At 63.1% G+C, this 47,130-nt stretch carries 50 protein-coding genes and 1 riboswitch; of the genes, 19 read left to right on the plus strand and 31 right to left on the minus strand.

The features are described from left to right. From SJY20_RS17750 to SJY20_RS17800, 11 genes are all read right to left on the minus strand, one after another. The coding region (locus tag SJY20_RS17750; RefSeq protein WP_380788795.1) for an ArsB/NhaD family transporter at positions 1-607 on the minus strand (607 nt) is incomplete at its 3' end. After that, positions 607-1,035 carry an arsenate reductase (glutaredoxin) gene (arsC, locus tag SJY20_RS17755; RefSeq protein WP_082446616.1) on the minus strand — a complete coding sequence of 143 codons (429 nt, stop codon included), beginning with the start codon at positions 1,033-1,035 and terminating at the stop codon, positions 607-609. The genes arsC and SJY20_RS17750, both read right to left, overlap by 1 nt. Before the next feature lie 11 nt (positions 1,036-1,046). After that, positions 1,047-1,379 carry a helix-turn-helix transcriptional regulator gene (locus tag SJY20_RS17760; protein WP_055763316.1) on the minus strand — a complete coding sequence of 111 codons (333 nt, stop codon included), beginning with the start codon at positions 1,377-1,379 and terminating at the stop codon, positions 1,047-1,049. A 173-nt stretch (positions 1,380-1,552) separates the two neighbouring features. Further along, positions 1,553-1,996, minus strand: coding sequence for a DUF411 domain-containing protein (locus SJY20_RS17765; RefSeq protein ID WP_055763320.1), 444 nt, complete (start codon positions 1,994-1,996; stop codon positions 1,553-1,555). 54 nt (positions 1,997-2,050) lie between these two features. Continuing rightward, a complete protein-coding gene (locus SJY20_RS17770) occupies positions 2,051-2,440 on the minus strand; it encodes a DUF305 domain-containing protein (protein WP_235516307.1) in 390 nt (129 codons plus the stop codon). A gap of 36 nt (positions 2,441-2,476) precedes the next feature. Continuing rightward, on the minus strand, positions 2,477-3,229 hold the full coding sequence (locus SJY20_RS17775; RefSeq protein ID WP_055763323.1) for a PepSY domain-containing protein: 753 nt from the start codon (positions 3,227-3,229) through the stop codon (positions 2,477-2,479). Next, positions 3,220-4,431 (minus strand): copper resistance protein B, encoded by a 1,212-nt coding sequence (locus tag SJY20_RS17780; protein WP_055763326.1) that lies wholly within the window; start codon positions 4,429-4,431, stop codon positions 3,220-3,222. Before SJY20_RS17780 ends, SJY20_RS17775 begins: the two co-directional genes overlap by 10 nt. Then, positions 4,428-6,365 carry a copper resistance system multicopper oxidase gene (locus SJY20_RS17785; protein WP_056405756.1) on the minus strand — a complete coding sequence of 646 codons (1,938 nt, stop codon included), beginning with the start codon at positions 6,363-6,365 and terminating at the stop codon, positions 4,428-4,430. The genes SJY20_RS17780 and SJY20_RS17785 overlap by 4 nt, the downstream gene beginning before the upstream one ends. Before the next feature lie 43 nt (positions 6,366-6,408). After that, the gene (locus SJY20_RS17790) at positions 6,409-7,002 is read right to left on the minus strand and encodes an RNA polymerase sigma factor (protein WP_055763333.1); all 594 of its coding nucleotides are present in this window, start codon (positions 7,000-7,002) and stop codon (positions 6,409-6,411) included. Further along, positions 6,999-7,439: a periplasmic heavy metal sensor gene (locus tag SJY20_RS17795; RefSeq protein WP_055763336.1), complete on the minus strand. Its 441-nt coding sequence runs from the start codon at positions 7,437-7,439 to the stop codon at positions 6,999-7,001. The genes SJY20_RS17790 and SJY20_RS17795 overlap by 4 nt, the downstream gene beginning before the upstream one ends. Then, the gene (locus tag SJY20_RS17800) at positions 7,436-7,708 is read right to left on the minus strand and encodes a hypothetical protein (RefSeq protein ID WP_055763369.1); all 273 of its coding nucleotides are present in this window, start codon (positions 7,706-7,708) and stop codon (positions 7,436-7,438) included. The genes SJY20_RS17795 and SJY20_RS17800 overlap by 4 nt, the downstream gene beginning before the upstream one ends. Before the next feature lie 122 nt (positions 7,709-7,830). Here SJY20_RS17800 and copC point away from each other — a divergent pair, with 122 nt between their 5' ends. The 4 genes from copC (at position 7,831) to SJY20_RS17820 (ending at position 12,114) form a co-directional block, all read left to right on the plus strand. After that, entirely contained in the window at positions 7,831-8,202 is a 372-nt protein-coding gene (gene copC, locus SJY20_RS17805) for a copper homeostasis periplasmic binding protein CopC (RefSeq protein ID WP_055763339.1), read from the plus strand. A gap of 1 nt (position 8,203) precedes the next feature. Beyond that, complete coding sequence (gene copD / locus SJY20_RS17810; protein WP_055763342.1) at positions 8,204-9,133, plus strand: copper homeostasis membrane protein CopD; 930 nt, start codon at positions 8,204-8,206, stop codon at positions 9,131-9,133. A 126-nt stretch (positions 9,134-9,259) separates the two neighbouring features. Next, on the plus strand, positions 9,260-11,734 hold the full coding sequence (locus tag SJY20_RS17815; protein ID WP_082445487.1) for a heavy metal translocating P-type ATPase: 2,475 nt from the start codon (positions 9,260-9,262) through the stop codon (positions 11,732-11,734). Further along, complete coding sequence (locus SJY20_RS17820; protein WP_055763348.1) at positions 11,731-12,114, plus strand: MerR family DNA-binding protein; 384 nt, start codon at positions 11,731-11,733, stop codon at positions 12,112-12,114. Before SJY20_RS17815 ends, SJY20_RS17820 begins: the two co-directional genes overlap by 4 nt. A 221-nt stretch (positions 12,115-12,335) precedes the next feature. On the opposite strand, the gene SJY20_RS17825 is transcribed toward SJY20_RS17820, so the two are convergent. The 4 genes from SJY20_RS17825 to SJY20_RS17840 form a co-directional block, all read right to left on the minus strand. Beyond that, positions 12,336-12,908, minus strand: coding sequence for a putative toxin-antitoxin system toxin component, PIN family (locus SJY20_RS17825; protein ID WP_055763351.1), 573 nt, complete (start codon positions 12,906-12,908; stop codon positions 12,336-12,338). Next, a complete protein-coding gene (locus SJY20_RS17830) occupies positions 12,908-13,390 on the minus strand; it encodes a helix-turn-helix domain-containing protein (protein ID WP_055763354.1) in 483 nt (160 codons plus the stop codon). The genes SJY20_RS17825 and SJY20_RS17830 overlap by 1 nt, the downstream gene beginning before the upstream one ends. A gap of 608 nt (positions 13,391-13,998) precedes the next feature. Continuing rightward, complete coding sequence (locus SJY20_RS17835) at positions 13,999-14,562, minus strand: recombinase family protein (RefSeq protein WP_031392880.1); 564 nt, start codon at positions 14,560-14,562, stop codon at positions 13,999-14,001. Between the two features lie 146 nt (positions 14,563-14,708). Further along, a complete protein-coding gene (locus SJY20_RS17840; protein WP_031392881.1) occupies positions 14,709-15,179 on the minus strand; it encodes a hypothetical protein in 471 nt (156 codons plus the stop codon). A 201-nt stretch (positions 15,180-15,380) separates the two neighbouring features. Here SJY20_RS17840 and parA point away from each other — a divergent pair, with 201 nt between their 5' ends. Together parA and SJY20_RS17850 are read left to right on the plus strand one after the other, a co-directional pair. Next, positions 15,381-16,058, plus strand: coding sequence for a ParA family partition ATPase (gene parA / locus SJY20_RS17845; RefSeq protein ID WP_031392882.1), 678 nt, complete (start codon positions 15,381-15,383; stop codon positions 16,056-16,058). Position 16,059: 1 nt separating this feature from the next. After that, positions 16,060-16,329 (plus strand): ribbon-helix-helix domain-containing protein, encoded by a 270-nt coding sequence (locus SJY20_RS17850; protein WP_031392883.1) that lies wholly within the window; start codon positions 16,060-16,062, stop codon positions 16,327-16,329. Positions 16,330-16,612: 283 nt separating this feature from the next. Here the strand turns inward: SJY20_RS17850 and SJY20_RS17855 are convergent, their stop codons facing one another. Both SJY20_RS17855 and SJY20_RS17860 read right to left on the minus strand, forming a co-directional pair. Continuing rightward, positions 16,613-18,031, minus strand: coding sequence for a YncE family protein (locus SJY20_RS17855; RefSeq protein ID WP_051916163.1), 1,419 nt, complete (start codon positions 18,029-18,031; stop codon positions 16,613-16,615). Next, the gene (locus tag SJY20_RS17860) at positions 18,028-18,510 is read right to left on the minus strand and encodes a DUF305 domain-containing protein (protein ID WP_235525130.1); all 483 of its coding nucleotides are present in this window, start codon (positions 18,508-18,510) and stop codon (positions 18,028-18,030) included. Before SJY20_RS17860 ends, SJY20_RS17855 begins: the two co-directional genes overlap by 4 nt. Before the next feature lie 159 nt (positions 18,511-18,669). On the opposite strand from SJY20_RS17860, the gene SJY20_RS17865 reads away from it, so the two are divergent. From SJY20_RS17865 to SJY20_RS17890, 6 genes are all read left to right on the plus strand, one after another. Beyond that, positions 18,670-19,839, plus strand: a complete 1,170-nt coding sequence (locus tag SJY20_RS17865) for a hypothetical protein (protein ID WP_051916164.1) — start codon at positions 18,670-18,672, stop codon at positions 19,837-19,839. Positions 19,840-19,885: 46 nt separating this feature from the next. Further along, positions 19,886-20,869: a malate dehydrogenase gene (locus SJY20_RS17870; RefSeq protein WP_031392887.1), complete on the plus strand. Its 984-nt coding sequence runs from the start codon at positions 19,886-19,888 to the stop codon at positions 20,867-20,869. An 88-nt stretch (positions 20,870-20,957) separates the two neighbouring features. Further along, the gene (locus SJY20_RS17875; RefSeq protein WP_031392888.1) at positions 20,958-21,830 is read left to right on the plus strand and encodes a LysR family transcriptional regulator; all 873 of its coding nucleotides are present in this window, start codon (positions 20,958-20,960) and stop codon (positions 21,828-21,830) included. Next, positions 21,827-22,978, plus strand: a complete 1,152-nt coding sequence (locus tag SJY20_RS17880) for a TDT family transporter (protein ID WP_031392889.1) — start codon at positions 21,827-21,829, stop codon at positions 22,976-22,978. Before SJY20_RS17875 ends, SJY20_RS17880 begins: the two co-directional genes overlap by 4 nt. A 106-nt stretch (positions 22,979-23,084) precedes the next feature. Then, a complete protein-coding gene (locus SJY20_RS17885; protein WP_197975372.1) occupies positions 23,085-24,329 on the plus strand; it encodes a molybdopterin-dependent oxidoreductase in 1,245 nt (414 codons plus the stop codon). Between the two features lie 13 nt (positions 24,330-24,342). Continuing rightward, entirely contained in the window at positions 24,343-24,819 is a 477-nt protein-coding gene (locus SJY20_RS17890; protein WP_031392891.1) for a hypothetical protein, read from the plus strand. A gap of 9 nt (positions 24,820-24,828) precedes the next feature. Here SJY20_RS17890 and SJY20_RS17895 read toward each other — a convergent pair whose 3' ends face one another. The 9 genes from SJY20_RS17895 to SJY20_RS17935 form a co-directional block, all read right to left on the minus strand. Beyond that, entirely contained in the window at positions 24,829-26,142 is a 1,314-nt protein-coding gene (locus SJY20_RS17895) for a voltage-gated chloride channel family protein (protein WP_197976250.1), read from the minus strand. A gap of 74 nt (positions 26,143-26,216) precedes the next feature. Next, positions 26,217-26,293: riboswitch (Fluoride riboswitch) on the minus strand. Between the two features lie 239 nt (positions 26,294-26,532). Further along, complete coding sequence (locus tag SJY20_RS17900; protein WP_051916165.1) at positions 26,533-26,973, minus strand: YidH family protein; 441 nt, start codon at positions 26,971-26,973, stop codon at positions 26,533-26,535. Further along, the gene (locus tag SJY20_RS17905) at positions 26,973-28,058 is read right to left on the minus strand and encodes a sulfite oxidase (protein ID WP_031392894.1); all 1,086 of its coding nucleotides are present in this window, start codon (positions 28,056-28,058) and stop codon (positions 26,973-26,975) included. The genes SJY20_RS17900 and SJY20_RS17905 overlap by 1 nt, the downstream gene beginning before the upstream one ends. Before the next feature lie 555 nt (positions 28,059-28,613). Then, a complete protein-coding gene (locus SJY20_RS17910; protein WP_031392895.1) occupies positions 28,614-29,489 on the minus strand; it encodes a replication initiation protein in 876 nt (291 codons plus the stop codon). 281 nt (positions 29,490-29,770) lie between these two features. After that, on the minus strand, positions 29,771-30,133 hold the full coding sequence (locus SJY20_RS17915; RefSeq protein ID WP_156349055.1) for a hypothetical protein: 363 nt from the start codon (positions 30,131-30,133) through the stop codon (positions 29,771-29,773). A gap of 58 nt (positions 30,134-30,191) precedes the next feature. After that, on the minus strand, positions 30,192-31,742 hold the full coding sequence (locus tag SJY20_RS17920; RefSeq protein ID WP_082446614.1) for a type IV secretory system conjugative DNA transfer family protein: 1,551 nt from the start codon (positions 31,740-31,742) through the stop codon (positions 30,192-30,194). Beyond that, a complete protein-coding gene (locus tag SJY20_RS17925; protein WP_031393027.1) occupies positions 31,742-32,023 on the minus strand; it encodes a hypothetical protein in 282 nt (93 codons plus the stop codon). Before SJY20_RS17925 ends, SJY20_RS17920 begins: the two co-directional genes overlap by 1 nt. Next, the gene (locus SJY20_RS17930) at positions 32,020-32,244 is read right to left on the minus strand and encodes a conjugal transfer protein TraD (RefSeq protein ID WP_031393026.1); all 225 of its coding nucleotides are present in this window, start codon (positions 32,242-32,244) and stop codon (positions 32,020-32,022) included. The genes SJY20_RS17925 and SJY20_RS17930 overlap by 4 nt, the downstream gene beginning before the upstream one ends. Before the next feature lie 13 nt (positions 32,245-32,257). Next, positions 32,258-32,587: a conjugal transfer protein TraD gene (locus tag SJY20_RS17935; protein ID WP_031393025.1), complete on the minus strand. Its 330-nt coding sequence runs from the start codon at positions 32,585-32,587 to the stop codon at positions 32,258-32,260. Between the two features lie 174 nt (positions 32,588-32,761). Here SJY20_RS17935 and traA point away from each other — a divergent pair, with 174 nt between their 5' ends. Together traA and SJY20_RS17945 are read left to right on the plus strand one after the other, a co-directional pair. Next, positions 32,762-35,734 carry a Ti-type conjugative transfer relaxase TraA gene (gene traA, locus SJY20_RS17940; protein ID WP_031393024.1) on the plus strand — a complete coding sequence of 991 codons (2,973 nt, stop codon included), beginning with the start codon at positions 32,762-32,764 and terminating at the stop codon, positions 35,732-35,734. 61 nt (positions 35,735-35,795) lie between these two features. After that, a complete protein-coding gene (locus SJY20_RS17945) occupies positions 35,796-36,524 on the plus strand; it encodes a DUF6118 family protein (RefSeq protein WP_380788808.1) in 729 nt (242 codons plus the stop codon). 49 nt (positions 36,525-36,573) lie between these two features. Here SJY20_RS17945 and SJY20_RS17950 read toward each other — a convergent pair whose 3' ends face one another. After that, positions 36,574-37,011: a helix-turn-helix domain-containing protein gene (locus SJY20_RS17950; protein WP_056677700.1), complete on the minus strand. Its 438-nt coding sequence runs from the start codon at positions 37,009-37,011 to the stop codon at positions 36,574-36,576. A gap of 36 nt (positions 37,012-37,047) precedes the next feature. Here SJY20_RS17950 and SJY20_RS17955 point away from each other — a divergent pair, with 36 nt between their 5' ends. From SJY20_RS17955 to SJY20_RS17975, 5 genes are all read left to right on the plus strand, one after another. Beyond that, a complete protein-coding gene (locus SJY20_RS17955) occupies positions 37,048-37,710 on the plus strand; it encodes a cation transporter (protein ID WP_055843156.1) in 663 nt (220 codons plus the stop codon). A 420-nt stretch (positions 37,711-38,130) separates the two neighbouring features. Then, positions 38,131-39,396, plus strand: coding sequence for a TolC family protein (locus tag SJY20_RS17960; RefSeq protein ID WP_133032468.1), 1,266 nt, complete (start codon positions 38,131-38,133; stop codon positions 39,394-39,396). Further along, on the plus strand, positions 39,393-40,562 hold the full coding sequence (locus SJY20_RS17965) for an efflux RND transporter periplasmic adaptor subunit (RefSeq protein WP_055763292.1): 1,170 nt from the start codon (positions 39,393-39,395) through the stop codon (positions 40,560-40,562). Before SJY20_RS17960 ends, SJY20_RS17965 begins: the two co-directional genes overlap by 4 nt. A 3-nt stretch (positions 40,563-40,565) precedes the next feature. Continuing rightward, positions 40,566-43,799 (plus strand): efflux RND transporter permease subunit, encoded by a 3,234-nt coding sequence (locus SJY20_RS17970; protein WP_380788811.1) that lies wholly within the window; start codon positions 40,566-40,568, stop codon positions 43,797-43,799. 3 nt (positions 43,800-43,802) lie between these two features. Further along, positions 43,803-44,489: a ZIP family metal transporter gene (locus SJY20_RS17975; protein ID WP_031393017.1), complete on the plus strand. Its 687-nt coding sequence runs from the start codon at positions 43,803-43,805 to the stop codon at positions 44,487-44,489. Positions 44,490-44,732: 243 nt separating this feature from the next. Here the strand turns inward: SJY20_RS17975 and SJY20_RS17980 are convergent, their stop codons facing one another. The 4 genes from SJY20_RS17980 to SJY20_RS17995 all read right to left on the minus strand — a co-directional run. Then, positions 44,733-44,921, minus strand: coding sequence for a hypothetical protein (locus SJY20_RS17980; RefSeq protein ID WP_041394287.1), 189 nt, complete (start codon positions 44,919-44,921; stop codon positions 44,733-44,735). A gap of 451 nt (positions 44,922-45,372) precedes the next feature. Further along, on the minus strand, positions 45,373-46,131 hold the full coding sequence (gene arsH / locus SJY20_RS17985) for an arsenical resistance protein ArsH (protein WP_031393242.1): 759 nt from the start codon (positions 46,129-46,131) through the stop codon (positions 45,373-45,375). After that, positions 46,131-46,454, minus strand: coding sequence for a YnfA family protein (locus SJY20_RS17990; protein ID WP_031393241.1), 324 nt, complete (start codon positions 46,452-46,454; stop codon positions 46,131-46,133). Before SJY20_RS17990 ends, arsH begins: the two co-directional genes overlap by 1 nt. After that, positions 46,451-47,130: ArsB/NhaD family transporter (locus tag SJY20_RS17995; RefSeq protein WP_380788814.1), on the minus strand; the 680-nt coding region annotated here is incomplete at its 5' end. The genes SJY20_RS17990 and SJY20_RS17995, both read right to left, overlap by 4 nt.

Below are 47,130 nucleotides of genomic sequence, written 5' to 3' on the forward strand. Positions count from 1 at the left end.
GTATGTCGCGCCGGAAGAACAGCAGCAGCGCAACCAGTGTCGCGGCGATCGACGCCAGATCGACCGGCACCATCACCGAGGCGTAATCGGCAAAGCCGATCCGGAAGAAGTCGGCCGACACGATGTTGACGAGGTTGGAGACGATCAGCGGCAGACTGGCGGTATCAGCGATGAATCCCGCCGCCATCACGAACGCCAGCGTCGCCTTGTCCTTGTATCCCAGGGCACGCAGCATCGCGATAACGATCGGCGTCAGGATCAGCGCGGCGCCATCATTGGCGAACAGCGCCGACACCGCCGCCCCGAGCAGGACGATCAGCACGAACAGCCGACGACCATGCCCCCCGCCCCAGCGCGCAACGTGGAGCGCCGCCCATTCGAAGAACCCGGCTTCATCGAGCAACAGGCTGACGATGATGATCGCGACGAACGTCGCGGTCGCGTTCCAGACGATGCCCCACACCACCGGCACGTCAGAGAGCGAAACGACCCCGACGAGTAGCGCGACGGCCGCGCCGCCTAGCGCGCTCCAGCCGATGCCCAGGCCCTTGGGCTGCCAGATGACGAGCGCGATCGTGACGACGAAGATAGCGAACGCGAGCAGCATCAGGCGATGCGCTGGCCCGAAGCATCCACAACCTGTTCGCCGTCTTCCTTGGCAAACGCGCCCTGTTGGGCATCAGGCAGCAGATCGAGGACCGCTTCGGACGGTCGGCACAGCTTCACGCCGAGCGGCGAGACGACCAGCGGCCGGTTAATGAGGACCGGATGCGCCATCATCGCGTCCACCAGCGTGTCGTCTGACAGCGCATCGTCACCAAGGCCCAGCTCCGCATAGGGCGTCCCCTTCTCGCGTAGCAGATCGCGGGGCGTGATCCCGGCGCGGTCGATCAGCTCGACCAGCAACGCGCGCGAGGGTGGGGTTTTCAGATATTCGATGACGTGCGGCTCGATGCCAGCATTGCGGATCATCGCCAGCGTGTTGCGCGACGTGCCGCACTCGGGGTTGTGATAGATCACGATATCGACGGCCACGGGGCGTCCTTTCAGCAGCAGGGGGTGAGTTCGGCCAGGAGCGGCGCACACAGTTCAGGCGAGCCGGCACAGCAATCCTTGACGAGGAACAGCGTTAGCGCGCGCAGCCCGTCTAGATCGGCACGGTAAATAATCGACCGGCTATGCCGTTCCGAGCGCACGATGCCGGCGCGCGCGAGAATGCCGAGGTGCGCGGACATGGTGTTCTGCGGCACGTCGAGCTGACGGGCAATTTCACCCGCCGCCATGCCGTCCGGTTCGTGGCGAACCAGCAGGCGAAACACGTCGAGGCGTGTGCCTTGCGCGAGCGCACCAAGCGCAATGATAGCCGAATCGTTATCCATGCATCCGGCATAGCGGATATGTTAAGTTATGAAAGCTCTCACGATCTTCAAACCACTATCGATTCCGACAACGCCCTGCACCGACATGAAAGCGGCAGGCGTAAAGACCATGCCGGCCACGACATGTCGGGCATGAAAAGTAAATGGGAGGGAGGCGTCCGCGCCTCCCTCTTTTAATGGCGGGCGAACACCTTGCGTCCGGTTGGTCCGAACGCGATCACCTCATAGGGCTGTGCGTTCATGCCCGGCATTTCCATGCCAGGTGATCCCACCGGCATACCCGGCACGGCAAGCCCGTTTACGCCTTTGGGATGCTGGGCAAGCACCCGTTTCATGTCGGCAATCGGTACATGGCCCTCAAATGCCATACCGTCGACTACCGCGGTGTGACATGAACTGAGGTCGGCGGGGACACCCATCTTGCGCTGAAGCACATCGCGGTGAGCGTCATCGATGATCTGCACGTTGCGCCCGAACTGCTGACGGACCTGCTTGGCCCACTGCTCGCAACAGCCGCACCCTGGATCGCGGTGCATGGCAATGCTGTTCGCCGCTAAGGCCACAGCCGGGGTCATCATCGCTGCGGCGACGATCGCACTCCGGATCGTAAACTTCATTGCTAAACTCCTTTGGTGAAGCCCCGCCCGGGGGCGGGGTTCCTGCCAGCGGCCTTATTGGGCGCGCTTGCCATGCGACTTGAGCCAGCCCTGAAGCTCGGCGATGTCCTTTTCCTGCTTCGTAATGGTCATCTGCGCCATCCGCTTCGTGTCGGCATCCTTCGCGTCCCGAAGCGCCACGCGCGACATGGTAACGGCTCCACGATGATGTTCGATCATCTTGCGGGTCCACATCTCCGATGCGTCTCCCTGCTTCGCGGCCATCATCTTCTGATGCATGTCCATCTCGGATGCGGCGTAAGGATTGCCCGGATCATTCATCATCTTGGAATGATCCATTCCCTGCATCTGGCTATGATCCATGCCCGCCATGCTGCTCTGTGCGGCAAGCGGACTGGCGGCGAGCGCTGCGGCTAACATGCCGATCGTGGTAATGGTCTTCATAGTCGTTCTCCCGAGGTATCCCCCACCTAGAGAGAGTTACGCGGCAACGTCGTGCACCCCTTGGACTTTTCTTTGCCTGCGGCGCGGCCAGCGCATGTAGAGCAGCACCACGCCTGCCACCGCAAGGGCTAGCCCCCCAGCTGCAAATGCCATCATCCAAGGGGTGTTGAAGTTCTCATGGTTTTTCCAGTCCATGATGTGGAGGCCCCAGAAAAAATCATAGAGCCGCCACGTACCCGTTCGGACACCGACAATCCTACCGTTCTCCGGTGACACGAACACGCGCGTCGTCTCGGCGTCCTCGAACTCCACACGCCAGACCGGCAGTTTGCCACGAAACTCCGTGCTCGCTGTTCGAGCAAACATGACGGACGCAACAGGGACACCGGGGCCGCGATATGCCGCGCGTGCAACTCGTAGCGCAAAGGGCGCATCGATACGCTGCATCGGCAAACCGGTCCGGGCGTCGTGCATCCGGACCGTGCCGTTAGCCATCGTCAACTCGGCGACGGGTTGTCCGAACAAGGTCGTGTAGCGCAGTTCGCGCACCGGGCCGGGGGCAGCGCCCAACACCGATGCCGGGGAAGCAAACTCCTGAGCCGGATCGATCGTCGCCGTGTTCTCGCGTGCAACGAGGTGTTCTCCTCGTACCCGCTCGATCGGCAGGATGCTCATCAACAAGCCGCTGGAGAACCAGAGCAGTAGCTGCACCCCGATAATCAGTGCCAGCCAGCGATGAAGCTTGCTGGCACCGACATGAAGGCGGAGCCTGCCGCTCCTCAGAACCAGGTCCTCACGCCGGCAACGAAGCTGAAGCCGCCCGTGTCATCACCGCGTGCTCTCGTGAAGCGTGCCGTGTCGCCGAATTGCCTTTCCCACGACACGCCGATGTAGGGCGCAAACTCACGCGACTTTTCGTAGCGCAGCCTGAGCCCGAGTTCGAGGTCCGTAAGCCCCGATCCGATGCCGTCCTGGCGCACGTCTTGGGCTGCAAAGTTGGCTTCCACGCGAGGCTGAAGGACGAAGAATTGTGTCACTCGCTCGTCGTACCATGCCTCGGCTCGGCCAAGCACGTCGCCCTTGTCAGAAAGGAACAGTGCCCCCTCGACGTCGAACCAATAGGGCGCAAGCCCCTCGATCCCGACCGTCGCGTAGGTGCGAGAAGGGTTCGGCTTGAAGTCGTAGCGGACGCCCGCCTGAAGGTTCCAATAGGGATCGAGCGCACGGCTGTAGAGCGCCTGCACCTCGGCCGCTTCGAGCGGTTTGCCAAATGTGCCCTCGCCTTCGCTCTTCAGGGTGAGACGGTTGATGTCTCCCCCGATCCAAGCCTCGCCATCCCATCGATAGCCGTCCCCGCCTTTGCGCGCCTGATACTCGGCAAGGTTGAAGAGCACTTGGTAGTAGGTCATTCCGCCATGCTCGCGGCGCAGGTCGCGGTTGGCATCGCTCATGGCTGCCTCGCCGTAATAGCGAGACGCTGCCAGCACCGGAGATGGTGCAGGCGCGGGCGCATTGCCCGGCTTCAGGTCTGTACCGACAGGCACGGTCGCCATTCCCGGCATTGAAGACATGTCATGCTGCGTTGGCTGGCCGGGTGCCATATCCATGCCGGGCATCGCCGACATATCATGGCCGGTGTGCTCGCCTGTTGCGGTAGCCGGAGCAGGGTTCATGCCTGACATTTGGGACATGTCGTGGCCGGCGTGCGGATCGGCCGCGTTCGCACCGCTCATGTCCATGCCGGGCATCGTGTGTTCGGCATGTGGATCGGCTGCAGGCTTGGAGGGACGCTTTGCCGGGACCTTCCTAGTCGCTGCCTTCTTGGCAGGGGCCCGCTTTGTGGCCGGTCTCGATCTAGCGGTCGGTTTTTTCGCCGGCATTTTCATGCCCGGCATGCTCATGCCCGGCATCATTGAATGGTCCATCGTCTGCGCCGTGGCAGGTGCCGTGGCGACCAGCGCGCCGATCCCGGCGAGAAGCAGCGCCTTCATGCCGCCTCTCCCTTCGCCGAACGGACCTGGACGACCTGCATCATGCCCGCGTGCATGTGGTAGAGCATGTGGCAGTGGAATGCCCAATCGCCCTCGTTGGCGGTCACGTCCCAACTGACCTTGCCCCCCGGTTGGACCATGACGGTATGCTTTCTCGGGCTGTACGCGCCGTGCCCCGTCACCAATTCGAAGAAGTGGCCGTGCAAGTGGATCGGGTGGCCCATCATCGTGTCGTTGACCAGCGTGACGCGGACGCGCTCGCCAGCAAGAAATGGGATCGGTGCCTTCACCTCGGACAGCTTTTCACCGTCGAGCGCCCACATGTAGCGTTCCATGTTGCCGGTAAGGTGGATCTGCACCTCGCGCGACGGCGCGCGCAGATCGGGATTGCGATCGACCGCGACCAGATCGCGGTAATTCAGCACACGATGCCCGACATTCTCCAGACCCTGACCGGGGTCGCCGGTACGATCCATCGGCATCGGCGAGATGGTCTGGACACCCGGCCCCTTCTTCACGCCCGGCGCTTTCGAAAAGTCGCGCATGTTCATGTCCATGCCCGCCATGCCGCCCATTGCCATACCACCTGCGGCGTCGGGCGCACCTGCCATGCCTGGCATCGTAGCACCCGACTGCATCGCGCCGTGATCCATCCCGGCCATTCCGCCCGCGCCGGCACCGGCAGCACCGTGGTCCATCTGCGCGTGGTCCATCGCAGCGGCGGGCTTTTCAGCCGTGGCCATTGATCCGTGATCCATTCCAGGCATGCCACTATGGTCCATGCCCTGCATCGAACCGCCGCCCGACATATCCATGTTCATGTCCATCCCCATGTCCTTCATGGTGGCGACAGGGCGCTTGCGAAGTGGAGGGACTTCAGCGGCCATGCCTTCGCGGGGGCTTAGCGTTGCGCGCGCCATGCCGGACCTGTCCACGCTCTCACCGACCAGCGTGTAGGCGCGCTCGTCCGATGGAGTGACGATCACGTCGTAGGTCTCGGCCACGCCGATCTGGAACTCGTCGACCTCAACGGGACGGACGTTGAGGCCGTCCGCCTGGACAACGCTCAGCTTCAACCCCGGAATCCGGACGTTGAAGGTCGTCATCGCGGACGCATTGATGACACGCAGCCGCACCCGCTCGCCCGGCCTGAACAGCCCCGTCCAATTGTCCTGCGGCCCATGCCCGTTGACGAGATAGGTGTAGTTTGAACCCGTCACGTCGGCGACGTCGGTCGGGTCCATCCGCATCTTGCCCCAATCGAGGCGATCCTTGAGCGGCTGGTCCTCGCCCTTGAGCAGGCCGGCGAGCGTCTGCTGCTGCCGGTTGAAATAGCCCGACTGCTTCTTGAGCTTCATGAAGATGCGATGCGGGTGGAGCTGGCTGTGGTCGGACAGCACGATAACGTGCTCGCGATCCGACTGGATCGGGTCAACGCCCTTGGGGTCGATCACGATGGGGCCGTAGAGCCCCATCTGCTCCTGCAACCCGGAATGGCTGTGATACCAATAGGTGCCGGCCTGCACGATCGGGAACTCGTAGGTGAAGGTCGTGCGCTTATCGATGCCGGGGAAGGCAACGCCCGGCACGCCGTCCATCTGGAACGGCACGATCAGGCCGTGCCAGTGCAACGAGGTCTGCTCATCAAGACCGTTCTCGACATGCAGCCGCACGGTCTGACCTTCCCGCAGCCGGATCAGCGGTGCGGGCACAGTGCCGTTAATGCCGATGGCGTGGCTCTGCCGTCCGTCGATCATCATCATCTGGTGCGCGACCCGGAGCCGGATTTCATCACCCGATACAGTAGGCAGCGGCTTCACAATACCAGCGGAAACAGGCTGCGCCCATGCCGGCATATATGCCGACAGCGCAACACCGCCTCCTGCAAGAGTGGCACCGCGCAGCAATTGGCGGCGGTCTAGAACGCGCGACATGGTAGCTCCTTGGGATTGAGCCGCTGCCGGCCCGTCTCACCTCTTACGCGTCCCGTGCGCCTACCCCTTGGTTCTCTTTCAAATTTTCGGCGAGGCGCGCGCGAGCCCGATATAGCCTGGTTTCGACCGCCTTCTGGCTGATCCCCAATACATCGGCCGTTTCCGCCTGGCTCAAACCCTCGATCGTGCGGAGCACCAACGGTTCTTTGAGATTCATCGGCAAGGTCGCGATGGCGCGCGTCACTTTGGCAAGTTCCTGCCGATCGGCTGCTGCGTCATCGATTGCTACCTGATCGTCCGCGATCGTCTCGGCCTGTTCGTCGAGCGGTGCGGCAAAGGAGAAAAACCGACGGACCGCGCGCTTCCTTGCCCAATCCCGGCATTTGTTGACGGCGATCGTAGAAAGCCATGCTTTCATCGCCCGCTGTGTATCGTAGCGCGGCATCGCCTGATGCGCCGCGACAAACGTCTCTTGAACCAAATCGAGCGCTTCGTCGGCCTCGCCGACAAAGGCGCGCGCGAGCCGGAATATAGGCTGACGATAGCGACGCATGATTTCGGAGAATGCCGCTTGTCGGCCAGCGATGCTGAGCGTCGCCAGTTCGCCGTCGGACAGGGTGGTCCAATCGAGGCTCACCCCTGGTCGTCGGTGAGCGCCTTCACCACCGCAGCATCGAATTGGGGGGTCTGATCCGGGCGCAAAAGCTGCCGCATGGCGAAGATATGCGCCAACGTTGCCTTCTGTAACTCGCCCATCGCCGCATGACTCTGATCGACCGCGGCGGTCACCTTGGGGCCGTTGCCATGCTCGGTCTCAATGGCCTCGGCTAGCCGTGCATTGTCCGCGCGCATTTCCAATTCCAGCGCGTGGCGTTGCACCGCGAACCGGTCCTCTAGGCTTTTCAGCCGGGCCTGCTGATTGCCATCAAGCGCCAGCTTATGGTGCAGGACCTCGTGCAAGGCGGTGCCCGGTTGCTTAGGCTGGGGCAGCAACACGCGCGCAAGAAATACGCCTGCGATAGCCGCGAGGAAGGCCAGTACAACGCAGACGATAAGCCGCTTGGTCGATGTCATGGCTCACCAATCAGCAAGACCGATGGCGCCAGTGGTGATGCGCCCCCGAGCGGCGAAAGCGACACCGCAGGGCTGGCGGTCGCCGGAAGTTCCGCGCCAACCATGCCGATCGCGAGCGCTGCGACCATCACGCCCCCGACGCCCAATCCGGTCAACCGTGCGACGGGCTGCGCACCGATGCGTGCGAACACCTGCGCTTCGATCCCGTCCAGCGATGCCGGCACGGGTGCGCCCGCGAGCCTCGCCAATGTTCTGTCTAGATCGTCCATGCTGTCCACTCCGCGCCTCTACCACTTGTTACGCAGCGATGCCCATCACCCCTCGACTTCCGTCATGAGGGGCGAGCGGCCGGGCCGCGTAGAACAGGCACGAACCTGATCGGAGTATTCCCATGCGTCGCGTCTTCCTTCCTACCGCTGTCGTCCTTCTCGGCCTTGCCGGAGCCGCCCAGGCCCATCCCAAACTCGTATCCGCATCCCCGGCACCGAATGCGATGGTCGCGAAGCCCGCCAATGTCACACTGCGCTTCAGCGAGAAGCTGATGCCCAAGTTTTCCGGTGCGGATCTGATGATGACCGGGCATGGCGGCATGACGCACGCACCAATGAAAGTCGTCGGGACCGCAACTGTCGGCTCGGACGGTCGCACCCTCGTCGTCACGCCCAAGTCGCCGCTCGGCGCGGGTAGCTATAAGCTTGCCTGGCATGTGGTCTCGACCGACACACACCGCATCACCGGAAACTACGCCTTCACGGTGAAGTAAGGTGGAAGCCGACTGGCCGCTGATCGCGGTTCGCTTCGCGCTTTACGTGACGCTGAGCGGGCTGTTCGGCCTCTCGGCATTCGGCCTCTACGGGTTGAAGGTCGGTGAGCGCGGCAACGCGCTTGCCTTCCGCCCTTGGCTGTTCGGGACCGGGCTTCTCGCCCTGCTATTCTCCGGCATAGCGGTCGCGCTGCTCGCAGCCGCGATGGCAGGTGCACCTCCGTGGCCGATCGATCGGGAAGCAGTCGGAATGCTGCTCTCTGACTCCGCAACGGGCACGGCATGGAAAGTACGCATGATCGCGCTCTTGGTGGCGTCTATCGCTGCCCTAATAGCGGCGCGGCGCACGATGCCGCTTGGCTTGGTCGCCATCTTTTCCGGCGTCGCTCTCGCAACGCTCGCCTGGACGGGGCACGGGGCGATGGACGAAGGCGCGACCGGGTGGGTGCATCTGGCGGCCGATATCCTCCATCTCCTGAGCGCTGGTGCGTGGGTGGGAGCGCTGCTCGGGCTTGGGCTGCTGGTGACACGACCAGCGCGGCGCACCGATGCCGCCCACCTCGCACTGACCTATCGAGCGCTGCACGGGTTCGGTCTGACCGGCACGATTGTCGTCGGTACGATCGTCATCACCGGCCTCATCAACGCTTGGCTGTTGGTTGGCCTTGGCAATCTCCCGACCCTCGGCACGACGGTCTACGGCAGGCTCTTGATCGCCAAGCTTGTGCTGTTGGGTGGGATGCTCGGACTCGCTTCGCTTAACCGCTTCCGCTTTACACCGGCATTCGAACGATCGGTGTCAGCAGGCGATTATAAAGGCGCGCTGCGAACCTTGCGAACAAGTCTTGCAGTCGAGGCTTCGTGCGTGGTCGCGATCCTCGTGCTGGTAGGTTGGCTCGGCACGCTCGAACCCCCTGCGTCGGCCATGTAGCTATTGGTTTGAGGGCAATCGAGCTTTGCGACGTAATTTAATTAGGTGCCGTGAGTCGTTGGAAGGGGGGCTTGACCCTGACACGGTGTCAGACCCTACATGCTCTCGGGTTGAAGGAGTTTTTCTATGAACGACCCTGATTTCCACGCCCATTTGGCCGGGGGCTGCGGGTGCTCGAACAAGCAAGCTGATAAAGCTGCTGCGATCGAGCGCGAGGCGGGCGCGTCCTGCTGCTCGTCCTCCAAATCTCCGGCTGTTCCACAAGCTGCCAAGGAAGGATGCTGCTCAGGGAAAGCGGGCGGAGAACCTTCTGCCACAGTGACCGACCCGGTATGCGGCATGACCGTTGATCTGGCAAAAACAGCGCACCATGCCGAGCATGCCGGGCACGAGTATCATTTCTGTAGTGCAGGGTGTCGAACCAAGTTCGTCGCTGACCCTGATGCCTACCTTGGGGCCAAGCCAAAGCCCGAGCCGGTGGCAACCCCGGGAGCGATGTGGACGTGCCCCATGCACCCTGAGATTCGTCGGGAAGGGCCGGGAACGTGCCCCATTTGCGGCATGGCCCTCGAACCGGAAGAGCCGTCGCTCGATGACGGTCCCAATCCAGAACTAGTCGATTTCACCCGGCGTTTGTGGGTAGCAGGAGCGCTCACCGTTCCGCTGCTCATTGTTTCGATGTTCGCCGAGATGTTTGGGCTCCATGTTGTTAGCCCTACCGCTTCGCCTTGGGTCCAACTCGCACTCACTGCGCCAATTGTGCTGTGGGCGGGATGGCCGTTTTTCGAGCGGGGGTGGATGTCGCTTCGCACCCGCCATCTGAATATGTTCACGCTGATCGCGATCGGCGTCGGTGCGGCATTCCTCTACAGCCTGGTCGCAACACTCGCGCCCAGCATCTTCCCTGCGACGTTCCGGATGCACGGGGGCATGGTCCCAGTCTATTACGAAGCTGCCGGCGTCGTCGTGACACTGGTGTTGCTCGGACAGGTTCTCGAATTGCGCGCCAGAGCGGCGACTGGCCGCGCGATACGCGCCCTCATGGACCTCGCTCCCAAGACAGCGCGACGGTTGCGGTCTGACGGGTCAGAGGAAGAAGTCAGCCTTGCCGACGTGGCAACCGGAGATCGGTTGCGGGTCCGCCCCGGCGATGCGATCCCGGTCGATGGCGTGGTGGTCGAGGGTCGCTCCTCGGTCGATGAATCCATGCTCACCGGCGAGCCGGCCCCCGTCCTCAAGGAAGTCGATGCCGCAGTCACGGGGGGGACGGTGAACGGCACGGGCAGCCTCGTTATGGAAGCCGGCGCGGTCGGTTCGGACACGATGCTGGCGCGCATCGTCCGCATGGTCGCGGAAGCGCAGCGCAGCCGTGCCCCGATCCAGGCGGTCGCCGACCGGGTATCGGGCTGGTTCGTACCTTTGGTCGTGCTGATCTCGGTCGCGACCTTCGTGGTGTGGTCGCTGGTCGGTCCCGAGCCACGCATGGGTCACGCCCTTCTTAATGCGATCGCCGTGCTGGTGATCGCCTGCCCGTGCGCGCTCGGGCTCGCGACCCCTATGTCGATTATGGTTGGCACCGGCCGCGGCGCGCAGGCCGGCGTGCTCGTCAAGAATGCCGAAAGCCTACAGGCACTCGATAAGGTCGATACGCTGGTCATCGACAAGACGGGCACGCTAACGGAAGGCAAGCCGTCGCTGGTCGCGATCGAGGCAACCGGCACCGTTGGAGAGAACGACATGCTCGCGCTCGCTGCGGCTGTCGAAGGACAGTCCGAACACCCGCTAGCCCACGCGATCGTCGTCGCCGCCAAGGAACGCGGATTGCAACTCGCCACGGTCGCAGACTTCGCTTCGCAGACCGGCATGGGTGTCAGTGCCACGGTTGGCGGCCGATCGGTGGTGATCGGCAATGCCGCACAAATGAGCCGGGTCGGTGCCGATCCCCAGTCACTCGACGCTTCGGCCGATCGCCATCGGAGCGAGGGAGCCGGCGTCATCCTGATCGCGATCGACGGCGCACTCGCGGGCTTGCTCGCGGTTGCTGACCCGGTGCGCCCTTCGGCGCGCGACGCCATCGCGGCTCTTCGCAAGGAAGGTCTGCGCGTTATCATGCTGACGGGCGACAATCGCGGGACGGCCGATGCGGTTGCGCGCGCCGTGGGCGGCCTGGACGATGTACGCGCCGATCTGCGACCGGAAGATAAGGCGCGGATCATCGGCGAATTGAAAGCTGATGGTGCCAAGGTTGCAATGGCCGGCGACGGTATCAACGACGCCCCGGCGCTGGCCGCTGCCGACGTTGGGCTCGCGATGGGGACGGGAACCGACGTAGCGATAGAAAGCGCGGGCATGACGCTCACACGCGGCGATCTTTCGGCGATCGTGCGCGCGCGCAAGCTCGCCCGTGCGACGATGCGGAACATTCGGCAGAACCTGTTCTTCTCATTCCTGTTCAACGGGGTCGGCGTGCCCGTCGCGGCCGGCGTGCTCTACCCCGTTGCCGGCATCCTTCTGTCACCAATGCTGGCTGGCGCTGCGATGGCCCTCTCTTCCTTCACCGTCGTGCTCAACGCGCTGCGTCTGAACACGGTGAAACTATGAACATCGGGGCGGCGTCGGAGGCCAGCGGCGTCTCGCAACGCATGATCCGCCACTACGAGAAGATCGACCTTGTGCCCGCACCGCTCCGGCGCGGGAGCTACCGGGATTATTCGGAAGTGGACATTCATCGGCTGCGGTTCATCGCCAACGCGCGAGACCTTGGGTTTCCAATCGAGGAGATCCGCACGCTACTCGGCTTGTGGTCGGATCGGGATCGGTCGAGCGCCGAAGTTAAGGCGCTGGCGAAAGCGCGCGCTGCCGAGCTGGGCCGCAAGGCGCGCGCGTTGAAAGCTATGCAATTGGCGCTGATCGACTTGGTTGAGCGCTGTCACGGCGATGATCGCCCGGAGTGCCCAATTATCGAAAGCCTCGCTGAATAATCCGATCGAGCGCGGCGCTTAGCGTGCCGCGCTCTACCGCCTGTGGGCGTTCGCAAGCGGTTCTAGTGTTCTCCCTTCTCGTGTGAAAACGGCTTTTGGGAAAGATCTATCGTTCCCAAAAGACCATCGTTTTCGAGGAAGCTTTGTGTCAAAACCGAACGGTTCTGACGCTTGAGATAGGTCGCCGCCTTTCAAGCGCTTACTGGTGTCAGAACCCTCATTCAGAATAGCTCGACAAGGGGTTGCAGTCGGTGGCTTGCTTGGACCAAATCGCTTTTCCGAAAGCGGTCGAGGTAATCTTCGGCGGTGACAGCGGGATTGTGAAACTGACGGCGTTGGTTTCCGATTGCGGTCAGCGCCTTGGCCGTATCGAGGTCGATGACATTAACGATGAAGTCGTCGGGATGCTTCACCTCGATACCGTGGCGGGCGGCTGCTTCGACCGGAAAATCCTTGAGGTTGTACGTGACAATCGCGTCGGCTCTGCCGTGAATCGCTGCGGCAAGAACATGGACGTCCTTGGGATCAGGCAGTGTCAGGGCAGGCATCAGCGGTTCGTAGCCTTCCACCAGCGCCTCTCCGAAGCTGTCCATGTAGGTCCGCTGGCGTTGGAAATGGTCAGCTGCCAGATCGGCAAACCGTCGCCTTAAGCTTTCCTCCCACTCGGCCAGGATGGCCTCGCTCCAGAGCGGCCGGAACAGCCGGCTGGCGGCGAACCACAAAAGCGCACCCCGCACGATGGAGGGGTGCATGACGTTGGCATCGAGCAGGACGGTGTAGCGGCCGACCAGCATCAGGGACGATCGAGAGGCGTGTGATCGTCGAAGAGGCCAGCTTCCTGATCCAGATCCGCCATTTCCTGCAGGGCCTCATGCCGGGCCGCATCCATGCGGCTGCGGTAGGTCAGCACGTCGCGTCCGAGCAGCTTACGATGCGTGCCGACCATCCGGAACGGCAGATCACCGCGTTCTAAGAGCTTAATGAGGTGTGGACGCGACATGTTGAGCAGGTCGGCTGCTTGGCTAGTTGTAAGCTCTGCCTGTACCGGCACGACAGTGACGGCATGACCGTTGCCGATCTCAACTAGCATCTTGACGATGCTGTTGAACACACCAGACGGCAGGCTGATAACGTCCTCACCTGCCCCTTCTACAGTCAGGTGAATAGGGCGGCTGGAATCTACCCTCGACAGTGCACGCGCGGCGTTACCGGCCGCCTCGATCTCGTGTGCAGTAGGCTCGTAGGCCTCGTCGATATTGAAGGCCACGGCGGCCATGTTTCATCTCCCAGGGCGGAAGCCATCTAGTGACTGCGAGTTGTAAACGCAATAAGTGAAACGAGTGTCAACGGGAAGACGTTCCACTGCGGTGATCGTCGAGCATGCTGAGCGGGGTGGGCGTAATCCAGTCGCCTCCCAGCTTGGGGTATGGACCGTAGAACAGATCACCCAGCGCACGCCGATAGTGCGCGTTCATCCAGCGCCGGCGTCGATGCTCCGGGCCATCGTAGAGCATGTGGCAGCGTTGGCAGAGCGCTGCGAGCTGGTGAAGCGCACTGTCGCTCGGATCATGGTTAAGGTGCGCACAGGCCAGGACCACCGGTGTCCACCGGCCTTGTACCAGAATGTTTTCCGTAGGCCGTCGCACGCGCCGGCCCCGGCCATTGCGCCAGCATTGCCGGTTCCGATCCCACCACCGTCCGTCGCCTAGGTGGAAGACCTTCTGCCTGTGGGGACGTCCACAATGCTCGCAGTGTCCCCCCGCCCGCACGAAGCGTACCTGGTGTGATAGCTGCACCCAGTCGATCGGGTACAAGAACACGTGCTCGGGCCGGATAGGCATCAGGCCTTCCCTGCCGAAGTGTCAGGCTGCGCAGTCCACCGCATTATAAAGCCACCGTCGCTGCGGTCAGCGCCCGGTAGAGTGTGGCATGGTGGCATTTGAGCAGCTTGGCGGCTTCGCGCACCGATGTGCCTTCGCTTATCAATCGTTCGCCGAGCGTGATCTGATCGGGGGTGAGCTTTGGCGGACGGCCAAAGCGGACTCCCCTCGCCTTAGCCGCCACTCGTCCGCTGCTGGTGCGCTGGTGGATCAGCTCACGCTCGAACTCAGCGATGCCGGCGAACACGGTCAGCACCATGCGACCAGCTGGCGAGGTCGTGTCGGCCCAGGGCTCGGCCAGCGAGCGCAGGCCGGAACCAGCCTCCTTCAGCTTCTCGGCGATGTCCAGCAGGTCGCGCGTCGAGCGCGCCAGTCGGTCGAGCCGCGTCACTACCACCGTGTCGTCGTCGCGCAGCTGCTCGATCATCTTGGCCAGCTCGGGCCGGTCACGCTTCGCGCCCGAGATCTTCTCCTCGAACGTCCGCTTGCATCCGGCCTCCTTCAACGCGGCGCGTTGCAGCCGGAGATCTTGGTCATCGGTGGACACACGAGCATAGCCAATCAGCATGTTGCAAAATTGTATCGTAATAAAAGTATTTTGCAACCGACTTTTGCGACATCAGCACATGAGAGAACACGAGCTCTAAGGGCTCTGTTGCGAAACTTAGAACATTTGAGACAGTCGACAGTTGCTATCCTGCGGCCCTCACAGCCTCATTCTTCAAGCCTGCCTGTGCGAGCCTCCTTCTTCGACTTGTCCCATTCCTTCTTGATGAGCCGTTGGGCTGCTTTCTCGACCGTATCCGCCTTTTTGAGCCAATCGGGCTTTGGAGTATGCCGCGCACTCACTAGCTCCTCGACTGCGCGGAAGAGCGCGCGATCCAGGGCATGTTTGTCCTCAGTCCCTACGTCGCGGCAGGCCGGGTTTAGGCGGAGTACGATACCAGCGCGCGCGGCATGTACCTTTCGCCAATTCACCGGCTTGGCAGGGCTAACTGCACCACGCCGCACCTCGGCCGTTAACTCTACAACCAGCCCTCGCATTGCTTCTCGCCATACCGCGCGCTCGCTGGTGACGATCTGGACGAAGATGGCCTTGTCTGCGTTCTCCTTCCCGGCCTGCGCGCCAAAACGCGCGCCAAGGTAGGCAAGCACGCCCGCAAAGGCCGTTCCGAAGCCCTGCACCCACGTCCAGCCGCCTGATCCTGACCCCCCTGATATTCCTGTCACGTATGCTCCCTTATGCCGCGAACCTCGGGTGCAGCTTACGACCACCCAACCACGCTGCTACAGGCCACGAAGGCTATCAGTTCACAAGTGAGATTGTTATCTTGCTCACTTGTGTGCTATCCATCATGTTCACACGCGAACACGTGCAGGGGCTACATGAAGACCATATCTATCATCAGCCAGAAGGGCGGAGCGGGTAAGACCACGCTTGCCATCCACCTTGCCGGTGCCGCCACCAGTGCGGGCCTCTCCGCGCTGATCCTCGACGCGGACCCGCAAGCGACCGCTAGCCAATGGAACCACTGGCGAGGCGGCGCGGACCCTGAGGTCGTAGATTGTGCCTCCCCCACCCTCCTTCCGCGCAAGGTGCAGCAAGCAGCCGATCTAGGCGCGGACCTAGTCATTATCGATACGCCCCCACACGCGGACATCATGGCGCGCGAGGCGTGCAAGGCTGCGGACCTGATCCTTATTCCTTGTCGTCCCCAAGCGTTCGACTTGTCAGCCGTTGAAACGACGGCCGAGCTGGTGAAGGCAGCAGGCAAGCCGGCCTTCGTGCTCTTCATGGGCGGTCCTCAGCGCGCGCCAACTACTTACAGAGACGCGCGGGAGCTGATTGAGGGCAGCGAAGGCGTTGAGGGTATGGGTGTGCCGGTCGCGCCCGTCATGCTCACGATGCGCGCGATCTATCACCACAGCACGGCGCAAGGGAAAACCGCGATAGAGGCGGAGCCTGACGGTAAGGCGGCGGAGGAGATCGCCGCGCTATGGACGTGGACAAGCGAACGTGTGAACTTGCCCACAAGTAAGCAGGGCAGAAAGAAGCGAGGCTGACATGAGCAAATTTGGCGCCATGAGGCAGCAGCGTGCAGAACGCGCGAAGGTGGAGCCGAGCGTCTCGACCCCAGCCATTGAGGGCTCGGCGTCGGTGCGATCGGCGGCGCGGCAGGGCAAGAAGGCTGTCAGCGCATACTTTAGTCCGGAAGTTAGCCGAGGCTTAAATGTGCTGGCGGCCGAGAACGGAACTACCCTTCAGGCCTTGATGGGCGAGGCAATCGACCTTCTCATGCGCCAGTACGGCAAGCACCCGTTCGGGGAGCGGTGACGCGCAGCTTTGAAGAGGGGTCTGCACATAGAACGGACCCAGATGTACGCTAACGCGATCGGGTGTCAGCAAACCCCCAGATTCGGGTTTCCGTACAGCTGACCAAAGCGACAGGGTTTGTCGCACACTCTGCCATCCTGTTGGCGCCACGACCCAAGGCCGGAGCGCACCCTGTCCGAAAGCATGTGTTTTCCGACAGTCTCAAAACGCTGCGGCAGCCTATACCAGCGTCATGACCAAGATACCGGATACGGACAAGAGATCGCAGGTTTCACCGGAATCCTCATTTTTGCACCTGAACGACGGCGCCCGGCATCATCGGGTCGCCCGGAGCAATGACGAGGTAACGGCGCATGTCGCCTTTTGCGTCGCTGACGATCTGGCGGAGCGGTCCGAGCGTGTTGACTATCGCGCCGCCCGCCGGATTGGTCATGAACTTCGCCAGAGGCTGGATCACGCCGCTGCCATCAGCGCGGGAGGATAGCCCAAGGACATAGGGCATCTTTGGACTGAGGCCCGCAACCGCCGCCTGCAAAATCTGGACTTGGCCCTGATCGAACAGCGTGACCTGGCTGCGCCCAGTCCCGGAAAGAGTCAGCTGGATCTTCATGCCGGCCTGGGCGAGCGGCATCAGGTTTGCACGGCCATCGCCTACCGGCACCGCGCCGGGAACGTAGGCCACGCCTTGGGGCCCCTGACCGATCGGAATCGTCGCGATAACGGTGTTGCTGGCGGTATCGATCGCCGCGACTGCGTCGGCGTTCTCCAGCCCGACATACATCCGCGTACCGTCGCCCGACGGCCAAAGGCCGTGCGGGAGCGCGCCGACCGGGATGTTCGCGACCTGCGCGAAGTCGGTGGTGCGGAACACCTTGACGACGTTCTCGGTGCCGACCGTCACATAGGCGAACTGGCCAGCCTTGGTGCGGGCGATGTTGACGTGGTTGGTGATCGCGCCTGTGTCGAACGTCTTGAGCACTGCGAAGGGTGGCTTGGCGTCGAACACCATGACTTTGCCGACGTCTTTCAGCGTCAACCAGACCTGCTTGCCGTCGGGCGTCGCGGCGATGTCGGGGCAGAACGGGCTCGCCTGCTTGACGCGACCGACGATCTTCTTCGAGGCGGTGTCGATCACAACGGTCTCGGGAGAAAAGCTCGAACAGACGTAACCGTATTTCCCGTTCGGCGAGAAGATCGTCATGCCGGGGCCATTAGGAACGGGGATGCGCGTAGTCGGCGCGAAGGTCTTGCCGTCGAGCACCTGGATATAATCCTCGCCGCGCACCGCGACCCAGACTTCGCGACCGTCGGGGCGGAAGAACGCTTCGTGCGGCGATCGGCCCACATAGGTCGTATGCTTCACGGCATTGGTCGCAGTGTCGATGAACGTCACCGAGTTCGAGCCGATCGAGATCGCCGCCAGCGTCTTGCGATCAGGCGAGAAGCCCATGCCGTGGACGAGCAGCTGTCCCTTGTAGAGCGGGCTGAGGTTCGCGGGGGTCTGGTCGCCGAGTTTTATCACGCCGAGCAGCGTGTTGGTCGACGGATCGATCACCGACACGGTGTTGGAGAACTGGTCCGAGGTGTAGAACCGGTCCTGCGCGCTGACGGGGACGTCGGGGGTCGCGTTCGGCACTTGCTGGGCAAACGCAGGGCCCGAGAAACACAAGGCGGCGCAGGCGGTTAGGGTGAAACGCTTCATGGACGGTCTCCGTGATGGGGGTGACCGGTCGCGGTCGGTTCGGTGTGAGGCAGCAACGCGCCGCCTTCGGATAGGATGCCCTGCATCACCGCGATTTCCTGACGCTGTTCGACGATGATTCCCTGGGCGAGCCGGCGCAGGCGTTCATCCTTGCCGAACCGCAGTTCGACTTCGGCCATGTCGATCGCACCCTGATGATGCGGGATCATCATTCTTGCGAAGTCGCGATCGGGATCGCTTGAATAACCGGTCATCATCGCGCCGTGCATCCGCGCCATCGCCGCATCCATTGCGGACGCGAAACCGTCCGTTTGCGCTAACGCACCCGTCGATACGGACACGGCTATCGCCGTTAGCAAGGCCGTGCGAGATTTCATCGTCATGCCTTTAGTATTCCCATTTATGACACGCGAGCGATGAATGCCGAGCGTGACAGCGTAAATGATCGCGGCGCAGCCATCGATCCAACGCATAAGCATGGTTGTTCTGATCATCTAAAAAGAACGGTAGACAATCTATGATCGCGTTTTCGTATTGAAACCATCGCTACCATGCGTTGGACGCAGGGGAGATATCGGTCGATCTAGCGGCATCGGACTGGCACGATCACCCGCCGGATCCGCGATAAGGATCAAACGATGAAAGCTGCGATCGTTCTGGTTGCCGCGATGTTGGCCTCCGTAGCCCCAGTCCCGGCGATCGCTCAGGCCTATTGGGCTGCACCTGCGGCGGACGACTTTCCCTGCGATATCAAGGCGGTTCAGGCACCGTGGTCGAAGGCTGATATCGACCTTAGTCATCATGACCGGATCTATGTGTCTGACCCGACATCGACAAAGATCGTTGTCATCGATCCTGCAGCGGGCAACGAACTGGGACGCATCGACCTCACCAAAAGCGCGATAGCTGAGCCCAGCTTTTCCAGCCCCAAAGTCCAGCACCTGGCTGCAACGCGTGACGGGCGGACCCTGGCGGTATCGGCATTAGCGCAGCACAGTGTGACGCTCGTAGATCTGGCCACGAACACGGAACGAGGCCGGACCGTGTTCCAGACGTCGCCTACCGCCGTCGCGTTTACGCCCAATGGGCACGAACTCTGGGTTTCGCTCGGCGATGAACATGCCATCGCAGTCGTGGATCCTAAGACCGCGCGGGAGATCACCCGCGTACCAGCAAGTGGCGGAGCGGGCGCGACCATCCTGTCGCCAAACGGACGCTATGCCTTTGTATCGCTTACTGAAAGGCCGTCCATCCTGGTTGTCGACGTCGAGCATCGGCGCGTCGTCGGACACGTTGCCAGCAACGGTGCAGGTGAGGGAGCAATCGCGGTCTCGCCAGATGGCAAACAGATTTGGGCAACACGCCGCGAGAGCGGCACGACCACGGTTTTTGCTGCCAAACCGCCGTTTGCGGTACGCGAAGTGATAAACACTGGTCCAGCAACGGGCGCGGTCAACTTCGCCCAGCGCGCGGACGATTCCTTTGCCTATGTCAGCATTGGCGGCGATCAACCTGCAATCAAGGTCTATAGAACCGACAGCCTGGAGGCTGTGGCAACCGTCCCGCTACAAGCGGCTCCAAGTGCGGTTTGGCCGTCGGGCGATGGTACGAGAATCTATGCCAGCCTGGCCGGAACCAACAAGGTCGCTGGGATCGACACGCTGACGTACACCACCGTGTCGACAATCCCTATCAGTACGGATGCGCAAAGCCTGATCTACGTTCCTGGTGCCGTGCGATCAGGAAAAGGTCTCGCCAATCTGGTGCCATCCGGGCGCGATGCGGCGCTTGCCGTGGCGGCGCGTTGATCGGTCTTACACCGTCTGTAATTTCCCAAGGAAAGCCCTTTCTAAAATGACCAAGCCCCCCGTCAGGATCGCGATCAGCGGTGCCGCAGGACAAATTTGCTATTCGCTGCTCTTCCGGGTTGCGCAGGGTGACGTGTTCGGACCGGACCAGCCCGTTATCCTTCAACTGCTCGACGTGCCGCAGGCTATGGACGCCGTACGCGGCGTGGTCATGGAACTGGAGGATTGCGCGTTCCCGCTACTGGCAGGTGTGATCATTACTGATGATCCGATGGTGGCTTTCAAGGACATCGATGCGGCCATGCTGGTTGGGTCTCGTCCCCGCTCAAAGGGCATGGAGCGCCGTGATTTGCTCGCTGCCAACGCAGCGATCTTCAAGACGCAGGGCGCAGCATTGGACGCAGTGGCCAAACGTGACGCCAAGATCCTGGTCGTCGGCAATCCCGCCAACACAAATGCCTGGATTCTTGCGCAAAGCGCACCGGGTTTTCCTGCCGAAAACATCACGTCGATGATCCGCCTCGATCACAACCGCGCGCAGGGACAGCTTGCGGCCAAGGCGGGTGTAGGTGTCGATGCGATTACAAAGCTCGTCGTCTGGGGAAACCATTCGCCGACGATGTTTGCCGACTGGGGGAATGCCGAACTCGATGGCCAAAAGCTTGCCGACCGTATCGGAAACGAGGCCTGGTACCGCGAAACCCTGATCCCCACCGTTGCGCAGCGCGGAACCGCGATCATCGAAGCACGGGGTGCGTCCTCGGCCGCGTCGGCCGCAAATGCAGCGATCGACCATCTGCGCGACTGGGTGCACGGCGCAGGCGATAATTGGGTGTCGATGGGCGTGGTGTCAGATGGCTCCTACGGTATCCCGCAAGGACTGGTGTGCGGCGTGCCGGTGCACTGCATGAGCGGTGGGTATGCGCGTATCGAAGGCCTGACCCTCGATCCGTTCCAGCGATCGATGCTCGATCGCACGATTGCCGAACTGGTCGATGAACGTGAGGCGGTTATCGACATTCTGAAATGAACGATCGGTATATCTGATTGGAATGACTGTAATCTTTGGTTGGTGCGATTGATCTCCTTTCCCTATCATTGGGGCAAGGAGATCGGGCATGACCCTCGAACAACTCAGGATTTTCGTCGGTGTCGCAGAGCGCGAGCACATGACGCGCGCTGCCGAAGCGCTCAATGTGACGCAGTCAGCCGCAAGCGCTGCCATCGCCGCGCTAGAAGCTCGGCACGGCGTGCCGCTGTTCCACCGGGTCGGCCGCGGGATCGAACTGTCCGAAGCGGGCCGCATGTTTCTGGTCGACGCGCGCGCAGTGCTTGGCCGTGCCGCCAGCGCGGAACTTGCACTGGCCGAATATGCAGGACTGGAGCGCGGCACACTGCGGCTGGTCGCAAGCCAGACGATCGCAGGCTATTGGCTGCCCCGCCAGCTGGCGGCGTTCCATGCGCGCTACCCCGCGATCTCAATCGAACTGGCGATCGACAACACCGAGGGGGCCGCGGCGCGCGTGCTCGACGGTGCGGTCGAGCTCGGCTTCGTCGAGGGTGTGATCGACGAGCCCGCGCTCGCGCATTGGACGGTCGCGAACGACCGCATGGTGCTGGTAAGCGATCGCGCAGCCGACACGATCGACGAGGACTGGATCCGCGCCGCGCGCTGGATCGTCCGCGAACAGGGATCGGGCACGCGCTCGTCGTTCGAGGAGGTGTTGCGCCAGCGCGGCGTCGATCCGTCGGACCTCACCACCGCGCTGACCCTGCCGTCGAACGAGGCGGTACGTAGCGCGGTCGAGGCTGGCGCAGGCGTCGCGGTCCTGTCGCAGCATGTCGTCGCACCTGCAATCGCGGCCGGAACGTTGCACGATCTGCCGCTCGGTCTGCCGCGGCGTCCGTTCTACGCGCTGCGGCACAAAGAGCGCTATCGTACCCGGGCGGCCGATGCGCTGACCGATCTCATCAAGGAGACTGGCAAGTGACCGCCGATCTGAAACCCGTTCTTGATGGCCTGAAGCCGCTCAGCCGGCTCGACTCACCGCGCGAGATGATCCGGCAGTTCACGCCCAACTGGTTCGCCGCGACCATGGGCACCGGTATCCTGGCGCTGGCCTTACCGCAGGTGCCGGGCGTCGGCACGTCGCTGCACCCGGTCGGCGAGGCATTGTGGTATTTCAACATCGCGCTCTTCACGCTGTTCGCCGGGCTCTACACCGCGCGCTGGACGATGTTCGGGCACGAGGCGCGGCGGATCTTCGGGCACAACACCGTATCGATGTTCATCGGTACGATCCCGATGGGCCTCGCGACGATCATCAACGGGTTCCTGGCGTTCGGCCTGCCGCGGTTCGGCGCCGGCGTGATCCCGATCGCCGAGACATTGTGGTGGATCGACGTCGCGATGTCGCTCGCCTGCGGTGTAGCGATCCCCTACCTCATGTTTACCCGGCACGAACATTCGCTCGACGGCATGACCGCGGTGTGGCTCCTGCCAGTGGTCGCGGCCGAGGTCGCAGGCGCGAGCGGAGGCCTGCTCGCACCGCATCTGGCCGACGCCCATCATCAGTTCGTGGTGCTGGCGACCTCCTATGTCCTGTGGGCCTATTCGGTGCCGGTCGCGTTCGGCATTCTCGCGATCCTGATCCTGCGGATGGCTCTCCACAAGCTGCCGCACGAGAGCATGGCCGCCTCGAGCTGGCTCGCGCTCGGTCCGATCGGCACCGGTGCGCTCGGGATGCTGGTGCTCGGTAGCGACGCGCCCGCGATCCTCGCCGCCAACGGCCTCGGCCAGATCGGCGCGGTAGCGCAGGGGATCGGCACGATCGCCGGGCTGTTGCTCTGGGGCTTCGGCCTGTGGTGGCTGGCGCTCGCGACGCTGATCACGATCCGCTACTGGCGCGCGGGTATCCCGTTCAACCTTGGCTGGTGGGGCTACACCTTCCCGCTCGGCGTCTACACTGTCGCCACCTTCAAGCTCGGCACGACGCTCCAGCTCGGCTTTTTCGGGATCGTCGGCACCATCCTCACCATCGCGCTCGCAGCGATGTGGCTGCTGGTCGGCGCCAAGACGGTCGCAGGCGGCTGGCGCGGAAACCTGTTCGTGTCGCCCTGCATCGCCCAAGCCAATTGATGGGCCGAACTGATCGTCCTGCCGGATCGAACCGGCCCATCCGATCGACCCGTACCGGGCAGACCGTCGGACGGATCGCGCATAAGAGCATGACATCGAAGGGAGAATGCTGGTGGACAGCCTGGATATGAAACTGGCGCAGGCGACGAACCGCCGTCGCTTTCTCGCAGAGGCTGCGATCGGCAGCGGCGCGCTGATCGCCGCACCCGCGCTGGCGCAGAGCATGGTCGACCTGCATCTTCCGGGTGGCCCATCGGAACGGCCGATAACCAGTGCGTTCCCCGGCAAGGGCAGCATGATCCTCCAGCGGATCCACCCGCCGCTGCTGGAAACGCCGATGAGCGTGTTCAATGGCGACGTCTTCACACCGAACGACCAGTTCTTCGTCCGCTGGCACTGGGCCGACATTCCGACCGCGATCGATGTCGAGGCGTTCCGGATCAAGGTGCACGGCGCGGTCACGCGGCCGCTGTCGATCTCGCTCGCGCAACTGCTGAAGTTGCCACGCGTCGAGCTGGCGGCGATCAACCAATGCTCGGGCAATTCGCGTGCGCTGTTCCAGCCCCCTGTTGCCGGTGCGCAGTGGCGTCACGGGGCGATGGGCAACGCCAAATGGCTCGGCGTGCGCCTGCGCGACGTGCTCGATATCGCCGGCGTGAAGCCGGGCGCGGTCGCGGTGCGGTTCGGTGCGCTCGACCAGCCGGTGGTCGCGGGTGGACCGGATTTTGCGAAGTCGCTGTCGATCGACCACGCACGCGACGGCGAAGTGATGCTCGCCTTCGGGATGAACGGTGAACAGATGCCGCTCCTCAACGGCTTCCCGGTCCGGCTGATCGTACCCGGCTGGTATTCGACCTATTGGGTCAAGATGCTGAACGACATCGAGGTGCTTGCCGCGCCCGACGACGGTTACTGGATGGCCAAGGCGTACAAGATCCCTGACACTCCAGGCGCGAACGTGCGGCCTGGCCAGAAGGATTTCCCGGCCGTCCCGATCAACAAGATGATCCCGCGCAGTTGGGTCACGAGCCTCGACGAAGGGCAGGCGATCGCGTTTGACCGGTCAATCCCGCTGGGCGGCATCGCGATGGGCGGCGATTGCGGCGTCGCCAAGGTCGATGTGTCGACCGACAACGGCAAGAGCTGGTACAAGACGACGCTTGGCCCCGATCACGGCAAATACAGTTTCCGCCGCTGGGATGCGCAGGTGCCGCTCAGCCATGCGGGCCCGACCAGACTGATGTCGCGCTGCTGGAACACCGCCGGCATCGCGCAGCCGATGACGCCGATCTGGAACCCGGGCGGGTTCATGCGCGGCAACATCGAAACCACCAACATCGTCGTCGGCTGAGGAGCGCTCCCCCATGAAAACGCCTTCCATCGGCACGCTGTCGTTCGGGTTCGTCGGCGCGACCGTCGTTCTTCTACTCGCGATCGGTGCCCCGAACAGCCGCATCGCCCCGCCGCCTGCCGCCCCGACCGCACCACCGCCGCCAAGCGTTTCGGCGCGCGGCTTCTCGCTGGCGTCCACCTCGGTCGATCTCCCGACCGACGAAGGGCAATATCCCGCCGGCCCGCATGCCGACGTCATCAACGCCAACTGCACCTCGTGTCATTCGGCGAGCATGGCGCTGAACCAGCCGCCACTCTCCTCCGATCAGTGGACCGCGGAGGTCACCAAGATGCGCGAGGTCTACAAGGCTCCTGTTGCACAGGCTGACGTGCCGGCGATCGTCGCTTATCTGACCGCCATGAGCGCAAAGCAGCCGGGCGCCGCGAAGGGCAAGGCGCAAGACCCCGATCCGAAGGCTGCGCCCGACGTATCGGGGGGATCAGGCTAAGCACATCACTCACGACACGCGGTTCTGCGCGCGAAGTGCTGTGCGGCGTGTACGTGTCTCGCGCAGTGTTGCATTGGGCGCGAGGCCGTTCGCGGGCACCTTGGGTATCGCAACGCGCTGCGACAGGTAGATGCCATTGTGGCCCGAGCAGAGATAGGCCACGAAACAGGCGACGGCGATCGGCACCGCATAGCTGGCGCCAAACAGTTCAATCCCCATGAAGGTGCAGGCGAGCGGGGTATTGGCAGCCCCGGCAAAGACCGCAACAAAGCCGATCGCGGCGAACAGGCCCGTCGGTACGTCCAAGAAAGGCGCCAGCGCGTTACCGAGCGCCGCGCCGATGAAGAACAACGGCGTGACTTCACCGCCTTTGAAACCCGCACCGAGCGTGACGACAGTAAACAGCAGCTTGATCGCCCAACTCCACGGATGCGTGTCTGGTCCGAAGAAGCTGGCGATGGTAAGGCTCTCGGGCCTCGCTGCCAGGACACCCAGGCCTAGATAGTCGCGCGTGCCGAACAGGAAGACGAGCGCGATAACGACGACCCCGCCGATCACTGGACGTAGCGGACCATAGGGGACGATCCGCTTCAGACATCCCCCGACCACGTGGTTGGCTTCGGCGAAGGCCAAACCGACCAATCCGAATATGATCCCCGCAATACCCGCCTTCGTCACGAGCAGCGCATCGACCGGTATCAACGCACCGATCGGGTAGACACCGTGATGGATACCCCAGGCGAGGCACGTCCAATCGCCGACTAGCGCTGCAACGAGGCAAGGCACTAGCGCGGAATATTCAACGCGGCCGATCGCCAGCACTTCGAGCGCGAAGACCGCGCCTGCGATCGGCGTGCCGAAGACCGCGCCGAACCCGGCTGCGATACCCGTCATCAACAGGATGCGCGTGCCGCCCGCATCGAGGCGGAGCGCGCGGCCGAAACCGCTGGCAAGGCTTCCACCCAATTGGACGGCGGTGCCCTCACGTCCGGCCGAGCCACCGAAAAGATGCGTCACCACTGTGCCGAAGAAGATGAGCGGCGCCATCCGCAGAGGCACCCCGCCGCCAGGCTCGTGGATCTGCTCGACGATCAGATTGTTGCCGCCTTCCACTGTGCGCCCGGTGACATGGTAGAGGAATCCGACAACGAACCCGCCCACCGGTAGCAGATAGAGCAGCCAAGGCGATGCAAACCGCAGTCGCGTAACGGTATCGAGACTCAGCAGGAACGCCGCACATAGCGTCCCGACGAGTGCCGCCATGGGCAGCAAGATCAGCGCCCAGCGCAGGACAGAGATCGCATGGTCGTGACGATCGCGCATGAATGCCGCGACATTCAGCGTGCCGACGAGATTGCGAAAGGTAGCGCGCACAATTCCTCCTTGCTGCCTGAAGGCGCCAAGTAGGAATCATCAGCTCTTATCAGAGCGGTTCGGCCAAATTGCCCGGCAGAAATCCATTGCCAAAGTCGATCTATTAGACGTTTGCCCCAACCGTCAATGGGCATGTTGGTCGGGCAAATGCTCGGACCGGCCAGTCGGCAGCGTCTATCTGAGCCCGTTATATGTACCGACCCCGGGTACGCTGCATGCGGGACCGATCGGCTTTGGCCCACGTCGTTTTCGGGCTTCGTCACAAGGGGGCGATACCGCACGAAAGCCGCGGATGCGCTGCGGGGTCTGATCGGTTCGCAGCAAACCTAGGGATGGCTGCTACGAGCGTGCCGTCCAGATGCCGACGAGCGCGGCCAGTGACACGAGCATAAGAAACCCGTTCATCACTAGGAGCAACGTCGCTGGCAGGCGCTTGATGTCCGGTCGTGGCGGCGGGGCGCCTGCGCCCATCTCTCGCCACACCGCAGCGGCGAAGCAAAAGGCGCTGAACAAGATCAGCATGGTCCCGGTCGCCGTCGCCAGCCACGGGAACACGACGTCCTTGAGCAGCGCGCGCGCGCCGATACCGGAAGCGAGCGCCGCCAGTCCGGTACGCACCCAGGCAGCATAGGTGCGTTCGCCGGCGAGGATTGTGCGGTCCGCGGCAAGCTCTGTGCGACGGTCGGCGCTGTCCACCTGCTGGACTGCGCTGTCCTTCAGCTTGCTCGCGCTCTCCGCCAGCTTCGCATGGGCCCGATCGGCGTCGTGCGGCGCGTCCATCAGCCAGCGGTAACGGCGATGCGATGCCAGGCAGTCGAGAGATAGCCGGCGAAGTTCCAGATCGGCTCGGGCCGTTCGGGCTGCATCTGCCCGGCACCGTCAACGGCGCGCACGATCAGGACGTGGAGTCCGGGAGACAGATCGACCGTGACGTGCCACTGCGTCCAGCTCCAAGGCGCATCGGGTTTTGCAGTCAGTTCCGCCTGCAGCCAGTCGGTGCCGCCATTGACGGAGACCTCGACGCGGGTGACCGCTCGGCCGAAGGCGACCGCATAACCCGCGATTTCGCACGCGCCGGCGCTGACATGCGCGCCGTCCACCGGCGCGCAGATCGCAGCATTGAGCGGCATCTCCTCGATAGTCAGACCCCGATCCCAGTCTGCGTCCTCCTTCGCTACCGACGCCGGAAAGAGCTTGTAGTCCTTAGCCTGGATCGGCGCATCGGACGGGCGATCGCGCACCTCGATGCGCGTCAGCCACTTGGCGCTACGAACGCCCGCATAACCCGGCACGACGAGCCGCAGCGGTGCGCCATGTTCGGGGGCCAGCGCCTCGCCATTCATGGCCCAGACGATCAGCACGTCGGGCTCTAGCGCCTTGGCGATCGAGATCGAGGCACCGAACGGTGCCGTCTCACCATCGACATCCACGTTGTCGGCCCCCGTAGTGCCGACGAACGACGCGCCGTCCTGGATGCCGGCTGCGGCGAGCACGTCGCACAGTGCGACGCCGGTCCACGCCGCATTGCCAATCGCGCCCACGTCCCAGGGATCGCCCGAAGTCTTTTCCACGTCTTGAAGATGTGCCCGACGATTGCCGGCGCACTGCATGGTCGCGGTCACTGTCCGGGTCGCAAATGCCGTTTGAAGTTCGGCAACCGTGTAGGAGCGCGGGCGGTCGACTAAGCCGTCCAGCGCTATACGATGATCGTCGGCCAGCTCCGGCGTTGGTCCGTGACTGCGGATGTAGAAGTTCGCCTGCGGCGTCAGGAAGGACGTGATCAGTTTATCCGGGGGCGTTTCCGCATTGAGCGGCTCCGGACAGCGGAGGATCAGATTCTGTTCGGCGCGATCGGATGCGGTCATGCAAGCGGCCTACCATGATGAAATCAGTAGCGAAATCGATCGTTTTGCTGGGCGATGTCACCCAGACTCTTTCGATAGCCTATCCCTTTCTAGACGGCGGTGGAGCGATCACCATGCCGTCGCGCGAAAGGCGCCGAGCGCCAGACAGCCTTTCCCGTAGATCGTCGCGATGTGACTGGACTTGCTACGACGGCTTTGTCCCAAAAGTCGTCGCTAGGTACTAGGGATGACGGAAAACCCTGTCGCCATCGCAGATGCGCGACAAACGGGTGATTTGCGCCGCCTGAACCCGGATGAGGGCGCTTAACGTATATCTGGGTCCGTTCTATGTACCGACCCCGAAGAGGGGGCGATCCGAATGATCCGTCCCGAGTGGAACATGCAAGGGCTGGGTGAATGCCCGGCATCTGTAACGGGCACCCCGGAATCCGCCAGCCCACTTGTTGGCATGTGAACATGATAGCACGAGAACACGAGAACACGATGGAACGTGAACACGTGTCTGGCATGTAGAGGTTGGTAGCAAAGCCTATCGGTGAGTTTTGGGGTAGCGGCTCACCTTTGGGCCGACGCGCTGAAATCTACCAGCACGGGCAGTTCGGGAATTCCGCCGCGCAGCTTTGCCCGTCGTACAATGCTGTGCTGGTCGATCAGGTTCTGTGCGTCGCGCTTGCCGCTGGACGTTTTTGGGAACCAGTGGAGTGCCACCCGTTCGACCTTGCGCCCGTTCTTGATCGGCGTGAAATCGACATAGAAGGGGCAAAGCTTGTTAATTTCCTCGACAGCCACCTTCAGACAATATTTGTTCATATCAGCGAAGCGTTCGAGTTTACCTTCAGGCACGTTAAGCAGGCCGCGCAGCTCTTCGATCGTAAACTCCTCTTTCTGTTTGTATTCGAGACCAATGCGCCGCTCGATCATTTCATAGAGACAAAGTGCGTATTTTGACTCGAAGCAATACATTACCTGCGTCTTGAGACGGGCATAAACCTGACTGTTCCGCAGTATCTCGATTAGCTCTTCTGGGATACGATAGTGAAGGAAGCCGTCTTTTTCGAGGCTTTCATCACTTGGGCCGAGCAGCTGGACACGGCGCTTGTAGCTCTTGCCATCCTTGCGGATCGTGACGATCGCGATGGTGCCCATGAGGCGCAGCAGTGAACTCTCTATGCGCTCGTTGCCTTGGTGCGTCCCTTTCAGTCCGGATTTCGCAATGCGATGGATGATCGGCTCGCCAATGCGTTCCCAGGCATTGGCGATCAGCAGGTTGTAGATACGGCGATCCGCGAGGGTGAGGGGGCTTAGCTCTACAATATCGACCAACTCGCCGGGCTTGACGATTTCACCGTAGTTGGCGGGATCAAAAGGATTTCCACGTCCCTTCTGGGCCAGCGTGCGGAATGTCATATCGACCACGGCAGGTTGCGACATAGGCTTGACCAACGGTGAGCTAGAGGAACTTACCAACTCACCCTAATCACGAAAAGTGAGCTAGGCAAATGTTTCAGCTCCCCCGTGGAGCAGAGAGGCGGATACCCCAAAACTCACCGATCCTTTTAACCCAACCATTGGGGTACCCCAACACTCACTGGACCCTGCCCGAACACTCACTTTTACCGACCCCAAAGCTCACCGCATGCTACCCCGAAACTCACGCGAATCGACCCCAACGCTCACTATTGGAGGCATTTTTCGGCAGAAATACGGACCTTTCAGGGCTCTGAATCTTGAATCAGAAGAATTAGAGAATCTGAACGGCGAAAGGTGAGCTTTGGGGTGGCGAGCCTGTGGATAACCACCGTCAGAATAGGCAAATGGAATCGGCCTAATGGCCGATGCACTATTCGTCTGGTGCCAGCTGCGCTGTCACCAGAGCGGCGCAAACGCCGCGTGCTTAGCGGAAAAAGAAGAAAGGCAAGCTGGCGACCAGATACTACGCCAGAGCCGACCAAGAGCGCCATGAGGGCAGGGAAGAGGGCTTTGCCACGATCCGCACCCTTGCAGCACCGAACCTCGCTGTTGGTGCTTAAATCAGCTCCTTCGCGATCGGTTTCGTAGATCGTCAATCCGATCACCAGCTCCGTCACCTTCGGAAGGTGAGGCGCTACCCCAAAACTCACCTTTCGCACATCGTCACGCAGGATCGAACAGGCCAGTGAACTCGCGTTGATCGTAGTAGCGGATTTTCTCGACCGCGAGCGGGTTTTCGCCCTGGCGGAGCAGCAGAAGCTGATCGGGCCGCATTCGCATGATTTCGTCCGGTGTGGCGAGCCGGCGAGCGGAGACGTGCCCGCTGACACTCTCCGAGGGACCAGCGCGGTTTTCGCCCCAGCCGGTGCCGCGCGACGTGCTGACGGTATCATATTCGATCGTGGTGTCGCCGATCGTGCGCGAGAGCATGTCGGCGGTGGCATGATCGTTGACCCCGAACGTCTGGATCACGCCGGCGTTGGACATGAAGGTGCCGGCGCGCTCGCCATAGGTGGCCTTAAGCTGGTGCATGTCCTGGAGGATCGGCCAGAGCTGGAGGCCATAGCCCGCCATCAGGCCCATCGCGCGTTCAACCGGTTCGAGACGGCCGAGCGCGGCGAACTCGTCCAGCAGGAACAGCACGGGCCGGGCAGGACGGGCGGTGGACCGCGCCATGTCGGTGACGGCCTGGCTCACCAGCAGCCGCAGCCAGCGCGCATAGGTGTCGAGCCGATCGGGCGGCAGGCACAGGAACACGGTGGCGGTCGTGTCCTTCAGCCCCGCGAAGGTGAAATCCGACGCGGCGGTGCTGGCGACGATGCGAGGGCTGTCGAGAAAGTGGGTATGGCGCTGTGCCGAGGACAGCACGCCAGCGGCTTCGCGATCGGACTTGCCGAGCTGGCGGTTGGCGGCGCGGGCGATCAGGCCACCGGCGCCGGCGCTGTCCTGCATTTTGGCCAGCAAAGCGGCAAAGCCGGCAGGGGCGAGCGTCAGCTTGTCGCGCACCGTCGCCAGCACTCGGGCGTCGGCGGGTTCGTGGACGACGGTATGCAGGATCAGCCCCGCGATCAGCGCCTTGGCTTCCTCGTTCCAATGCGCTTCGCCCGATTGCCCCGGCGCGTCATGCACTAGGGCGTCGGCGAGGGTGTTGGCATCTTCCGCGAGATCGAGGCTGGCGGGATCGAGCCGGTCGAGCGGATTGTAGCGGGCAGGCGGCTGACCCGACACGCCGAACGGATCGAGGCACCAGACCTTGCCCTTGGCGGCACGCGCACGGGCGGTGACGCGGGCATTCTCACCCTTGGGGTCGATGCAGATCACCGAGCGATCGAGCAGCAGCAGGTTGGGAATGATCGTGCCGACGCCCTTGCCCGACCGGGTGGGTGCCATCGTTAGCAGATGCGCCGCGCCGTCGTAATGCAGCAGCTTGCCTGACTTCGCCGAGCGGCCAATCAGGAGATCTCCGTTCGCCTCCAGCTTTCGCACGTCGGTTCGGTCGCCGAAACGAGCGGAGCCGAGCAGATCGCTCCGCTGGTTGGCGGCGCGCCGGTTGAAGCGCCAAGCCAGGAACAGGATCGCGCCGGCCAGCAGGAACGGAATGTCGGTCGCAATCTCACCATAGCCGAAGATGCCCTTGAGCCAGGCGTTGCTCGCCATCAGCACCACGAAGGCGACGAAGACCGCGAACAGCGGGCTGATCCGTCGCCTCGGCATCAGTGCGCTTCCATCGGCGTGACCGGCAAGGACCGGTCGGAGTCGGGATGATCGAGCAGCCGGAGCAGGATTTGCGATACAAGGGGAGGGGGCACGCCCTCGTCAAGCATCATCGCGAAGAACGCATCGTCGTTGGGCGTCGGGATCATGTCCTCGATGACCAGGTTGGCGCGCGAGTCCGCCATGTCCTCATGCCACATCGCGATTTCCGCCGGCGTGCCGCGCACGAAATTCATCGCGCGGACTTGGGCACGGATCGTCTCGATATCGAAATCGCTCATTGCGCTTCGCTCCCTTCCGCTTCCGCGTCGAACGCCCGCTTGCCGCGCCGCTTCCATAGCGCCAGCACGTCGCCAGCATCGTCGCCGCGACCACGCCCGGCGAGATCGAGCAGCGCGCCGTAGAGCGTGGCGCGATCGTCGTCGGTCAGCTCGACCAGCCCGGCTTTCTGGACCAGCCCGCCCAGTTCAATCAGATGGCGTGTTCGTTCGCGACGTTGCACGACCCAGCCCCTGCTATCCGTTCGCCGTTCCGCCGCTTCCGCCCGCAGCGTCGCCGCCTGGTTCAGTCGCAGTGCCCGATCCGTCGATTGCAGCAGCGCCGCCACCTTTGCGCCCACGTCGTTGAAAGAAGGCCGCGCCCTTCGCGCGCCATGCCTCCTTCGCGCCCGCATCCTTTGATCCGATCGCATCGAGCAGCACCCCGGCGAGGGTTTCCGGATCAAGCGCATCGGCCCCGGTCGCAACGACGAGCTGGCCAAGCTGTTCGACCCGCTTTGCCTTGAGCGCGCGGGCCTTGTCACCCAGTGCCTTCAGCTCGGCATCGTAATCGCGAACCTTCCGCATCGCCTTTACCCTTCCGCGTATCGCTCATCAACATCTTAGCGCGCCGAGCATATGGGTAAAGCCAGAACGAGCAGAACGCAGCACCAAGTCAATCAGGAGGAGCGAAGCGGAGGATGAGTGCGCGCTTATACGTCGTTGCCGACGTGCGCTCAGAAGTGCAATAAGCAGGGCGTCATGGCGATCTACCATTTCTCCGCCAAGGTTGTGAGCCGCGCGAACGGATCGAGCGCCGTCGCGAGCGCCGCCTATCGCTCCGCATCCGAGCTGCACGACGATCGGTTGAACCGGAATCACGACTTCAGCAACAAGGCAGGCGTGATCCACTCCGAAGTGATGTTGCCACAGGGCGCACCGGAGCGTTTAAACGACCGCACGACCTTGTGGAACGAGGTGGAGGCAGGCGAGAAACGCAAGGACGCGCAGCTTGCCCGCGAGGTGGAGTTCTCGATTCCGCGCGAGATGAATGAGAAACAGGGCGTCCAGCTAGCGCGCGATTTCGTGAAGCAGCAGTTTGTCGATCGCGGGATGGTCGCGGATCTGAACGTGCATTGGGACAAGGCGAAGGACGGCACGCCCAAGCCGCACGCGCATGTCATGCTTGCGATGCGCGACGTGGGGCCGGAGGGGTTCGGGAAGAAGAACCGCGACTGGAACTCGACCGAGCTTTTGAAGGACTGGCGCGAGGCGTGGAGCGCCCACGTTAATGAGCGCATGGCCGAGCTTGGGCTTGAGGGTCGCATCGACCACCGCAGTTACGAGGCGCAGGGGATCGGGCTGGAACCGCAGCACAAGATCGGCCCGGCCGCATCGCGTCGTCCGGAGCAGGGGCTTGAGGCGGAGCGGATCGAGGATCACACGCGCATCGCTCGTGAGAACGGCGAGAAGATCATCGCCGATCCCAATGTCGCGCTGGACGCGATCACGCGGCAGCAGGCCACGTTCACCACTCGCGACCTGGCGACGTTCGCCTTCCGGCACAGCGACGGCAAGGAGCAGTTCGACCAGGTGATGGGGGCGGTGCGCGCCAGCCCCGAGCTGGTCGCATTGGGGAAGGACGGGCGCGACCAGGAGCGGTTCACCAGCCGCGACATGATCGCGGTGGAGAACCGGCTTGAGCGCGCGAGCGACGAGCTGGCGGGCCGCGCCGCGCATGGCATCGTCGATCGGCATCGTGACGCCGCGATCGACGCAGCCGAGGGCCGAGGGCTTGTCCTGTCGAGCGAGCAGCGCGACGCCTTCGATCACGTCACCGGCAACAGTGGGCTGGCGTCCGTCGTCGGCTATGCCGGCAGCGGTAAATCGGCGATGCTGGGCGTCGCGCGCGAGGCTTGGGAGGGGCAGGGCTACACGGTGCGCGGCGCGGCGTTGTCAGGCATCGCGGCCGAGAACCTTGAGGGCGGGTCCGGCATCCAGTCCCGCACCATCGCCAGCCTTGAACACGCATGGGGGCGGGGGCGTGAACAGCTAGGCCCAAGGGACGTGTTGGTGGTGGACGAGGCCGGCATGATCGGCTCGCGTCAGATGGAGCGGGTGCTGTCCCAAGCACGCGATGCCGGGGCCAAGGTCGTGATGGTCGGCGACCCCGAGCAGTTGCAGGCGATCGAGGCCGGCGCGGCCTTTCGCAGCGTCACCGAGCGCCACGGCGCGGCCGAGATCACCGAGATACGCCGGCAGCGCGAGGACTGGCAGCGCGACGCCACGCGTGCGCTGGCGACCGGGCGCACCGGCGAGGCGATCCATGCCTATGACAGCAAGGGCATGGTCCACGTCGCCGACAACCGTGACGAGGCGCGGGGCGAGCTGGTGGACGGTTGGGATCGCGCACGCCAGACCGAGCCGGGCAAGACCCGGATCATCCTCACCCACACCAACGCCGAAGTGCAGAGCCTCAATGGCGAGGCGCGCAACCGGTTGCGCGCATCCGGCGACCTTGGCGACGACGTGACGGTGAAGGCCGAGCGCGGTGAGCGGCAGTTCGCGACGGGCGACCGCATCATGTTCCTGCGCAACGAGCGCGGCATGGGGGTGAAGAACGGCACGCTGGCGACGATCGAGCGGGTATCGTCCGAGGGCATGGCGGTGCGCCTCGATGACGGGCGCGGCGTCGCGTTCGACACCAAGGACTATGCCCATGTCGATCATGGCTATGCGGCGACGTTCCATAAATCGCAGGGCGTGACGGTCGATCGCGCGCACGTCCTCGCCACCCCCGGCATGGACCGGCACAGCGCCTATGTCGGCATGTCGCGTCATCGTGACGACGTGCAGCTCCACTATGGCCGCGACGACTTCAGCGACCAGCGCCAGCTCGTCCGCGCGCTCTCGCGTGATCGCGGCAAGGACATGGCGGGCGATTACGCTAAGCCCGAGCAGGATCAGGCGCGGGCGTTCGCCGATCGGCGCGAGATCCGGTTCCCGGAACTCGCACGCCAGATGGTCGAGAAGGTGCGCGACAAGGCCAAGGGCATGTTTGCCGGTTTCCGGCCAAAGCCGGCTGTCGCGAAAGAGGGGGCGATTAACACTGCCCGCGATCACGGCCAGGGGGGTCTGATTAACACCGCCCGTGATCGCAGCCAGGGGGGGCCGATTAACACCACCTTGGACGTCTCTCAGGCCAAGGCGATCGAACGCTATGCACGTGCCGCGGGCGATATCGGCCGGATGCGCAACAAGGGTCTGCCGGTGCTGCCGCATCAGGAGAGCGCTTTGCAGAAGGCTGGCGAGAGGCTGGACGCGACCCGTCCCCATGCCGCGCGCGACCTTGCATCGGCGCTTGCGCGTGATCCGAAGCTTATCGAGCAGGTGTCGGGCGGCAACACAGTTGGCGCGACACGCGCGATGGCCGACGAGAAGCGTGTGCGGCTAGACCCGGACGCGCGTGCCGAGCGGTTCGTGGAAGGCTGGCAGAAAATGCAGCAGGCGCGGGCAGGAATGGAGCGGGCCGGCGACAGTGCCGGTGCCGAGCGGTTGCGTGAGCGGATGGAGAAGGTGGCGGGCGGGCTGCACCGCGACCCGCAGCTCGAATCCGCACTGCGTCGCCATGCACCCGACCTGGCACTGAAGCAGGAAAGCGAGCGGTCGATCGGCGATGCGCTGTCGTCGTCGCTCGATCGTGGGCGCGACCGGGATCGGGGGATGAGCCGGTGACGGTTCGTGCTTTCGGGTACGATCCGGTTTGTGGTTTCATGCAGTAAAGGGGAAGAAGTGCATGGGTGACGATCACGAACTGGACGCCGCAGCGGAGGCGTTTGAAGGTGTCCGCGGTGAGCTTGCGCTGTTGCGCCGCGCCGTCGAGCGGCTGTCCGCGGAGCGCGCCGAGGTGCCGGAGATACCCGATTACAGCGAGACGCTGGGGAAAATGGCGAAGGCGCTCAACGCGACCATGCAAAATGTCGGCGTGCTGGCGAAAACGGCCGAGGACAATGTCGCGCTGCGCTATGTCGCCGACCGGATCGTCGCGGCTGGCGGCCATGCCCGCGACGAGGATCGGCGCATGATCGCGACCGCCGGTGAGAAGATGGACAAGGCGACGACCGCTTTGCACGGTATCGGCGGTTCTGCCCGCCGTGCGGACGAGCAGCGCCGTACCTTGTGGCAGGTCGGTGCGGGAGCGTGCCTGGGCGGGGCGCTGCTATGGACGATCGTGCCGGGGATCATCGCGCGCGAGCTCCCGGGGAAGTGGCAGGTGCCCGAGTGGATGGCAGCGCGCACGCTTGACCTACCGAAATGGGAAGCCGGGCAGCGCCTCATGCGAGCTGCTGGGCCGGATGCTTTCGCCAACATCGCGGCAGCCGATCGGATCATCACCGCAAATCGCAAGGCTGTGCAAGCCTGCTACAAGATAGCTGTGAGGACTAAGAAGACGGTGCGCTGTACCATCGAGATCAGTCGGGATGACGTGGCGGCAAGAAGTGCGATCGTCAGCTCCACGGATTGAAGTGCCCAAGCGGTGCAAGCCGATCATTCCACCGGACAGCAGCGATGCGCTATGCGGAAGGGGCAAGTGCTTCGATGATCCGGCAGTCGGCGACGGTGTTGCGGCTACAGGAATCTATTAGCGCGTCGAGTTCACCAGCAAGCGCGGTGAGGTCTGCAATTTTGCGTCTAATCGCGTCGCGGTGTTGGTTGGCAACGACATCGACGGCGATGCAGGACTGATCGCGCCGATCGGCAAGCCCCATAAGCTCGCGCACCTGATCGATTGAAAAGCCAAGATCACGCGCGCGACGGATGAAGGACAGGCGGCGTAGATGCGCGCCCTCATAGGTCCGATAGTTCCCCGCCGATCGCTCAGGAGCCGGCAGCAAGCCAATCTGCTCATAGTAGCGGATCGTCTCGACTTTCGTGCCGGTCGCACCAGCCAGTTTTCCGATCGTCAGTTTCTCAGACACAGCGCTTGACCCTCTAGCGACTAGAGGGTGCATATAGGCTGTCAGATCGATTCTATCGAGGTGGCGAATATGGCCTGCACAAGCTGCGCGTCCGACAAGGCGGACACTCTCAACGACCCTAAGTGGCGGCGCGCGCTATGGATTGCGCTCGCCATCAATGGCGGCATGTTCGTTATCGAGATCGTTGCCGGCATCACGGGTGGATCGAAGGCGCTGCAAGCCGACGCGCTCGACTTTTTTGGGGATACTGCGAACTACGCAATCAGCCTTGGCGTTGCCGGAATGGCGATAGCCTGGCGCGCACGCGCTGCGATGTTGAAGGGGGCGACGCTTGCTTTGCTAGGCGTCTATGTCTTGTTCGCGGCGGGATGGGGGGCGCTCCACGAAGCAACGCCCCATGCCGAAATTATGGGCGTGGTCGGCATCGCCGCGTTGATCGCGAACCTTGTAGTCGCGGTCATGCTGTACCGCTTTCGAAGCGGTGATGCGAACATGCGGTCAGTGTGGATTTGCTCGCGTAACGACGCGATTGGCAACATCGCCGTCGTACTGGCCGCAGGCGGAGTGTTCGGCCTCAACAGCGCGTGGCCTGATCTCGCCGTCGCCACCTTGATGGCTGTGTTGGGAATATCGGGCGGTGTTCAGATCATGCGGCAGGCACGCGCCGAAATGCGTAGCGAGCCCTCACCCGCCCCCGCTACTTACCAGCAGTCGTTACATGGCAGTCGGTAAGCTGCTAAGGCGCGGGCCGATGCACCGCCTCTCCGCCCTGTTCCTCAGTTTCATGCTCGTGCTTATGCTCGGGCTTGGATCAGTCGCGCATGCGACCGAAGGCGTGACGTGCGTTGATACCACAGCGGTCAGCTCCCTCGATCATTGCGACGGCGATGCCGACCAAGTGCCGGCAGACGCCGACAAGGCTTATCCTCACCATCATGGTGGTTGCCACGGCCATCATGTCGGCGTGCCGATCGCGTCCGATTCAACCGGACCAGCCAGCAGCGTTCGTATGACTGCATCGATGTGGCGCAATGCGCCCAAGGCCCCGGTAGCGTCGGACCCAGCCCTACGTCCTCCCCAAGCCTGACCAACGCCTAATTCCGCCGGGAAAGCCCGTGCGGATGCCCAAGGTTCGTCAGGAGTCCGTTACCCATGCACCGTTTTATTGCGGCCTTATTGGCCGTGGCGTCGTGCGCGTCGATCGCACAGGCGCAGTCAGCCGATCCAACATCGACCAGTCCCCCGCTCACCCTTGAGCAGGCGCTTTCGCTTGCCGGAGCCAGCGCCCCCAGCCTTGAGGCTGCCACGGCTGGCGTCCGGGCAGCACAAGCAGGCCGCACGGTTGCCGGCTACCGCCCGAACCCGTCGATCGTCGCCGAGACCGAGAACATTGCCGGCAGCGGCCAATATCGCGGTCTTCGAAGCGCCGAGACAACGGCAGGTCTGGCACTACCGATCGAGTTGGGTGGCAAACGATCGGCACGGATCGCTGTCGCAGATGCGATTGGTAATCGAGCGAGGATAGGCACGGCGTTGGCCGAGGCTGATCTACGGCTTGCCATCACGCAGCTCTACATCGAGGCGACCGCAGCGGAACGCCGACTGGTGACCGCGCGCGAGCAGGCCGGTATCGCCCGCGAAGCATCGCGCGCAGCCGGCGTCCGCGTTCAAGCGGGGCGAGCATCACCGCTCGAACAGCAGCGCGCCGATGTATTGCGGATCAACGTGGAGACGGCTGTGGAGCGCGCAGAGCGGCTTGCCGAGGTCGCCCGAAGCAATCTTGCCCGACGGATCGGCCAACCCCTCACGGGACCGTTGGACTTGGTGTGGTTCGGCCGTGTCGAGGGCTTTGGTCCAGCGCGGCCGATCGAGACCGCCGGGACGCTGGCATTGGCGGCGACACGCGCGGACGTGACAACGGCAGAGGCACAGGTGCGGCTTGCTAGGTCGCAGCGCATTCCCGACGTGACACTCAGCGCCAGCGCACGACGGCTTGAGGCTACGAACGACGTGGCAGCGGTGTTCGGGCTGTCGATCCCGTTCCCACTGTTCAACAACGGCAAGGCGGCAGTGGCGCAGGCGCGGGCGCAGACTGATCAGGCGCAGGCGCTACGTCGCGCGGCCGAGCTGGATACCGCGCAGGATATCGCAAGCGCACAGGCGAACGTCGCGAATGCCGCGACGACCGCTCGCAACGCCAGCGGGCCGGCATTGGCGTCGGCAAGCGAAGCCGCTCGGATCGCCCGGATCGGCTACCGGGAGGGCAAGTTCGGTCAGCTCGATTTGCTCGATGCCGAACGTACCCTGTCCGAAACACGAACCGCCGCGATCGATGCGCTCGCCACCTATCACGACGCCAAGGCACGCCTCGAACGGCTCGTTGCCGCAGCGCCCTCGACCGAGGAAACCAATCAATGACGAAGACCATCATGCGGGCGCTCGCGCCTGTGACCCTGGCTGTCCTCCTTGCCGGATGCGGCGGGGGTGGCAACGGCGAGGCCGGTGAGAAAGCCGGAGCCGAGAAGACCGAAGGTGCCGAGGCCAGCGAAGCCAAGGAGGGTCCAAAGGATATCGTCACCCTGTCCGCGCAGCAGATTGCGGATGCCGGGATAGAGGTTACGCGTCCTACAGTAGGCGGCGTGGCCGGAGCGATCGAGCTATCGGCAACGATCGAGGGCGATCCTCAGGGTGTGCAGGTTGTGTCCACCTCCGTAGGCGGTCGGCTCGTTTCCCTCACCAGCAATCTCGGGCAGTCAGTCAGCCGGGGAGACCCGCTGGCTATCATCGAAAGCCGGGAAGCGGCATCACTGAAAGCGGAGGTAGAAGCCGCGCGCGCGCGTTCCGCACTCGCCCAATCAAACCTTCGCCGCGAACAGCGCCTGTTCGCTGAACGTGTTTCGCCAGAGCAGGATCTGGTCGCAGCGCGGACGGCAGCGACGGAGGCCAGCATTGCCCTTCGCCTCGCGCAGCAGCAATTGTCAGCGACGGGCAGCGGAGGCGGCGCGCTCAACCGCATCGCGGTTCGCTCGCCGATCGCCGGCCAGGTCATCGCGAGATCCGCTACACTCGGGCAGGCGGTCGCGGCCGATGCAGAGCTGTTCCGCGTCGCCAACCTGTCGAAGGTCACTGTAACCACCTCACTCGTCCCCACCGATGCCGGTCGGGTGAAACCCGGCGTGCGTGTCGAAGTGACGGCACCGGGGCGGCGTCAGGAGGGGCGCGTCACGTTCGTATCCCCCATTCTGGACGAGACGACCCGATTGGTGCCGGTGATCGCTACCCTCGACAACGCCGGCAGCACATGGCGCGTCGGCGAAACGGTCAACGTATCGATCCTCGTTCCTGCGACCGGGGACCGCACCGTCGCCGTGCCATCGGCCGCAGTGCAGATGATCGAGGACAAGTCGTTCGTGTTCGTCCGCACTGCGACAGGATTCCGGGCAATTCCCGTGACGCTTGGTCGCACCAACGGCGGGCAAGTCACCGTAACGGCAGGCCTTACCGGCTCGGAGCGCATCGCTTCCACCAACAGCTTCACGCTCAAGGCCGAACTCGGCAAGGGTGCAGGCGGGGATGAGGACTGAGCCATGATCGGTCGCATCGTCACCCTCTCCGTCGAGAAGCGCTGGCTCGTCCTGCTTCTCACCATCGCGGCTGCATTGCTCGGGATTGGCGCGCTGCGTCAGCTTCCGATCGACGCCGTACCCGACATCACCAATAACCAGGTGCAGATCAATGTCGTTGCTCCTGCCCTCTCCCCCGATCAGATCGAGAAGCAGGTTGCGTTCACGGTCGAAACCGCGCTCGCGGGCATTCCTGGCCTTGAATATACCCGCTCGCTAAGTCGCAATGGCTTTGCCCAGATCACAGCGGTTTTCGGTGAAAAGACCGATATCTACTTTGCGCGAGCGCAGGTCGCGGAACGTCTGCGAACCGCTGAGGAAGACCTTCCCGAAGGTGTGAACCCCGAGATGGGGCCGATCGCTACGGGCCTCGGCGATATCTTCATGTGGACGGTCGAATATCGCGAGCTGGACCAAGTTCACCACCGCAACGGCGAACCCGGCTTGCAGCGCGATGCCAGCTATATCACCCCCGAGGGGGATCACCTTGTCAGCGACGCCGACAAGGCGACCTATCTGCGCACCGTACAGGATTGGATCGTCACGCCGCAGCTCAAAAGCACGGCCGGGCTTGCTGGCGTCGACTCCCTTGGTGGCTACACCAAGGAATATCTCGTTATTCCGGACATACAGCGCATGGCGGCAATGCGGCTAACGCTTCAGGATCTCACCACCGCCCTTCAGCGCAGCAATACCAGCGCGGGCGCTGGCGTGGTCAACCGCAACGGAGAAGGGCTGGCGGTTCGATCGGATGGGCGTGTTCGCAACGCCGACGAGCTGGCACGTACCGTCGTTGCCACCCGCGAGAGCGTTCCGATCCTGCTTAACCAGATCGCGACCGTTCGCACCGGGCAGGCGCTACGCATGGGATCGGCGTCAGAAAACGGCCATGAAGTTGTCGTCGGCACCGCGGTTATGCGGATCGGGGAGAATAGCCGCACGGTATCGACCGGCGTTGCCGAACGGCTGACGCAGATCGGCCGCTCTTTGCCGGTCGATGTTGTCGTGAAGCCGGTCATGAACCGGACCGAGCTGGTGAACTCCACAATTTCGACGGTTGCCCGCAACCTCGCCGAAGGTGCGGTGCTGGTAATCGTCGTTCTGTTTGCGCTGCTTGGCAATTTCCGCGCGGCGCTGATCGCGGCCTGCGTCATTCCGATTACGATGCTGCTGACCAGCATCGGCATGTTGGAGGCGGGCGTTTCGGCCAATCTGATGAGCCTTGGTGCGCTCGACTTTGGTCTGATCGTGGATGGCGCGGTCATTATCGTGGAGAACGCATTACGGCGTTTGGGCGAGGCGCAGCATGGTCGCGATGACGTGCTGACGATCGAGCAACGTCTCGGGATTGTCGCGGCATCGGCGCGCGAGATGATCCGCCCATCGGTGTACGGGCAGGCTATTATCATCTTGGTCTATGCGCCGTTGCTCACCTTCACGGGTGTCGAAGGCAAGATGTTCGAGCCGATGGCGCTCACCGTCATCATTGCTTTGGTGTTCGCCTTCATCCTGTCGCTGACCTTCATACCGGCAGCGATTGCGATCTGGCTCAGCAAGCGGGTCGAGGAGAAGGAAAGCCGCGTCGTCACGTTCCTCCGGCAGCGCTATGAGCCGGGACTTGATGCGGCGATGCGCCGGCCCACCCTTACCATCGGCGTTGCGATCGGTGCGCTGGCGCTTGCCGGGGCAGCTTTCACGACATTGGGGCAAGAGTTCTTGCCGCAGCTCGATGAGGGCAACATTCTCGTGCAGGCAGTTCGCATCCCCGGCACATCGGTCGATCAGAGCCAGACAATGCAATTCCAGGTGGAAAAGGCACTCGCCAAGGCCCCTGAGGTCCGTTTCGCCTTCTCCCGCACCGGCACGTCCGAAATCGCATCGGACCCAATGCCGCCTAACGCGACTGACACGTTTGTCATCTTGAAGCCGAAGAAGGAGTGGCCCGACCCCGGCCTGTCCAAGGAAGAGCTGGTGGAGCGGCTGGAAAAGCGCCTCTCCACCCTGCCGGGCAACGCCTATGAGATCACCCAGCCAATCCAGATGCGATTCAACGAGCTGATTGCAGGCGTGCGCGGCGATATCGCGATCAAGGTCTTTGGCGATGACTTTGGCGAGATGAACGCGACCGCAGATCGGATCGCCGGCATCCTTCGAAAGACGCGGGGTGCAGCAGACGTGCGGGTCGAACAAACCGAAGGTTTGCCGATGCTCGATATCCGGCCGAACCGTACCGCCATGTCCCGCGTCGGGGTAACGGCCGGTGACGTGCAGGACACGGTTGCCGCAGCCATTGGCGGCCGACAGGCTGGCGTGATCTTTGAAGGCGATCGTCGCTTCCCCGTCGTGATCCGGATGGCAGAAAGCTCACGATCCGATTTGACGGCGGTTGCTCAGGTGCCGGTGCCGACCGGCAGTGGCGGCTTCGTACCGCTATCGACTGTGGCGGATATCGCCGTGGTCGATGGTCCCAACCAGATCAGTCGCGAGAACGGCAAGCGGCGTGTCGTGGTGCAGGCCAACGTGCGCGATCGAGACGTGGCGGGTGTCGTGGCTGATGCCCGGTCAGCCATCGACGCTCAGGTGAAATTGCCGCCCGGCACGTATCTCGAATGGGGCGGTCAGTTCGAGAACCTGGCATCTGCCCGCGATCGGCTCAGCGTTGTGGTGCCGATCTGCTTCGTGGTCATCATGTTCCTGCTCTACGGCGCGCTTGGTTCCGTCAGGGATGCGTTGATCGTGTTTACCGGCGTTCCGCTGGCGTTGGTCGGAGGCATCCTTGCGCTGGTGCTAAGAGGCATGCCGTTCTCCATTTCAGCGGCAGTCGGCTTCATCGCGCTATCGGGTGTCGCGGTTCTCAACGGGCTGGTCATGGTGTCGTCCATCCATGATCTGATGCGGCAAGGCATGGATCGTGCGGTAGCGGCGCATCAAGGCGCTCTGGCGCGGCTCCGGCCGGTTGCGATGACGGCGCTCGTCGCATCGCTTGGCTTTGTGCCGATGGCACTTGGTCATGGTGCTGGAGCCGAGGTGCAAAAGCCGCTGGCGACCGTCGTCATTGGTGGCCTGATATCCGCAACCTTGCTCACCTTGTTCGTGCTGCCGACGCTCTACGCTCGTTTCGGACGGCGCGAGCTGCCAGCCCCATCAGGGGGACACATCGAACTGCCGCCTTTGAATCATGACAGCGTGAGGGCTTAAGCTATGCAGGCCGTTGCCTTCACGCTCATTCCCGTCGTCGCCGTACTGATCGGCTCGCTATTCGCGGTATCGAGACGGCCAAGTGATGCCTTCGTAAGCGCTATGCAGCACTTGGCGGCAGGCGTCGTGTTCGCCGCAGCGGCAGCCGAGATCTTGCCCCAGGTGATGCACGAAGGTTCACCGATCGCGACATTCACAGGCGGCGCGCTTGGCATTCTCGTGATGCTGTCGCTCAAAGCTCTTGAGGGTCGCGCCAGTGGCCCGATCGCTATGTTGGGCGCGGTCGCAGTGGATATCCTGATCGACGGGCTTGTTCTCGGGTTGGCGTTCGTCGCTGGCGGGAAGGCCGGCGTGTTGCTGACGATCGCGTTGACGTTGGAGGTGCTGTTTCTCGGACTGACCGTGACGACCGAGTTGGGCGAGACGATCAAGTCCAAGGCGCGGATCATCGCGATTACGATGGGGATCGCCTTGTTGCTGCCGATCGGTGCGGCGATAGCGACTCCCGTTGCGACGTTTCCGCCCGTCGTGATCGCCGGGTTTCTCAGTTTCGGTCTGATGGCGCTGCTCTACCTCGTGACGGAAGAGCTGTTGGTTGAGGCACACGAGAAGCCGGACACTCCGCTTATCAGCGCGATGTTTTTCATCGGGTTTTTGGGCCTGCTCCTGATCGAGGAGGTATTGGGCTGACCGCTCGACGTGGAACGTCTTGGACCGATAATGATGACGCCGAGCTTCGTCGGCGTATCGAGGCCAAGCAGACTCTGGCGGTAATCGCGCGCGAGATGGGACGAACGATGGATGCGGTTCGGGGGAGAGCCTCAACCCTGAAGGTAACTCTCCGCTCGTCGCAGCGACCGTGGCGGGACGGCGTGCCGCGCCGAGTAGACGTAGACTAGAAAAATAGGGGCGGTTGCCCGCCCCTATCCAGCTTCAGCCGTGCTTCATGCCGCCCTTAGCATGATCGCAGCAGTCCGCGGCCTTGGCTTTTGCGCCATCCTTGCAGCAGTCCGCACCGTCCTTGCAGCACGCCATGTCGGCGCAGCAATTGGCGACAGCGGCGAATGCGCCAGTCGACAGAGTGAGGGCGAAGGCAGCGCTGATGAGCTTAAACTTGGTCATGATATTCTCCGAAACTTACGTGTGATGATGTTCAATTTCACACGGTTTGCGGAGGGGGTGTGGCCGGAGCGTATGCCACGCCTAAAAGGCCCGTCTGTGGAGCTGGCCATGGCGATAGACGGGAGGACGGAACCAGCTCGATATGTTCGACGGTTTCGCCGGCAACTGCAACGCACGGTATAGCGCAAGCCGACGCAGGCGCCTTTTTGATGGGAGCGCCTGCTGATTTGCTGGCGCAGTCCATCATCGCGGACGCAGCCGGAGGCGCGGCCATCGCCATCGTCTCGCAGAGCGGGCCAAGCCGGACCAGCAACATCACGGCCAGGACGAAAAACGCCATGGAATGCAATATCTTGGACAGTGGGCGAGCCCGGCGTTTCATTGGATGCATCTAGAAGCACACTCAGTGATGCACAATGTCGCAGGAGCGGTTTGCCACACTAAGCGGACTTTACTGGCCTTTCCGATACGTTGGTGAGGTTGCGATGCTCGAAAGGTCCGTGGCGCTATCGATCGGCATACCTGCCTCCTTTCGCTCGGAATAGCGATCGACAAGCTGCGTGGTGTGCGGGCGTAGCAGGACCGTGAAGCGCACCAGCTCCTCCATCACATCCACGATCCGATCGTAATAACTGGACGGCTTCATCCGACCGGCGTCGTCAAACTCCGCAAACGCCTTGGCTACGCTGGATTGGTTGGGGATCGTCACCATTCGCATCCAACGGCCGAGGACGCGCAGGGTGTTCACGCTGTTGAACGACTGCGATCCCGCCGACACCTGCATGACGGCAAGCGTGCGGCCTTGCGTTGGGCGCATGCCGCCCATCGACAGCGGCAGGTGATCGACTTGCAGCTTCATGATGCCAGTAATCTGGCCATGCCGCTCGGGGCTGCACCACACATGCCCCTCCGACCACATCGACAGTTCGCGCAGCTCGTGAACGGCCGGGTGGTCGTCCCCCGTCACCTGATCGGGCAACGGCAACGTCGAAGGATCGAAGATCCGCGTTTCGCAGCCGAAGAATTGCAGCAGGCGAGCAGCTTCCTCGACGCATAGCCGCGAAAAGGATCGCTCCCGCAGGGAGCCGTAGAGCAACAGTATGCGCGGAGGTGGATCACCAGCGCCCAGCCCAAGGGCAGGACGATCGAGCGCATAGCGCCGATCAAGCGCGGGCAGATTATCAGGATCGGAGAGAGTGCGGAGCGGCATCAGGCGGTCCTTGGGCCAAGCAGAATGATACAGGTGCCGATCAGGCAAAGTGCAGCTCCACCCGCGTCCCAGCGATCGGGCCTTACCCCTTCGACAGCCCAGAGCCAGATCAGCGATGCGCAGATGTAGACGCCGCCATAGGCAGCATAGGCCCTCCCCGCTGCGTCGCTATCCACGCGTGTCAGTAGCCAGGCGAACAGCATAAGTGAGACCACGCCCGGAGCCAGCCACAGAGGCGATTTGTCCAGCCGCAACCATGCCCAAAAGGCAAAGCACCCTGCGATTTCCGCAAGCGACGCGGCAAGATAGACGAGTGCCGTCATACCATGCTGATCCTGATCGCGAGTGCCGCGAGCGTTACCAGCAGCACCGGGATCGTTAGTGTCGCACCAACCTTGAAGTAATAGCCCCAGCCAATCCGGATGCCCTTTTGCCCGAGGACATGCAGCCAGAGCAGTGTCGCGAGCGAACCGATCGGCGTGATCTTCGGTCCGAGGTCGCACCCGATTACGTTGGCGTAGATCATCGCTTCCTTGATCGCGCCCGTGGCGTGCGTCGCGTCGATCGACAGCGCGCCTACTAGCACGGTCGGCATGTTGTTCATCACCGACGAGAGCAGCGCGGCGATGATCCCGGTCCCGAACGCTGCACCCCACACACCGCCTTGCGCGGTACGATCGAGCAGGCTGGCAAGGTGGTCAGTCAGGCCCGCATTGCGGAGGCCATAGACGACCAGGTACATGCCGAGCGAGAAGATCACGACCTGCCACGGCGCGCCGGCCAGCACCTTGCGCGTCTGGATGACGTGACCGCGCGCGGCGATGATGAGCAGGAGGACTGCGCCGGCAGCGGCCACGGCGCTGACCGGCACGCCGAGGGGTTCGAGCAGAAAGAAGCCGGCAAGCAGTAGAGCAAGAACGACCCAGCCCGCCTTGAACGTGGCACGGTCGCGGATCGCATCACCGGGCGTGCGGAGCTGCGCCACATCGTAGCTTGCCG

This window comes from Sphingomonas sp. R86521, assembly GCF_042466235.1.
Taxonomy (GTDB): Bacteria; Pseudomonadota; Alphaproteobacteria; order Sphingomonadales; family Sphingomonadaceae; genus Sphingomonas.

Coding starts and splice junctions, on each gene's coding strand:
- SJY20_RS17760 (WP_055763316.1), bottom strand. CDS start 1,379: ATGGATAACGATTCGGCTATCATTGCGCTTGGTGCGCTCGCGCAAGGC.
- SJY20_RS17765 (WP_055763320.1), bottom strand. CDS start 1,996: ATGAAGTTTACGATCCGGAGTGCGATCGTCGCCGCAGCGATGATGACC.
- SJY20_RS17770 (WP_235516307.1), bottom strand. CDS start 2,440: ATGAAGACCATTACCACGATCGGCATGTTAGCCGCAGCGCTCGCCGCC.
- SJY20_RS17780 (WP_055763326.1), bottom strand. CDS start 4,431: ATGAAGGCGCTGCTTCTCGCCGGGATCGGCGCGCTGGTCGCCACGGCA.
- SJY20_RS17785 (WP_056405756.1), bottom strand. CDS start 6,365: ATGTCGCGCGTTCTAGACCGCCGCCAATTGCTGCGCGGTGCCACTCTT.
- SJY20_RS17795 (WP_055763336.1), bottom strand. CDS start 7,439: ATGACATCGACCAAGCGGCTTATCGTCTGCGTTGTACTGGCCTTCCTC.
- SJY20_RS17800 (WP_055763369.1), bottom strand. CDS start 7,708: ATGGACGATCTAGACAGAACATTGGCGAGGCTCGCGGGCGCACCCGTG.
- copC (WP_055763339.1), top strand. CDS start 7,831: ATGCGTCGCGTCTTCCTTCCTACCGCTGTCGTCCTTCTCGGCCTTGCC.
- SJY20_RS17815 (WP_082445487.1), top strand. CDS start 9,260: ATGAACGACCCTGATTTCCACGCCCATTTGGCCGGGGGCTGCGGGTGC.
- SJY20_RS17820 (WP_055763348.1), top strand. CDS start 11,731: ATGAACATCGGGGCGGCGTCGGAGGCCAGCGGCGTCTCGCAACGCATG.
- SJY20_RS17825 (WP_055763351.1), bottom strand. CDS start 12,908: ATGCTGGTCGGCCGCTACACCGTCCTGCTCGATGCCAACGTCATGCAC.
- SJY20_RS17830 (WP_055763354.1), bottom strand. CDS start 13,390: ATGGCCGCCGTGGCCTTCAATATCGACGAGGCCTACGAGCCTACTGCA.
- SJY20_RS17835 (WP_031392880.1), bottom strand. CDS start 14,562: ATGCTGATTGGCTATGCTCGTGTGTCCACCGATGACCAAGATCTCCGG.
- parA (WP_031392882.1), top strand. CDS start 15,381: ATGAAGACCATATCTATCATCAGCCAGAAGGGCGGAGCGGGTAAGACC.
- SJY20_RS17850 (WP_031392883.1), top strand. CDS start 16,060: ATGAGCAAATTTGGCGCCATGAGGCAGCAGCGTGCAGAACGCGCGAAG.
- SJY20_RS17855 (WP_051916163.1), bottom strand. CDS start 18,031: ATGAAGCGTTTCACCCTAACCGCCTGCGCCGCCTTGTGTTTCTCGGGC.
- SJY20_RS17860 (WP_235525130.1), bottom strand. CDS start 18,510: ATGCTTATGCGTTGGATCGATGGCTGCGCCGCGATCATTTACGCTGTC.
- SJY20_RS17865 (WP_051916164.1), top strand. CDS start 18,670: ATGAAAGCTGCGATCGTTCTGGTTGCCGCGATGTTGGCCTCCGTAGCC.
- SJY20_RS17870 (WP_031392887.1), top strand. CDS start 19,886: ATGACCAAGCCCCCCGTCAGGATCGCGATCAGCGGTGCCGCAGGACAA.
- SJY20_RS17875 (WP_031392888.1), top strand. CDS start 20,958: ATGACCCTCGAACAACTCAGGATTTTCGTCGGTGTCGCAGAGCGCGAG.
- SJY20_RS17885 (WP_197975372.1), top strand. CDS start 23,085: ATGCTGGTGGACAGCCTGGATATGAAACTGGCGCAGGCGACGAACCGC.
- SJY20_RS17890 (WP_031392891.1), top strand. CDS start 24,343: ATGAAAACGCCTTCCATCGGCACGCTGTCGTTCGGGTTCGTCGGCGCG.
- SJY20_RS17895 (WP_197976250.1), bottom strand. CDS start 26,142: ATGCGCGATCGTCACGACCATGCGATCTCTGTCCTGCGCTGGGCGCTG.
- SJY20_RS17900 (WP_051916165.1), bottom strand. CDS start 26,973: ATGGACGCGCCGCACGACGCCGATCGGGCCCATGCGAAGCTGGCGGAG.
- SJY20_RS17905 (WP_031392894.1), bottom strand. CDS start 28,058: ATGACCGCATCCGATCGCGCCGAACAGAATCTGATCCTCCGCTGTCCG.
- SJY20_RS17910 (WP_031392895.1), bottom strand. CDS start 29,489: ATGTCGCAACCTGCCGTGGTCGATATGACATTCCGCACGCTGGCCCAG.
- SJY20_RS17920 (WP_082446614.1), bottom strand. CDS start 31,742: ATGCCGAGGCGACGGATCAGCCCGCTGTTCGCGGTCTTCGTCGCCTTC.
- SJY20_RS17925 (WP_031393027.1), bottom strand. CDS start 32,023: ATGAGCGATTTCGATATCGAGACGATCCGTGCCCAAGTCCGCGCGATG.
- SJY20_RS17935 (WP_031393025.1), bottom strand. CDS start 32,587: ATGCGGAAGGTTCGCGATTACGATGCCGAGCTGAAGGCACTGGGTGAC.
- traA (WP_031393024.1), top strand. CDS start 32,762: ATGGCGATCTACCATTTCTCCGCCAAGGTTGTGAGCCGCGCGAACGGA.
- SJY20_RS17945 (WP_380788808.1), top strand. CDS start 35,796: ATGGGTGACGATCACGAACTGGACGCCGCAGCGGAGGCGTTTGAAGGT.
- SJY20_RS17950 (WP_056677700.1), bottom strand. CDS start 37,011: ATGCACCCTCTAGTCGCTAGAGGGTCAAGCGCTGTGTCTGAGAAACTG.
- SJY20_RS17955 (WP_055843156.1), top strand. CDS start 37,048: ATGGCCTGCACAAGCTGCGCGTCCGACAAGGCGGACACTCTCAACGAC.
- SJY20_RS17960 (WP_133032468.1), top strand. CDS start 38,131: ATGCACCGTTTTATTGCGGCCTTATTGGCCGTGGCGTCGTGCGCGTCG.
- SJY20_RS17965 (WP_055763292.1), top strand. CDS start 39,393: ATGACGAAGACCATCATGCGGGCGCTCGCGCCTGTGACCCTGGCTGTC.
- SJY20_RS17970 (WP_380788811.1), top strand. CDS start 40,566: ATGATCGGTCGCATCGTCACCCTCTCCGTCGAGAAGCGCTGGCTCGTC.
- SJY20_RS17975 (WP_031393017.1), top strand. CDS start 43,803: ATGCAGGCCGTTGCCTTCACGCTCATTCCCGTCGTCGCCGTACTGATC.
- SJY20_RS17980 (WP_041394287.1), bottom strand. CDS start 44,921: ATGACCAAGTTTAAGCTCATCAGCGCTGCCTTCGCCCTCACTCTGTCG.
- arsH (WP_031393242.1), bottom strand. CDS start 46,131: ATGCCGCTCCGCACTCTCTCCGATCCTGATAATCTGCCCGCGCTTGAT.
- SJY20_RS17990 (WP_031393241.1), bottom strand. CDS start 46,454: ATGACGGCACTCGTCTATCTTGCCGCGTCGCTTGCGGAAATCGCAGGG.